General features: G+C 46.9%; 42 protein-coding genes, 2 tRNA genes, 2 rRNA genes and 1 pseudogene (2 of these 47 only partly in view). 24 read left to right on the forward strand and 23 right to left on the reverse strand.

The features are described 5' to 3' along the window. The 4 genes from HYN51_RS00795 to rrf all read left to right on the forward strand — a co-directional run. A tRNA-Ile gene (locus tag HYN51_RS00795) sits at positions 1–29 on the forward strand; it begins 48 nt to the left of the window's first position. Between the two features lie 132 nt (positions 30–161). Further along, positions 162–237 (forward strand) — tRNA-Ala (locus HYN51_RS00800). Positions 238–453: 216 nt separating this feature from the next. Beyond that, positions 454–3359, forward strand: a 23S ribosomal RNA gene (locus HYN51_RS00805). A 122-nt stretch (positions 3360–3481) separates the two neighbouring features. Continuing rightward, positions 3482–3597 (forward strand): 5S ribosomal RNA (gene rrf, locus HYN51_RS00810). A 272-nt stretch (positions 3598–3869) separates the two neighbouring features. Here rrf and fdhF read toward each other — a convergent pair. The 3 genes from fdhF to HYN51_RS00825 all read right to left on the reverse strand — a co-directional run bounded on the left by fdhF (position 3870) and on the right by HYN51_RS00825 (position 8044). Next, positions 3870–6014 (reverse strand): formate dehydrogenase subunit alpha, encoded by a 2145-nt coding sequence (fdhF, locus tag HYN51_RS00815; RefSeq protein WP_108901112.1) that lies wholly within the window; start codon positions 6012–6014, stop codon positions 3870–3872. Between the two features lie 39 nt (positions 6015–6053). Beyond that, on the reverse strand, positions 6054–6593 hold the full coding sequence (locus tag HYN51_RS00820; protein WP_108901113.1) for a 4Fe-4S dicluster domain-containing protein: 540 nt from the start codon (positions 6591–6593) through the stop codon (positions 6054–6056). Between the two features lie 548 nt (positions 6594–7141). Continuing rightward, positions 7142–8044: a LysR family transcriptional regulator gene (locus tag HYN51_RS00825; RefSeq protein ID WP_108901114.1), complete on the reverse strand. Its 903-nt coding sequence runs from the start codon at positions 8042–8044 to the stop codon at positions 7142–7144. 135 nt (positions 8045–8179) lie between these two features. Here HYN51_RS00825 and HYN51_RS00830 point away from each other — a divergent pair, with 135 nt between their 5' ends. Next, positions 8180–8920, forward strand: a complete 741-nt coding sequence (locus HYN51_RS00830) for an SDR family oxidoreductase (protein ID WP_192878427.1) — start codon at positions 8180–8182, stop codon at positions 8918–8920. Between the two features lie 83 nt (positions 8921–9003). Here the strand turns inward: HYN51_RS00830 and HYN51_RS00835 are convergent, their stop codons facing one another. The 7 genes from HYN51_RS00835 to HYN51_RS00865 form a co-directional block, all read right to left on the reverse strand. Continuing rightward, a complete protein-coding gene (locus tag HYN51_RS00835) occupies positions 9004–9243 on the reverse strand; it encodes an acyl carrier protein (protein WP_108901116.1) in 240 nt (79 codons plus the stop codon). Position 9244: 1 nt separating this feature from the next. Then, positions 9245–10957: an AMP-binding protein gene (locus HYN51_RS00840; protein WP_108901117.1), complete on the reverse strand. Its 1713-nt coding sequence runs from the start codon at positions 10955–10957 to the stop codon at positions 9245–9247. A gap of 11 nt (positions 10958–10968) precedes the next feature. Then, the gene (locus tag HYN51_RS00845; protein WP_108901118.1) at positions 10969–11529 is read right to left on the reverse strand and encodes a GNAT family N-acetyltransferase; all 561 of its coding nucleotides are present in this window, start codon (positions 11527–11529) and stop codon (positions 10969–10971) included. A gap of 503 nt (positions 11530–12032) precedes the next feature. Then, positions 12033–15092, reverse strand: coding sequence for an autotransporter outer membrane beta-barrel domain-containing protein (locus HYN51_RS00850; RefSeq protein WP_108901119.1), 3060 nt, complete (start codon positions 15090–15092; stop codon positions 12033–12035). Positions 15093–15491: 399 nt separating this feature from the next. Further along, on the reverse strand, positions 15492–18533 hold the full coding sequence (locus HYN51_RS00855) for an autotransporter outer membrane beta-barrel domain-containing protein (RefSeq protein WP_192878429.1): 3042 nt from the start codon (positions 18531–18533) through the stop codon (positions 15492–15494). A gap of 754 nt (positions 18534–19287) precedes the next feature. After that, positions 19288–20283, reverse strand: a complete 996-nt coding sequence (locus HYN51_RS00860; RefSeq protein ID WP_108901121.1) for an MBL fold metallo-hydrolase — start codon at positions 20281–20283, stop codon at positions 19288–19290. A 79-nt stretch (positions 20284–20362) separates the two neighbouring features. Further along, positions 20363–20941 (reverse strand): hypothetical protein, encoded by a 579-nt coding sequence (locus HYN51_RS00865; RefSeq protein ID WP_108901122.1) that lies wholly within the window; start codon positions 20939–20941, stop codon positions 20363–20365. 169 nt (positions 20942–21110) lie between these two features. Between HYN51_RS00865 and yccX the strand changes: the two genes are divergently transcribed. The 3 genes from yccX (at position 21111) to birA (ending at position 24169) form a co-directional block, all read left to right on the forward strand. Further along, on the forward strand, positions 21111–21383 hold the full coding sequence (gene yccX, locus HYN51_RS00870) for an acylphosphatase (RefSeq protein ID WP_108901123.1): 273 nt from the start codon (positions 21111–21113) through the stop codon (positions 21381–21383). Between the two features lie 768 nt (positions 21384–22151). Continuing rightward, positions 22152–23189 (forward strand): UDP-N-acetylmuramate dehydrogenase, encoded by a 1038-nt coding sequence (murB, locus tag HYN51_RS00875; RefSeq protein ID WP_108901124.1) that lies wholly within the window; start codon positions 22152–22154, stop codon positions 23187–23189. Then, positions 23186–24169 (forward strand): bifunctional biotin--[acetyl-CoA-carboxylase] ligase/biotin operon repressor BirA, encoded by a 984-nt coding sequence (birA, locus tag HYN51_RS00880; RefSeq protein WP_108901125.1) that lies wholly within the window; start codon positions 23186–23188, stop codon positions 24167–24169. The genes murB and birA overlap by 4 nt, the downstream gene beginning before the upstream one ends. 35 nt (positions 24170–24204) lie before the next feature. Here the strand turns inward: birA and coaA are convergent, their stop codons facing one another. Then, on the reverse strand, positions 24205–25158 hold the full coding sequence (gene coaA / locus HYN51_RS00885; protein WP_108901126.1) for a type I pantothenate kinase: 954 nt from the start codon (positions 25156–25158) through the stop codon (positions 24205–24207). A gap of 235 nt (positions 25159–25393) precedes the next feature. Between coaA and hypF the strand changes: the two are divergent. The 4 genes and pseudogenes from hypF to HYN51_RS16220 all read left to right on the forward strand — a co-directional run bounded on the left by hypF (position 25394) and on the right by HYN51_RS16220 (position 33431). Continuing rightward, positions 25394–27675 (forward strand): annotated as a pseudogene (hypF, locus tag HYN51_RS00890) (carbamoyltransferase HypF). A 74-nt stretch (positions 27676–27749) separates the two neighbouring features. Further along, positions 27750–28925 carry a hypothetical protein gene (locus HYN51_RS00895; RefSeq protein ID WP_108901127.1) on the forward strand — a complete coding sequence of 392 codons (1176 nt, stop codon included), beginning with the start codon at positions 27750–27752 and terminating at the stop codon, positions 28923–28925. 696 nt (positions 28926–29621) lie between these two features. Next, on the forward strand, positions 29622–32456 hold the full coding sequence (locus tag HYN51_RS00900; RefSeq protein WP_108901128.1) for an autotransporter serine protease: 2835 nt from the start codon (positions 29622–29624) through the stop codon (positions 32454–32456). 834 nt (positions 32457–33290) lie between these two features. After that, positions 33291–33431, forward strand: a complete 141-nt coding sequence (locus tag HYN51_RS16220) for a hypothetical protein (RefSeq protein ID WP_157952946.1) — start codon at positions 33291–33293, stop codon at positions 33429–33431. Between the two features lie 226 nt (positions 33432–33657). On the opposite strand, the gene frdD is transcribed toward HYN51_RS16220, so the two are convergent. The 4 genes from frdD to frdA are packed head-to-tail and all read right to left on the reverse strand — an operon-like array spanning position 33658 to position 36971. Continuing rightward, positions 33658–34014 (reverse strand): fumarate reductase subunit FrdD, encoded by a 357-nt coding sequence (gene frdD / locus HYN51_RS00905; protein ID WP_108901129.1) that lies wholly within the window; start codon positions 34012–34014, stop codon positions 33658–33660. Between the two features lie 13 nt (positions 34015–34027). Further along, positions 34028–34417 carry a fumarate reductase subunit FrdC gene (frdC, locus tag HYN51_RS00910; protein ID WP_108901130.1) on the reverse strand — a complete coding sequence of 130 codons (390 nt, stop codon included), beginning with the start codon at positions 34415–34417 and terminating at the stop codon, positions 34028–34030. 18 nt (positions 34418–34435) lie between these two features. Next, entirely contained in the window at positions 34436–35170 is a 735-nt protein-coding gene (locus HYN51_RS00915) for a succinate dehydrogenase/fumarate reductase iron-sulfur subunit (RefSeq protein ID WP_108901131.1), read from the reverse strand. After that, on the reverse strand, positions 35163–36971 hold the full coding sequence (gene frdA, locus HYN51_RS00920) for a fumarate reductase (quinol) flavoprotein subunit (protein WP_108901132.1): 1809 nt from the start codon (positions 36969–36971) through the stop codon (positions 35163–35165). Before frdA ends, HYN51_RS00915 begins: the two co-directional genes overlap by 8 nt. Positions 36972–37977: 1006 nt before the next feature. On the opposite strand from frdA, the gene hybO reads away from it, so the two are divergent. The 12 genes from hybO to HYN51_RS16680 all read left to right on the forward strand — a co-directional run bounded on the left by hybO (position 37978) and on the right by HYN51_RS16680 (position 48488). Further along, positions 37978–39096: a hydrogenase 2 small subunit gene (hybO, locus tag HYN51_RS00925; protein WP_108901133.1), complete on the forward strand. Its 1119-nt coding sequence runs from the start codon at positions 37978–37980 to the stop codon at positions 39094–39096. 2 nt (positions 39097–39098) lie between these two features. Next, positions 39099–40088, forward strand: a complete 990-nt coding sequence (gene hybA, locus HYN51_RS00930; RefSeq protein ID WP_108901134.1) for a hydrogenase 2 operon protein HybA — start codon at positions 39099–39101, stop codon at positions 40086–40088. Further along, the gene (gene hybB, locus HYN51_RS00935; RefSeq protein WP_108901135.1) at positions 40072–41253 is read left to right on the forward strand and encodes a Ni/Fe-hydrogenase cytochrome b subunit; all 1182 of its coding nucleotides are present in this window, start codon (positions 40072–40074) and stop codon (positions 41251–41253) included. The genes hybA and hybB overlap by 17 nt, the downstream gene beginning before the upstream one ends. Then, positions 41250–42953, forward strand: coding sequence for a hydrogenase 2 large subunit (hybC, locus tag HYN51_RS00940; RefSeq protein ID WP_108901136.1), 1704 nt, complete (start codon positions 41250–41252; stop codon positions 42951–42953). Before hybB ends, hybC begins: the two co-directional genes overlap by 4 nt. Further along, positions 42953–43438, forward strand: coding sequence for a HyaD/HybD family hydrogenase maturation endopeptidase (locus tag HYN51_RS00945; RefSeq protein WP_108901137.1), 486 nt, complete (start codon positions 42953–42955; stop codon positions 43436–43438). The genes hybC and HYN51_RS00945 overlap by 1 nt, the downstream gene beginning before the upstream one ends. Positions 43439–43440: 2 nt before the next feature. Then, positions 43441–43932 (forward strand): hydrogenase-2 assembly chaperone, encoded by a 492-nt coding sequence (gene hybE, locus HYN51_RS00950; RefSeq protein WP_108901138.1) that lies wholly within the window; start codon positions 43441–43443, stop codon positions 43930–43932. Continuing rightward, entirely contained in the window at positions 43925–44266 is a 342-nt protein-coding gene (gene hypA, locus HYN51_RS00955; protein ID WP_108901139.1) for a hydrogenase maturation nickel metallochaperone HypA, read from the forward strand. Before hybE ends, hypA begins: the two co-directional genes overlap by 8 nt. 107 nt (positions 44267–44373) lie before the next feature. Next, complete coding sequence (hypB, locus tag HYN51_RS00960; protein WP_108901140.1) at positions 44374–45519, forward strand: hydrogenase nickel incorporation protein HypB; 1146 nt, start codon at positions 44374–44376, stop codon at positions 45517–45519. After that, the gene (gene hybG / locus HYN51_RS00965; protein WP_108901141.1) at positions 45510–45803 is read left to right on the forward strand and encodes a hydrogenase maturation factor HybG; all 294 of its coding nucleotides are present in this window, start codon (positions 45510–45512) and stop codon (positions 45801–45803) included. The genes hypB and hybG overlap by 10 nt, the downstream gene beginning before the upstream one ends. Next, complete coding sequence (gene hypD, locus HYN51_RS00970) at positions 45790–46908, forward strand: hydrogenase formation protein HypD (RefSeq protein ID WP_108901142.1); 1119 nt, start codon at positions 45790–45792, stop codon at positions 46906–46908. Before hybG ends, hypD begins: the two co-directional genes overlap by 14 nt. A 3-nt stretch (positions 46909–46911) precedes the next feature. Further along, a complete protein-coding gene (gene hypE / locus HYN51_RS00975) occupies positions 46912–47937 on the forward strand; it encodes a hydrogenase expression/formation protein HypE (protein WP_108901143.1) in 1026 nt (341 codons plus the stop codon). Between the two features lie 347 nt (positions 47938–48284). Further along, positions 48285–48488 (forward strand): DUF1016 N-terminal domain-containing protein, encoded by a 204-nt coding sequence (locus HYN51_RS16680; RefSeq protein ID WP_329958628.1) that lies wholly within the window; start codon positions 48285–48287, stop codon positions 48486–48488. A 143-nt stretch (positions 48489–48631) separates the two neighbouring features. On the opposite strand, the gene HYN51_RS00985 is transcribed toward HYN51_RS16680, so the two are convergent. The 8 genes from HYN51_RS00985 to HYN51_RS01020 all read right to left on the reverse strand — a co-directional run. Then, entirely contained in the window at positions 48632–49816 is a 1185-nt protein-coding gene (locus HYN51_RS00985) for an acetyl-CoA C-acetyltransferase (protein WP_108901144.1), read from the reverse strand. A 39-nt stretch (positions 49817–49855) separates the two neighbouring features. Further along, a complete protein-coding gene (locus tag HYN51_RS00990) occupies positions 49856–51178 on the reverse strand; it encodes a TIGR00366 family protein (RefSeq protein ID WP_108901145.1) in 1323 nt (440 codons plus the stop codon). Beyond that, on the reverse strand, positions 51175–51840 hold the full coding sequence (locus tag HYN51_RS00995) for a CoA transferase subunit B (protein ID WP_108901146.1): 666 nt from the start codon (positions 51838–51840) through the stop codon (positions 51175–51177). The genes HYN51_RS00990 and HYN51_RS00995 overlap by 4 nt, the downstream gene beginning before the upstream one ends. A 2-nt stretch (positions 51841–51842) precedes the next feature. After that, positions 51843–52502 carry an acetate CoA-transferase subunit alpha gene (gene atoD / locus HYN51_RS01000; protein ID WP_108901147.1) on the reverse strand — a complete coding sequence of 220 codons (660 nt, stop codon included), beginning with the start codon at positions 52500–52502 and terminating at the stop codon, positions 51843–51845. A 344-nt stretch (positions 52503–52846) separates the two neighbouring features. Continuing rightward, positions 52847–53854, reverse strand: a complete 1008-nt coding sequence (locus HYN51_RS01005; protein WP_108901148.1) for a purine-nucleoside phosphorylase — start codon at positions 53852–53854, stop codon at positions 52847–52849. 200 nt (positions 53855–54054) lie between these two features. Continuing rightward, positions 54055–55431, reverse strand: a complete 1377-nt coding sequence (atoC, locus tag HYN51_RS01010; RefSeq protein WP_108901149.1) for an acetoacetate metabolism transcriptional regulator AtoC — start codon at positions 55429–55431, stop codon at positions 54055–54057. Then, entirely contained in the window at positions 55428–57278 is a 1851-nt protein-coding gene (gene atoS / locus HYN51_RS01015) for a two-component system sensor histidine kinase AtoS (RefSeq protein ID WP_108901150.1), read from the reverse strand. The genes atoC and atoS overlap by 4 nt, the downstream gene beginning before the upstream one ends. Positions 57279–57500: 222 nt before the next feature. Then, positions 57501–57671, reverse strand: the 3' portion of a protein-coding gene (locus tag HYN51_RS01020) for an ATP-binding cassette domain-containing protein (protein WP_108901151.1). The gene runs 423 nt beyond the window's last position; the window shows 171 of its 594 coding nt (coding positions 424–594); its start codon lies beyond the right edge, outside the window — the gene reads right to left on this strand; it ends in the stop codon at positions 57501–57503.

The raw sequence follows: 57671 nt of genomic DNA on the forward strand, positions 1-57671 counted from the left end.
CGGTGGTTCAAGTCCACTCAGACCCACCAATTCTACTTACCCTTGCATCTTTCGCTGCTGCGTTACTCATGTGCTAACGCACACTGCGTTATTCACAACGAAACCTGCTGTGGTTAAGCGAATTGGTGCCGGTAAATCAATAAGATGTCTCTGTTCTTTATGGGGCTATAGCTCAGCTGGGAGAGCGCCTGCCTTGCACGCAGGAGGTCAGCGGTTCGATCCCGCTTAGCTCCACCATAAAGAAAGAATCTTTAATCGTGCTAAAACTATTTCAGAGTGTACTGACGAAAGTCCGTGTACTGTGGAATATTTGCTCTTTAACAATCCGGAACAAGCTGAAATTTGAATCCTCAGCCAATCGTGAGTAATACACTGACACGAATTTGGCTGAGCGAGTCTCTCAATTTTTCGCGACTTAGAAAGTGACTCGCAAGAGACACCTTCGGGTTGTGAGGTTAAGTGACTAAGCGTACACGGTGGATGCCTAGGCAGTCAGAGGCGATGAAGGGCGTGCTAATCTGCGATAAGCGTCGGTAAGGTGATATGAACCATTATAACCGGCGATACCCGAATGGGGAAACCCAGTGCAATCCGTTGCACTATCATAACATGAATACATAGTGTTATGAGGCGAACCGGGGGAACTGAAACATCTAAGTACCCCGAGGAAAAGAAATCAACCGAGATTCCCCTAGTAGCGGCGAGCGAACGGGGAGGAGCCCAGAACCTGAATCAGTTTGTGTGTTAGTGGAAGCGTCTGGAAAGTCGCACGGAACAGGGTGATAGTCCCGTACACCAAAATGCACAAGTTGTGAGTTCGATGAGTAAGGCGGGACACGTGACATCCTGTCTGAATATGGGGGGACCATCCTCCAAGGCTAAATACTCCTGACTGACCGATAGTGAACCAGTACCGTGAGGGAAAGGCGAAAAGAACCCCGGCGAGGGGAGTGAAATAGAACCTGAAACCGTGTACGTACAAGCAGTGGGAGCCTACTTTGTTGGGTGACTGCGTACCTTTTGTATAATGGGTCAGCGACTTATATTTTGTAGCAAGGTTAACCGAATAGGGGAGCCGTAGGGAAACCGAGTCTTAACTGGGCGTCAAGTTGCAAGGTATAGACCCGAAACCCGGTGATCTAGCCATGGGCAGGTTGAAGGTTGGGTAACACTAACTGGAGGACCGAACCGACTAATGTTGAAAAATTAGCGGATGACTTGTGGCTGGGGGTGAAAGGCCAATCAAACCGGGAGATAGCTGGTTCTCCCCGAAAGCTATTTAGGTAGCGCCTCGTGAACTCATCTTCGGGGGTAGAGCACTGTTTCGACTAGGGGTCCATCCCGGATTACCAACTCGATGCAAACTCCGAATACCGAAGAATGTTATCACGGGAGACACACGGCGGGTGCTAACGTCCGTCGTGAAGAGGGAAACAACCCAGACCGCCAGCTAAGGTCCCAAAGTCATGGTTAAGTGGGAAACGATGTGGGAAGGCATAGACAGCCAGGATGTTGGCTTAGAAGCAGCCATCATTTAAAGAAAGCGTAATAGCTCACTGGTCGAGTCGGCCTGCGCGGAAGATGTAACGGGGCTAAACCATGCACCGAAGCTGCGGCAGCGATACGAAAGTATTGTTGGGTAGGGGAGCGTTCTGTAAGCCTGTGAAGCTGGACTGTGAGGTCTGGTGGAGGTATCAGAAGTGCGAATGCTGACATAAGTAACGATAAAGCGGGTGAAAAGCCCGCTCGCCGGAAGACCAAGGGTTCCTGTCCAACGTTAATCGGGGCAGGGTGAGTCGACCCCTAAGGCGAGGCCGAAAGGCGTAGTCGATGGGAAACAGGTTAATATTCCTGTACTTGGTGTTACTGCGAAGGGGGGACGAAGAAGGCTAGGCTATCCGGGCGACGGTTGTCCCGGTTTAAGCGTGTAGGTGGGTCGATTAGGTAAATCCGGTTGACTATTAACACTGAGGCGTGATGACGAGCCACTACGGTGGTGAAGTAGTTGATGCCCTGCTTCCAGGAAAAGCCTCTAAGCTCCAGGTAACATTAAATCGTACCCCAAACCGACACAGGTGGTCAGGTAGAGAATACTCAGGCGCTTGAGAGAACTCGGGTGAAGGAACTAGGCAAAATGGTGCCGTAACTTCGGGAGAAGGCACGCTGACGTTAGGTGAAGAGACTTGCTCTCGGAGCTGAAGTCAGTCGAAGATACCAGCTGGCTGCAACTGTTTATTAAAAACACAGCACTGTGCAAACACGAAAGTGGACGTATACGGTGTGACGCCTGCCCGGTGCTGGAAGGTTAATTGATGGGGTTAGCGTAAGCGAAGCTCTTGATCGAAGCCCCAGTAAACGGCGGCCGTAACTATAACGGTCCTAAGGTAGCGAAATTCCTTGTCGGGTAAGTTCCGACCTGCACGAATGGCGTAATGATGGCCAGGCTGTCTCCACCCGAGACTCAGTGAAATTGAACTCGCAGTGAAGATGCTGTGTACCCGCGGCAAGACGGAAAGACCCCGTGAACCTTTACTATAGCTTGACACTGAACATTGAGCCTTGATGTGTAGGATAGGTGGGAGGCTTAGAAGCGTGGACGCCAGTCTGCGTGGAGCCAACCTTGAAATACCACCCTTTAATGTTTGATGTTCTAACTTTGACCCGTTATCCGGGTTGAGGACAGTGTCTGGTGGGTAGTTTGACTGGGGCGGTCTCCTCCCAAAGAGTAACGGAGGAGCACGAAGGTTAGCTAATCACGGTCGGACATCGTGAGGTTAGTGCAATGGCATAAGCTAGCTTGACTGCGAGAGTGACGGCTCGAGCAGGTACGAAAGTAGGTCATAGTGATCCGGTGGTTCTGAATGGAAGGGCCATCGCTCAACGGATAAAAGGTACTCCGGGGATAACAGGCTGATACCGCCCAAGAGTTCATATCGACGGCGGTGTTTGGCACCTCGATGTCGGCTCATCACATCCTGGGGCTGAAGTAGGTCCCAAGGGTACGGCTGTTCGCCGTTTAAAGTGGTACGCGAGCTGGGTTTAGAACGTCGTGAGACAGTTCGGTCCCTATCTGCCGTGGGCGTTGGAAGATTGAGAGGGGTTGCTCCTAGTACGAGAGGACCGGAGTGAACGCACCACTGGTGTTCGGGTTGTCATGCCAATGGCATTGCCCGGTAGCTACGTGCGGAAAAGATAACCGCTGAAAGCATCTAAGCGGGAAACTTGCCTCGAGATGAGTCTTCCCTTGGACCTTGAGTCCACTGAAGGAACGTTAAAGACTATGACGTTGATAGGTCGGGTGTGTAAGCGTAGCGATACGTTGAGCTAACCGATACTAATGAACCGTGAGACTTAACCTTACAACACCGAAGGTGTTTTGATGAGAGAGACGAATTTAAATTTCAGCGAATGTTCAGGATTGGAATGGATGGTTGTGCGGGATAGCGATATCGTAGTGCAACGGTTCATGAAACGGAATATGCCTGGCGGCGATAGCGCGGTGGTCCCACCTGACCCCATGCCGAACTCAGAAGTGAAACGCCGTAGCGCCGATGGTAGTGTGGGGCTTCCCCATGCGAGAGTAGGGAACTGCCAGGCTTTAATTAAGAGAAACCCTCAGCGAAAGCTGGGGGTTTTTTGCTTTGGTGCAGATACCGTTCGTTACTCGAGAGCGTAGGACAAACTGGCGAAACAGGTTTGAATAATGCAAAGCGTTGACCCAAAGGGCGAATGACGGCGTCATTCATAAACTACCAAGCTTTATTAAGAAGAACCTCAGTCGACAGGCTGAGGTTTTTTGCTTTATAGAAGGGGCAAAAGATCAAGAAAAAGGGCCGAGAAATCAGCCCTTATCCATACAATATCAGTCGTTAGACTTCTGCTGCCTGACGTAACCGACTTTTTAACGCGGTGTACTCTTTCTGCACATAGCTTTCCGCCCAATTTTGATCGGTAATTGCCTCGAGCTTAACGGCACAATGTTTGAACTCTGGCGTTCTGGATATTGGGTCCAGCTCATCCAGCGTTAGCTTGTTACAGGCACCAATCCACCATTGGTAGGTCATATAAACAGCGCCTTTATTCGTACGATCGCTAACGGCTGCTCGGCTGATGACTTTACCCCGGCGAGAAGAGATCCAAACCAATTGTTGGTCGCGAATGCCCAACTCAGTAGCATTCTGCGTGTTGATCTGAACATAGCCTGGTTCATCCGCCAGTGTTTGTAGCGCGGCGCAGTTACCCGTCATTGAACGGCAGGAGTAGTGACCCACTTCCCGCACGGTTGCCAATGCCAACGGATACTCTTCGTCGGTAAGCTCCATCGGTGGCCGCCAGTCGGTAGCATACAGTTCACCTTTTCCACTCGGTCGGTTAAATTTGCTGCCAGCAAACAGATATTGCGTTCCCGGATGATCCAACGTTGGGCATGGCCACTGCACATAGCCTAAACCTTCCATTTTCTCATAGGTCGCACCATAGTAAATTGGGCACAGCTCGCGCAGTTCGTCCCAAATCTCTTTGGTGTTGCTGTACTTCATTGGATAGCCAAGAGCGGTGGACATCAGGCAGATAATATCCCAGTCGGTTTTTACATCGCCCTTAGGTTCAACGGCTTTGTAGAACCGCTGGAATCCACGGTCGGCACTGGTATAAACCCCTTCATGCTCACCCCAGGAGGTGGCCGGGAAGATAACGTCAGCCATCGCTGCCGTCTGGGTCATAAAGATATCCTGAACGATAATCAGCTCGAGAGCTTCAAAACCCTGACGCACTACCGACAGATCTGGCTCGGTTTGCATTGGATCTTCACCCATCACATAGAACGCTTTTACCTTACCGGAAATCGCGTTATGCGGCAGTTCGCTGAGAGGATATCCTTTTTTCTCTGGAATTGACTCAACGCCCCAGGCTTTAGCGAATTTCTCGCGGGCAACGGGATCGTTGACATATTGATAACCCGGCAGGGTATCAATCAGTGCTCCCATGTCGCAGGCGCCCTGAACGTTGTTTTGCCCCCGTACTGGCGCAACACCCACATTAGGACGACCAATATTCCCGGTTAGTAATGCCAGACTGGTTAAACAGCGGACGGTATCAACCCCTTGCCCCCACTGAGTTACCCCCATGCCCCACAGAATGGTTGCTGATGGTGCAGCAGCATACATGCGGATAGTTTCACGGATCTGCTTCGCGGATAATCCGGTGATAGTTTCAACATATTCTGGGGTATATTTCTCAACGTTCTTGCAGTATTCCTCAAACCCTTCGGTATGATTTTCAACAAACTCTTTGTTGTACAGATTTTCGCTGATTAACACGTTAGCAAAGGCATTCAGTAGCGCAACGTTACTGCCGTTTTTCAACGGTAGATACATATCGGCGATACGTGCCGTTTCGATATAGCGTGGATCGCAAACAATTACTTTGGCACCCTTTGCTTTGGCCTTTAAAATACGGCGCGCAACAATAGGGTGAGAATCTGCGGCGTTATAGCCGAAGATAAGCAGACATTTGGTGTCTTCCATTTCAACAATGGAGTTACTCATTGCGCCATTACCCACTGAGCGGTGCAGACCTGCAACCGAAGGGCCATGTCAAACGCGTGCGCAGCAATCCACGTTGTTGGTGCCAATAGCTGCACGGGCAAACTTTTGCATGATGTAGTTCACTTCGTTGCCGGGGCCACGAGATGAACCAGAGGTCATGACCGCATCCGGGCCGTGCTCTTCAATGATCTTTTTCATGCGGGAGCTGGCAAATTCGATTGCCTCGTCCCAGGATACGGCTTCTAACTCACCACCGCGCTGACGACGAATCATCGGTTTGGTCAGACGGGGGGTCAGAATTTTGGTATCATTCAGGAAATCCCATCCATAGTAGCCTTTTAGACAAAGCTCGCCCTGGTTGGTAACACCGTTGGCCCCTTCGGCGCCAACGACTCTCCCGCCATCAACCAACAGGTTGATTTTGCAGCCCGATGCACAATATGGGCAGACGGTAATAACTTTTTTCATGCTTGTTTAACTCCTCGAGCCAGTCGATATACTTGATGACTAAAAATGAATTTCTATGGCTTCATCCAGCGCAGCCCGTTCCTGTTTTTGCCGCATCATGGCATCTAGGGATTCTTGTGTGACTAAATGCAATGCATTAGTTGGACAGACCCTAACGCAGGTAGGGCTTTCGGCGACGCCTTCACAGAGGTCGCACTTCAGCGCTTCCGTTTTTTGTCGCTGGCTGGTTATAACGCCCGGAACAGTGACGCTTTTGGTCACAATACTCATGGCCCCGTAAGGGCAGGCGATAGCACAGGTTTTACAGCCAATACATTTTTCCTGAATAACCTGAATGCTGTTGTTACGTCTAACAATCGCGCCGTTAGGACATACTTCTGCGCAGGGAGCATCTTCACAATGACGACAAAGAATGGCGGTACTTACGGTTTGTCCTCTGACAACCTTGATGCGAGGGGCAAAGCTTTTAACCGACATATTAGCCACATCGCTATCAGCGCTATGAACCACCGCGCAGGCAACTTCACAGGTGCGGCATCCAATGCAGTTTTTCGGATCGGCAATAACGAACCGGTTCATACATGTATCTCCATTACTCGCTTTTGGCAGTAACCCGCCAGTAGTAAATCGTGTTTAAACGTTGGTATACCCGGCGTTAAGTATGCTCATCATTGACTAAGCAGGGTTCATGCCAGTTTTTCTTATTTTATAATTTGTTGAATTTTAATAACTAATACAACAACGCGAATGTGTGCCGAGTGCCGTAAGGCCATGCTATCGACAGATATTTCGGCAAATATGTCGATCAATCAGGCGGAATAGCTATTTGCAGGGTGAATAACGCCCTGACAAAAAACAATTTGCCTCAAGCAGTGATACACCAGATAAACAATGGCAATCTTGATATGCCGCAATATTCGGTATGATTCAGCACACTTGCCTATTTGATGGCTATCAAGTTGTGAATATGCCTGAGTTCACGTTCAGAGTGATATGAACTGTTGCCCATATTGTCCAGCGATTAAACGGAGGTTTATCACCGTTACTGCCGCCTTAATTTTATCCGTCATCGGAATAGCTTCTTTCAGTTGCTTAATCAGAACGCTGAGTGGCAAATATATGAGTATTCATAATGAACATTTCTGTGATAGAAATTCTGCCAGATAATCGAACAATGTCCGAATTCTCAATGATGTCGGCCCGCGTTGTGGTCGGTAAAGATAAAGTCCCCAGCTTGAGGATGCATTATCTTCTAGAATCTGAACTAAGCGACCGCTATTTAAGTAAGGCTGTGCTAGAAAGCTCGGTATATGTCCAAAACCGACGCCATCAAGTACGGCCTGAAACTCAGCTTCCACATCATCGGTAATAAAACGTGGATTTGACGGCGTAAAACTTCGTGTGTCTTTGAAATTCCATGGCCAGTAACGCCCAGTTTTATGATCAATCAGTGCTGTCAGCGGAAACGAATCCAGCTCATCAATATTTTTTGGTATTCCGATCTTATTAACTAATTCAGGGGCACCGACGGAAAAAAAATGGATTTTGGCCAGTTCGCGCGCTACATAGCGGTTATTGGGTAAAAAACCGAAACGAATACCAATGTCTATCCGTTCATCAATCACATCACTGTGTGTGTCCGTCAGGGTACAGTCCACGACAATATTTGGATAACTCAGGGAAAATTGCGTTAATGCCGGAATAATAAATTTACGCCCAAACACGGAAGATACCGTCAACCGGACGGTTCCCCGCATCTCATCTGATTTTTGTTGTGGTTTTACCATTAACAACCCATCGATAGCGTTAACAGCTTGCCTGGCATATTGAGCTAGGCGTTCTCCATCGGCAGTAATTTTCATCTGCCGGGTGCTCCGGTAAAACAAAATTTCACCGCGCTGTTGTTCGAGTTCTTTTACAGCACGAGTTACCGCTTGAGGTGAAATACCTAGAAGTATCGCAGCATCTTTGAAGTTTCTTGATTCCGCGACAGTATAAAATATACGCAACATTTCCAGTTTATTTTGCATAGTATTCCTAATTTGTCGATTTGGTTAATTCTATAATTTGGAATTATGAAAGTTATTATTTTCCATATATTTTAATAAAAGGGAATGGAATACTTGAATATCTAAATGTCTGTTCACCAAAACGAGGCTAATTCAATGAGTACTATCGGAAAGAAAGTTGTTGTTATCACTGGCGCAAGTAGCGGCTTAGGCGAAGCAACAGCGCTTCATCTTGCGGAAAAAGGTGCGATTCTGGTGTTATCTGCCCGTCGTAAAGAGCGTCTTGATGCACTGGTCGCTCTGATTGTTGCCGGTGGTGGTCATGCCATAGCGGTTAAGGCTGATGTTTCCAGTAAAGCCGAGGTGCAGAACATTATTGATAAGGCTGTTGAAGCCTTTGGCCGCGTTGATGTAGTGATCAATAATGCCGGATTGATGGCAATTGCACCAATAAGCCTAACTAAAACCGATGAATGGGACCGGATGATTGATATCAATATTAAAGGCGTTTTGTACGGTATTGCGGCTGCCTTACCGCTGTTTGAGAAACAAAAGTCAGGTCACTTCATTAATATTGCTTCAGTTGCCGGTATCAAAGTATTCAGTCCTGGAGGTGCAGTTTATAGCGGGACAAAGTTTGCGGTAAAAGCGATTTCGGAAGGATTGCGTCACGAAGTCGGTGCTCACATCCGAACTACCACCATTTGCCCAGGTGCAGTAGATAGCGAACTGAAACTGGGCGGTTCTGATGAGCAAAGTTCAAAAATGCTAGTCGATTTATACCAACAGGCTATTCCTGCTGATTCAGTAGCCCGTGCGATTGCGTATGCGATTGAACAGCCAACAGATGTTGATATCAACGAAATTGTTTTGCGTCCTACTTGCCAAGAGTTTTAATAAACAGTTTTTGATTTTTCGTAACAGCTGACAAAAATAGCGCCTGGATTGGCGCTATTTTTGTTAATAACTACGTAATCGGATTAGTTGTTGTAATTTCTTTCCAAAAGATCTGCCAGATCCGTCACCGACCCTAACTCTAGCCACTCTGCAACGGGCACTTCTTTTTTCAAAAAGCGTTCTACTTGCATCATGATGCTAGCGAAATCTACGCTGTCCAGCGTGGGTTTTAGCTGCTCAATCAGGCTGTCATCCTGAATTTGTTCCACTGGAATCGACAGGCAGCTTGATAGTATTTTCTTACTCTCATGTAGATAATTCATCTCAGATATGTCCCTCTGAATCGTAGATAATCGCCATATTACCAGACAAATACGCCTCTTTAGCCTGTGCTCTGGCCAGTTTGCCTGAAGAGGTTAACGGTAACTTCTGGGGGGTAAACAATACACTGGCCTGAACACCCGCAATTTGACGTGTCAGGTTTTGGATTGCTATCGTCAGTCGCTGAAGCTGAGTATGGTCTGCCACCAGCTCTTCGCTGACACTAACCAGAATTGCCATTCTCTCTTCTTGCTGCTCATTAATGCCGATAGTCGCCATGTTGTTGACGCCAATCTGTGGTATCGCTTGTAATAACGACCACTCTATATCTTGTGCCCAAATATTACGGCCACGAATAATAATGACATCTTTTTCTCGACCGCTAATAAATAACTGCTCTTGCCACAGATAGCCGAGATCGCCAGTATAAATATAGCCTTCGTCGTCTGACTCTATGGGAGCCTGGTCATCAATGTAACGGGTGATGATGCTGGGACCTTTTACCCAAATCTGACCGATTTCTCGTTCCGCAAGCCTGACTTGCGTGTTCCCATCAATGATCTTAACCTCAAAGCCCGGCAGCGCTTTACCGCAGGAGACGATAGGTTTTTGAATCAGCTCGCTGGTTAATGTGTCGATGACCGGCGGTTGATCCACGTCGGATGTTGTCACTGCTAGCGTTGTTTCTGTAAGCCCATAGCTTGGCAGGAATGACTGATACTGGAAACCGCTGCTGGCAAAGCAGCCAGAAAACATCTTCAGCATATCCGGGCTAATCAGGTCACCACCGATGCCAGCTACCCGCAATGAAGAGAGGTTGAGAGAGGGCTTATTATCACTTTCGGCATATTTTTTCATGGCAAACTGATAGCCAAATACCGGTGCAAAAGTAATTGCTGTTTTATACTTCGACATCAGTTCCAGCCAAATAAGCGGGTTCTGAGTAAAGTTCTCTGCACTTAGGCAATCGACGGTACGCTGCCCATAAACCGAGGCCAGAAGGAAGCCAATCATCCCCATATTGTGATGGAAGGGGAGCCAGTTAAATGAACGATCTTCCGGGCGCAGTTTCATGCCGTAGCGTAAAACAGCATAGATATTGGTCTGTAAATCACGTTGGCTTATCTGCACGCCTTTCGGGTACGTTGTTGAACCGGAAGAGAACTGAATATAGGCGGGTTCATCTGCGGTAAATGGAGCTAGCTCTGACGGATCCGGTTGATGAAATTGCTGTGCCTGATGAACAATATCGCTATACGCCAGCATTGGGATTGACACTGATTTACCAATAGCATCAGCAATAGATAGTGAACTGATAATAGCTTTAGCTTGAGAAGAGACAATAATTCTGTTTAATTTCTCAAGATAGGCTGGCATGCCGCCGAGATTAACAGTAAAGGCTATCGGGCAAGGTATTAACCCTAAATACTGACAGGCAAAAAACAGTAATAGAAAGTCAGGTGTCGTTTCTGCTATAAAAATCAGACGATCGTGACGGGAGAAACCTTGCTGCTTAAGTTGCAAGGCTACCCGCATGGATTGAGCCTGCATCTGTTTGTAATCCAATACGCCAGTTAACTGACCGGAAACATTGAAAAAATTAAACCCAGCTTCACCACCAGCGGCATAGGCTAACGCTTCTGTCGTGGTAGTAAAATCGCCATGTCGGATAGGGATACTGTTAAGTGTTGGTGTAACAACGAGTTCTGATGGCATAAGCGTAACTACTATTTATGTCGTAATGAAGCGAAGATTAGGATATCAACCCGTTCACCGTCGGGAGCAAGGCACTCCTCTTTAAGTACGGCTTCCAGATTAAAGCGTGGGTTCTTAACGAAGCAAAACAGCATACGTTTATTTTTAGCCAGAATACGTGCCACCATTTTATGCAGATCGCGATAAAGGTAGAAATGATCCAGTAAGGCGTCAATGGTAGCCCACAGGACGGTTTTTCCAGGGTATTCAGGTGCGCCAACGCCGGCGGTAATATGACCTACTTTATGGTTAAGATTGACATCAATGGTATAAAACCCCACCAATAAATTATTTTTCTTATCAAAGATGCCGATAAAGTAATTACGGTGGTTATCAAACTGTTTGGTGTACTCAGCTAGCTGCTGGTGGGTGAAGTTTAATGGTGGGAGGTTAAGACCTTCCATCATATCCTGACTGTTCATCCATCTCAGGAAGTCGGGTGTGACATCATTCGGCGTTAAACTACGCAACAAATATCCGTTGGTTTCAATATAAATCGGGATCCCTGCCAGATTGGGGGTGTTGGAAGTCATTTTTTCTCCCGTTTTGATTGCAGTTAATTATGTGGATTTTGCCCGGATACATCACGATGCTTCCGGAAAAGTTTTCGGTGTAACACTATCAGAAACGTCAGTTTATATATACCTTTGTCCCATGATCTTTAGTGTTATTAAAAACTTGACCGCTACACATGGTCTAGATATTGGTATCCGGAGTAACATTGATTTCAGCCCCCAGTTTTAAATATAGCTGTACCAGACTGATTGATGGGCCTACTACAATGAACCTGTTGGAATCGCGAACGTCTAATTTTGTTGTTGACGTTACACCATTATAAGCATGCGGCCTGCCAACATAGCTTCAGATTTTGGTGGGTTAGTTGCCACCCAGCGTGAACTGTGTGTTTGTCCAGTGACCAAGAGTGGTAAATAATCTGTGGCTAATATCGCTGACACTGAATAGAGGAAGATAGATCGATATAAAACCTTCATAAAGCTGCCGCAGCAAACTTCATGAAGGTTTTAATATTAGAGAATTAGAAATGCCAGTTTATATAGACCTTCGCACCATGATCTTCAGTATTATTTCCAATCTGGCCGTTATACATTACGCCGATATTGGTATCCGGGGTAACGCTGATCTCGGTTCCTGCTTCAAGTATGGCCACATCACGACTGATTGAGGTACCAATCACATTAAAGCTGTTACTATCACCGAAGTTTAAACTTGCCGTTGAGGTAACATCGCCATAAGCATGACGCCAACCAAGGTTGCCCCATAACTTAGTTACCTGACCGTTATCCAGTATAAAGCGTTGAGTGAAGCGATTACCCAGCGTGGTATAGACGATATCCAGATTATCATCTGGGCTATGTAGTTTGGCTTTACCACCACTTTCAGTGAAGTCATCGGTTTCAACATGTACATAGGCTGCGTCAACGTAAGGTTCGATAGTCATCGTGTCATTGATATCAAACTGGTAGCGCCCCTCAGTAAATACCTGAGCGGTCGAAGCGTTATAGTTGGCTTCCAGATGGTCTCTCAATTTCTGCAACTGAACGTAGCGATCGGTAGTGTAGTCATGCCAAGTATAGCCTACACCAGTATGTAAATTGAAGTTGCCCCACTGCCCTTTGGTGTAAGCACTCACATGGTAATCGTAACGATCGGCGCTTGAGGAGCGATCGGATACGGTAATATCGGCTTTACCATATCCACCAGCCAGGCCTACTTTCCAAGTATCGTCAAGGGACTTGTCTGCTCCCAAAATGACCCCTGCAATATTACGCTTCATTTTGGCGGCGTTATCAGTGTTGTCAAACGTACCCCAAGAAGTATAGATATGGCCCCAAGAACCGGTACCGACCGCCATATCGTGCAAGCGATTATTAACGGCTTCACGCAGGAAACGGCTGTCTTCCAATAAGGCGCTCTTAGTTGAGGCGTGAATTTCACCCGAGAGCTGATTTAGTACATCTTTCGCTGATTCTACATCAGGTTGAGAGATGATCTCATCTTTGATGTCACTATTTCCTTGTTCATCAACATTTCCTCCAATATTACATTCATTTGAGGTCATGTCTTTGGTGCAGATATCCTGATCGTTACGGGTGACAACTAAATAGGCATTATCAGCATCATATTCGTAGCCCATATTGACATAAGGTCGTGACTCCAACGGTCCAAATGCACCCGAAACGCCGCTGGTGGCACTGAGAATACGCCAACGGCTGTCCGGTACATACAGAACGGGTTCACCGCCTGCGATAGCAATGACACTGGCTCCGTTTAAAGTGGCACTACCATTGACCTGAATGACATCTGCATTGTAGGTATTAACTACATCACCGTTTGTATTGGTAGCAGAAGAGACAACGTCAGTAGAAAGGTGAGTCAAATAAGTTGAACCAGACTCCATCACTAAATTGCCGTTAATAGTTAGCGTTTCTGGTGCTGTGGAACCAAACTGACCAGGAGAGATAATACCGCCGCTGCCAATAGTGGCGTGGCCGACATTACCAATACCCGCTAAAGTACCACTGTTGGAGGCAAATATTGTGCCGCCCAATGTGTTATTAACCACCAGTGTGCCGCCAGTGATATAAGTTTTACCGGTGAATGCACTGCGATCGGTATTAAAGGTTGTCACACCATTAACTTGTTTAATGGAGCCTTGGCCTTCCGCACTGCTGACCATTTCGGTGTCAAACAGGTACTGGCCTGCATTATCTGTGTGGTTAAATACCACTGAACCGTTGCCGGCACCGAAGATAATTTGGTTAGCTTCCAGCGTACCCACGGCTTGAGCGGCCTGATTTTCTGCTGCACCAAAGTTTAAGCTACCCATCCCGTTAGCTTGATTGCCGAGATAGAGGTTGCCTAATACGCTATTATCCAGCTCTGGGTTAGTATAATTGTCGCTTGTTGAATTATTGTGTTCGACATAAGAAATCGCACCAATAGAGACTCGACCACCATTAGCGATAGTGACGTCACCGGAACCACTTTCACCAATTGACAGGCTACCAACTTTACTGAGTTGGTGTGTATAGGTTATGGTGTTTCCTGCAATATCCCAGTTGCTCTCTGTGCCAGAAATCAGTACAGAACCTTTACCGCCATCAATACCGATATAAGCGCCAGTTTGGTTTGGGTCCTGAGCAGTTGAAAGTGTCATTAAATGACCGCCATCCAAAACTAAAACAGAACCGTTACTACCTGTGCCGTTACCGACCTCTAATCCTTGGTTAAAGATGACTCGGCTTGGCGATGTCTCACCATTGTTTATTACAGAACCTGAAATATTCAGCGTACCTTGGCCCTGATTTAGACCGATAATTGCGGATGGTGAGGTGTATTGGTTAGGGCCCGGAGCAATTGTTGCTTTTCCTCCGGCAAGGACATTCATCGTTCCCTGACTACCAAGACCATCACCAAGTGTAAATACTGTTGTGGCCGTACTCCTACCTTCGGAGTCAACTTCAATCTCACTACTAATCGTGTTGAGTTCACCCTTGCCGCCATTAGATCCAATGTGAAGCTCTTGGGTTTTCATAATGGAATTGGATAATGTCTGGTCACTGATGTTTTTACCAGTTCCAAGCAGCGTTACTTTGCCATTACTGTTTAAGCCAGATCCAATATCTAGAGTTGCAAGATTACCAATCCGATCGGCAGACCTGATATCACCATGTTGATATTCAAATAATCCTGTTCCTGCATTACTGCCAACCACCAGTCTAGTACCATAACCCAACTGGTATATAGATTGTGAGTTATCGGTCATTTTGAGGCTTGCACTATTACCATCACCGTAACCCACAAATAGATAACCTGGACCGTATAATTGGTCTTGATCATCAAGAGTTAATTGAATCGTTTGACCATTAGTATTTTGTATATACCGATCATTATTCAGGTCATAAATGTTAGGGCTTGACCAATTAGCAGCATTTTTGAATTGGTTGTCGCCGCTACCATTAGTCCAGTAAATATCGTCTGCGTATGCAGGAATGCTGGATATTGTGGATAATATTCCTAACAGAACAATATTCTTTTTAAAAGCAAATTGTCGCGAGGGGTGTGCTTTTTTCATAAATAAGCATTTCCTTATGTAAATGTGTCCAAAGAGTGTTTTTCCCTGATTGTAGTTTATCAGTTATTATTTAAACTTACATTGTTAGGTACAGTGATATGTTGTAATTAAACATTTACTGAGCATATTTTATTTTTTTCACCAAGCGTTTAATCTATTTATATAAAATATGTAGTAAGTTTTTTTAGTTAATTGAAATTAAAGTGATTTATTTTATATGAGAGGATGGAGATCGATTTTAAGAAACTGATTTTTTCTTATAATTGATTTCTATTCTTGGAATAATATGCTGAAAAGGAGGCAGGTAAATATAAATTAGTGATTTATTTCTAAAAAAACGAAAAAAACCTTCATAACGTTTTGACAAGCAAACATTATGAAGGTTTTGAATAATAATAATTAGAAGCGCCAGTTTATATAGACTTTCGCCCCATGATCTTCTGTGTTATTACCGACTTGACCGTTATACATGGCACCAATTTCGGTATTTGGCGTTACTTTGATTTCAGCACCGGCTTCTAACACGGCCACATCTTTACTGATTGATGCACCCTCAACACTGAAACTATTGGCACCGACAAAATTAACTTTTTCTGTTGGCGTAACATCATTGTAAGCATGACGCCAGCCGGCATTCCCCCAGATTTTGGTGGTCTGGCCATTTTCCAGAGTAAAGTGTTTCGTCACCCGACTACCCAAGGTTGTAAAGAAGGTATTGGTACTATCAGACGCACTATGCAGTTTGGCATTGCCACCACTTTCAGTGAAGTCATCGGTTTCAATATGAACATAGGCGGCATCAATATAAGGCTCAACAGATAGAGTCTGTGTCACATTGAACAGATAACGCGCTTCTGTAAATACTTGTGAGGTTGAGGCGTTATAATCAGCATTCAAGTCATCTCGTATTGTCTGGAGCCTGACTTTTCGTTTAGTTGAGTAGTCATTCAGGGCATACGAAACACCAGCGTGCAGGTTAAAGTTATCCCATTGTCCTTTGGTATAGGCACCAATTTGGTAATCATAACGATCGGCGGAGGAAGAGCGATCGGATACGGTAATATCCGCTTTACCATAACCGCCGACCAGACCCATTTTCCATGTTTCATTCAGGGATTTATCAACACCTAAGAAAACACCCGCAATGTTACGTTTCATCTCAGCTGTATCGTTAGAACTGTCAAATTTACCCCACGATGCATAAATATGTCCCCATGCACCATCACCTACGGCAGGATCTTGTAGACGGTTATTCACTGCTTCACGGATAAAGCGACTATCTTCTAACTGAGCACTTTTTGCAGAGGCGTGGATTTCACCTGAAAGTTGATCCAATGCATGTTTAGCCGACTTCTCATCCGGTTGAGATATGATTTCGTCATGAATCTCACTGGGTTGCTCAACAATATTTTCCGCAACACTACATTCATTTGAGCTCATATTAGCAGTACAAATATCTTGTTGATTACGGGTGATGGTGAGGTAGGCGTTATTCTCGTCATACTCATAGTTTGCATTCACATACAGTAGCGGAGATATGGCAGCAAACTCGCCGGTAACACCACCAGTGGAGGAAAGAATATGCCAACGGCTGCCTGGGACATAAAGCACACTATCACCATTATCCCGAACTGTGACTGCTGAGCCGTTCAATACCGTACTGCCATTAACTTGGATCAGATCGGAAACATAAGGATTAGGCAATGCGCTATTGGTCGTGATATCAACAATATAATTAGATCCAGACTCCATGATGAGATTACCATTAATGGTAATACTCTCGGGTTCTGTTGAGTTTAGTTGTCCTGGGGAGATAATACCGCCATTGCCTACGGTGGTATGACCGATGCTGCCAATACCTGTCAACGTACCGCCATTGGAGACGGACATCGCGCCACCCAGCATATTATTAACAACCAGCGTACCTCCGGTAACTTCGGTTTTGCCGGTAAATGTGCTTTGGTTAGCATTAAAGACGGTCACACCATTGACTTGTTTAATGGTACCCTGACCTTCTGCACTGCTGACCATTTCGGTTTCAAAAATATAAAGGCCACTGTTGTCCGTGTGGTTAAAGACAACCGTACCGTCTCCGGCACCAAATACGATTTTGTTAACTTCCAGAATACCTGCCGCTTCAGCCGACTGATCTTCGGCGGCACCAAAATTAAGTGAGCCAACACCATCGGTTTGATTTCCCAGATAGAGGTCACCCAGTTGGCTGTTATTGTATTCTGACTTCATATAGTAAGTAGACGAGTCAAAAGAGAGATGGAAATCGGTCTTTCCAAGTGAAAGCTTACCACCATTAGCGAGAGTGACTGTACCTGTGCCGCTTTCCCCAATTGATAGATTACCGATTTCTCCAGTCTCACTACCATAGAAAGTATGCCCAGAAACATTCCAGACACTGCCTTCACCGGAAACCAGCACTGAGCCTTTACCGCCATTAACCCCTACATAGGCTCCAATGTTGGTGGTATCTTCTGCGGCTGACATGGTTGCCATATAACCACTATCGGTGATTTGAACGGTACCAATACTGCCAGCACCTTGACCGATGGTTAAACCCTGAGCAAAGTAGCTTCGGCTTTGTATGACTTCATCATTAAGAACCGTTGAACCCGAAATATTCAGTGTACCTTCACCCTGATTTAAACCAATAATTGAGGTTGGTAGGGCATACGAGGATATACCGTGTCCCGCGGAGAAACTTGCTTTTCCGCCAGCGAGGATATTCATGGTGCCTTTGCTGCTAATTCCGCTATTGCTACCATCACCGAGAGTAAATGAAACCGGATTAATACTGTCGTAATGGGAATTGATATCAAGTTCGCTACCGCTAATGTTCAAGATGCCGGTACCACCATCGATACCAATATACGTATCTTGAGCACTGATTATTGAATTACCCATGAATTGGTCGGTAGTATTTTTACCAATGCCAAATAACGACATAGTTCCATGGCTATTTAAGCCAGAACCAATATTTATGGTATCAATCTCATCAAGGCTACTGGTATTTCCGATCTTACCATGTTGGTATTCTACTAAACCTATTGCCCCAGCACTTCCGACAGTGATAGTGCCATTGTAATAATGGTCTGATGAATCATCAGGGCTACTGATTATTTTTAGATAGCTATTATTATTTTCGCCTTGTCCAATAAAAATGGGAGCTGAACCGATATCCGCATTATAATTGTCGAGAATTAATTTTACTTCTTGCCCGTCACTGTTTTTTATATACAAGATGTCATTATTACCTGGTACCAGATTTGTCGACCAGTTCATGCCATCAAAAAATAGATTATTTCCTGTATTATTATTCCAAATGGCTTCCTGAGCCTGTGTTTGAATGGTTACAATGCTTGATAATAGACTGATTAACAGTGCTTTTCTCTTGAATGAATATGACTTTTTTATTGGGTTCTGTTTCATAACCGCATCTTCCATTGTTACGGGAAATATTAAAAAATAAATATTGTTATTTTTTAACTATATCATCTGAAATATTAACTTTCATTAATATTGTAATTATTTGTTGGTTTTTATTCTGTTTTTTAAAATATTTGACGATCGATTTATTTAATATTTCTAATAATTCTGAGCGATTTCATTTACGACGATTTTGCCTTGGTTAAGGCTGTGGCAGGGAAAAAATGAGTAATTAGAGATGGTGTTTGTATTTATTTGGAAATTAATTGGTGGGGATAATATATATAAATTTTTTTTTATAAAAACAAAAATAACCCTAGAATATTAACAACAATCAAGTTGTTTTAAATTTATTGTTAAAGCAACTTTGCCTTTTGATAAAAAATATTAATTAGATCTGAGTTTCAGCCGTCCTATTCGAGTGAGCATTAATAACGGTTAATGTAACCAGAGCAGAAGAGAAAAGCAGAGCGAAAAGGCTTCAATGGCTGGATAAGCAGGGTAAACAGACCGAGCTCAGGGGCGTATTGGGCGCGCATGTTCTATTTTTTGGCTCAAGTCGCAGGGCGGTTTGCGTTGTACCATTGGCTTCCGGTAAGTGAGTTCTCAACTGATGTTTGTGGTTAAGTAAAAGCCGGGCTGATTTATCTAAATCTTTACTTTAAATATTGAAGGTCGGGATCATAAACCAAATTCTTTATGGTTAATGAATACCATAAAAAAGGCAGCGAAAGCTGCCTTGTGATCATCAGCGGGATTATTTGTCTGACGTTACAATAATGGGGCTGTACTCAATAGGAACCCATTTATAACCTTTACCTTCAACGCCAACATGTCCAAGCCCTGGAAAAGGCAAGTGTGCTCCTGCAATCCACAGGTCATTTTTAGCGATGTTAGCAAACATCTTTTTGCGGGTTTCTATGGCTTGTTTACTGTTAACATCGAATTCGAGTGCCACTTCAGGATGAGCAAATTGAATGGAATGGCTGTGAACAATATCACCCCAAACCAGCAGATTCTGATCTTTTGAGCTGAATAAATAGGAAGAGTGACCCGGCGTATGGCCCGGTGTCGCTACCACTTCTACTCCAGGAATCAAAGTATCCCCAGGGTTATAGACTTTAAACTTATCCGCTGTTTGATAAGGAGCCACCGCATCCTGAGCCATTTTGAATAAGGGCTTTGCTGTATCCGGTGCTTTAGCCATCACCGCAGAACTTAGCCAGTAGTCAGCATCACCTTTGGAAGCGTAAACCGTAGCATTAGGGAAAGCCATCTTACCGTCATCAGCGATACCACAAGTATGATCAGCATGCAGGTGGGTTAATAATATGGTGTCAATTTGCTCAGGAGAGTAACCCGCAGCTTTAATATTGCTGTTGATTGCCCCCAGAGTTGGGCCAAAACATTTAGCGGTACCGGAATCCACTAATATTAGATTTTTTCCGGTATTAATCAGATAGGCATTAACGGCGGTTTGTACGCCATTGCTGCTATCGATAAACATTTTGTCCATCAGGGTCTTGGCGTCTTTAGCGCTGATTCCTTTGAGAAGTTTATTATCGATTTTGACATAACCGTCATACAGTGCGGTAATTTCAAAATCGCCTAATTGCATTCGGTAATAGCCGGGAACTTGTACTTTTTGTTGGGCTGGCGTTGATATATTAGCCGCAGCGGGTTGCATCGCTGTAATTAAACCGGTACCCGCTATTGTCAGAGCAAGCAGAATCCGGCGAACGTTTGTTTTCATACTTGATAGTTCCTCTGTGTCTGATGGTGGTGATCATGTCCCTATTAACTATAGAGGTATTATCACTAAATAAAAGCTCTCAGGCTATCTTTACAATACGGCACTGTTGGCACAATGGATAGCTGTCGATATATGGCTTAATTAACTGATACATAACGTCAAATTGGTTGCCGTATAGATATAGTGCGGTTTCGGCGCTGTCTTGGTAGTAGCTGTAAATGCTACCTTCTTCTCCCAGCCGTTTTTCGATTTCTGCCCAGACTTCGTTAATATCGCAATTTTGGTAGACTTCATTCGGCAGGTCGGTACCGTTAAGATAAAGTCCTAGCCCTTCATGTTTGCCAAAAGGAATGACTTTATCCCCAATACTCAGTCTGGAACCTTTTGGAGAAAGCGTATTGTTCAAAAAATCCAGGATATGATCGATAGCCTGTTCGCTGCTATCGGTGGCTTCAATTTCAATATCACACTCCTGGATTTCACCATTATCTTCCAACAGCGAACCGCCACCGCAAATATCACCGATATTTTGCTTGTCGAGTACGATACTTAAGGCATCGGCTAAATCAGCACGGTGCATTGGCTGCAATTTAGCGTTTAGTGTGATGGTAATGAATTCTTTTTGGGGAGTCTTCTTGCCGAAGAGATTTTTAAACATGTCAGATTCCTTCTGAGCGTTGTCATTTTTTATCATCCGTTGCCACAACAAACGATCGTTGAGGCCACGTATATGATAATGAATATATCCAGTAAATGATGTAATCGATTTCTTATTTTGCGAAGAAATTATAGAAAGAGGTTTTCTTTCAATAAATAAAGGAGGCAGGATGAAAGTCTGTTATATGGCTTATGTTTCGGGGATTGTGCAAGGCGTTGGATTTCGTTACTACACTCAGCAACAGGCAACCGCGCTGGGAGTGACGGGCTATGCCTACAATATGGATGATGGTCGCGTTGAGGTGTGCGCCTGCGGCGAGCAGCAACAGGTAGAGAAGTTACTGGCGTGGCTCAAGGTTGGGCCGAAGTCGGCGAGGGTAGAAAGGGTGTTGGTGGAGCCGCGGGCGGTGATGACGATTGAGGGATTCAAAATTAAATATTGAGGCTGGTTTGTTGTGGTGTACATTTCGCCGCCTCAAATGTTGAGCTTGGCGCAGTAATGGTGTTTGCGTCGAGCAAAGGGGCGTAAGGCCGAACGCCCCTTTGTATTTCCCGCGCTTGCACAAAGCCGCTCCAGATGTTGTTGTTTGAATGTTTAGTCCAGTGTAAGTTTCGCCGTTTTAAGTGTTGTGTTTATCTCGGCAACGGTGTTTGCTCTCCTTGCGCCTGTGCAGCCGACTGTTGACCGCCGCGTAGCGGCGGCAACCTCAGCCAATAAAAAAGTCGACGTACCGGCGCAGAGCCGCTCCCTACGTCGCTGCGCCTTTCGCCGTATCCCTGCGGCTCATACTACTTTTTTATTGGCTGAGGTAACATTCGGATGCTTTAACCTGAAGGGCGAAGTGAAAGGTCTTACTCAATATTTCTCAGAAAAGCAAACCAAAGCACAGGTCGCAACCTCAAAACACCTTAGCCCATATAGGCAGTGACTGGTGTACAGACACAGAACCAGTCTGCAAATACAGCGGCGATTCAAAAGGGCGCGGGGTTGTCAGGGGTGTTCGCCCTGACCCTCCTGACTCGACGTGGGCTGCGGGGCCGAGTCAGCCTTAGCATTTGAGGCGGCGAAATGTACATCGGATCAAAACAATCTAAAACAACAAATGCCCCAAAATCCCCCAAAATATACGTAGTATTAAATTTCAGGTAGACTTACCCACATCATTTTCCCTGTATTTTAATCACCCGTAATAACTACGTCAGGACCTTCTATGACTCATCCATCCGTATCGATTCAGAATCTTCATACTTTTGGTTTACCCGTTCATGCTCAGCGTGTGATTGTTGCTGAATCTGCAGATCAGTTGATCGATGCATGGCAAGAGTCTGAACAACAGCAGTGCCCGGCACTGTTGCTGGGGGAAGGCAGTAACATGCTGTTTTTAGAGGATTTTTACGGTTGGATTATTCAGAACCGTATTAAAGGCAGAGAAATCGGCCAGTCGGCTAATAACTGGTATCTACATGTTGGTGCTGGTGAAAACTGGCATGAACTGGTGCGTTATGCGCTGGAACATAACATTGCCGGCTTAGAAAATCTGGCGCTTATCCCCGGTTGTGTTGGTTCTGCACCCATCCAAAATATCGGTGCTTATGGCGTTGAGCTGAAAGATGTTTGTGAATATGTCGATCTCCTCAATTTGCGATCCGGGGAGTTAACCCGATTGAAGTCTGAACAGTGCCATTTTGGCTATCGGGAAAGTATTTTTAAGCACCAGTTCCGCGATGGCTATGCCATTGTAGCCGTTGGTTTAAAACTGGCGAAACGCTGGAAACCGGTCTTAACCTATGGGGATCTGCGTCAGTTTGATCTGGAAACAGTGACGCCAAGGCAGGTATTTGAGGCCGTTTGTACGATGCGTACCAGTAAATTACCTGACCCCAGCGTGACTGGAAATGCGGGCAGTTTCTTTAAAAACCCAGTGGTAAGCGCTCAGCAGGCAACAGAGATTCTGAAACACTATCCCGGGGCTCCTCATTATCCACAGGCAGACGGCTATGAAAAACTGGCCGCAGGTTGGCTGATTGATATGTGCCAACTAAAAGGCCATCGTATTGGTGGTGCTGCCGTTCATCAACAGCAGGCGCTGGTACTCATTAATCAGGATAATGCCACCTCGCAGGATGTTCTCGCTTTGGCTGCTTACGTGCAAAAGCAAGTGGCTGACCGTTTTCAGGTTATATTGGAGCCGGAAGTTCGTTTTATTGGCAAAACGGGTGAGCGCAATGCGCTTGAGGTGTTGGCATGAAAAATATCGCCGTGCCATTGCAACTGGTAAAGATATTATCTGACGGTGAATTCCACTCCGGTGAGCAAATTGGCACTGAACTGGGGATGAGTCGTGCCGCCATCAATAAATATATGCAGACTTTAAAAGATTGGGGACTGGATGTATTTACTGTTCCCGGCAAGGGGTATAGCTTGCCCGCGCCCATCCAACTGCTTGATGAACAATTGATAAAGCAACGTTTATCTGAAGGGCGGGTGACGGTATTACCGGTGATAGACTCTACCAACCAGTATCTGATGGAGCGACTGGAACAACTTCAGTCCGGCGATGCCTGCGTGGCCGAATATCAGCAGGCGGGTCGTGGTCGCCGTGGACGCCAGTGGTTTTCTCCGTTTGGTGCCAACCTCTACCTGTCTATGTTCTGGCGTCTGGAGCAGGGGCCGGCAGCGGCTATTGGCCTAAGCTTGGTGATTGGTATCGTCATGGCTGAAGTTCTGCGTAAATTGGGTGCAGAAGGCGTAAAAGTTAAGTGGCCTAACGACCTCTACCTGAACGATCGTAAGCTGGCAGGCATTCTGGTTGAGTTGACAGGGAAAACCGGAGATGCCGCCAATGTGGTTATTGGCGCGGGTATCAATTTGAGCATGCGCGAGCCGGACAGCAAGGTGGTTAATCAACAGTGGGCCAATCTAGCTGATAGCGGTATCGCTATCGATCGTAATCAGTTAGTACCTTGTTTGCTTTCAACCCTGCGGGAATCCCTGATTCAGTTTGAACAGCAAGGCCTGGCACCATTTATTTCTCGTTGGCGTAAGCTGGATAACTTTATCGATCGACCGGTGAAACTGTTGATTGGTGAACAGCAAATTCATGGTATTGCCAGAGGGATTGATAAGCAGGGTGCATTATTGTTGGATCAAGACGGCGTACTTAAACCTTTTATAGGCGGAGAGATTTCGCTGCGCCCCGATAACGACTCGTTAATTCCCCGCGTTTAACACAGGGAATATTATGTAGTTATGGGGTTGTTCGGTTACTTACGTAATCGAACTTTCTCTACCGCATGGTTTTCCCCTTTGGTCAGAATCAAACTGGCCCTTTCTCTGGTAGGTAGAATGTTCTGAATCAGGTTTTTTCCATTAATCTCCAGCCAGATATTATTGGCAATCTTAACAGCCTCCTCTTCAGACAGCTGTGCATAGCTGTGGAAGTAAGAGTCAGGATCGGAAAATGCGCCTTGACGGAACTTAAGGAAGCGATTGATGTACCATTGATGCAGCAGATCTTCTTTAGCATCAACATAAATAGAAAAATCGACAAAATCGGAAACGAACACTCTGTGCGGTGATTGAGGATAATCCATCCCGCTTTGTAACACATTAAGCCCTTCAAGAATCAGAATGTCTGGTTGTTCAATAATCTGAGTTTCGCCCGGTAAAATATCGTAAGTCAGGTGAGAATAAACTGGAGCTTCGACGCGTGGTACACCTGATTTGATATCTGAGACAAAACGTACCAAATTCTGAATGTCATAAGACTGGGGAAACCCCTTTTTCTGCATCATGTCCCGTTCACGCAGAATATGGTTGGGATGCAGAAAACCATCGGTGGTGACTAATTCAACTCTCCGGTGTTTAGACCAACGGCTCAGCAGCGCTTGTAATACGCGAGCACTGGTACTTTTGCCTACGGCAACACTGCCTGCTACGCTAATAATGTAAGGAACCCGTTGGTTTTTGATTCCCAGAAACCTCTCCAGTACTGCTTGATTTTGCAGGTTACTGTCGATGTAAAAATTTAGCAGGCGAGAAAGCGGCAGATAGACTTGAGAAACTTCATCCAGTGAAAGGTCTTCGTTGATCCCTTTCAGGCTAATAATTTCTTGTTCGGTTAACGTCAATGGCTCTGAATCCCTCAGAGCAGCCCACTGCTTACGACTAAATTCCATGTAGGGGCTTAAAGTAAATAGTTGTTGTTTGTTATTCATAAACCGTACTCTGTTGGTCAGCATCCTGTGTATTGTTATTGCGTCATAGCTGCGGGCCGAACAAGGGAATAGTCGACGTGAGGTGACATTATAGACATCTTCGGTCAAAGCCGAGTAGTTTTTGTGGCCTAATTGATAATTTCTTTGATCTTTTTGGGTGACCCGTAGTGCTGGGTAGCGCAAAATAACGGTTGTACGGGCGATAATCGTGAACGATGTGGTTAAGGGGCATGATGTGATATCGGATGGGATACAGCTTCGGGTTAAAGGAAAGGTTCAGGGAGTCGGCTTCCGTCCTTATGTATGGCAATTGGCTCATGATTTAGCGTTAACAGGCGATGTCTGTAATGATGCTGAAGGCGTATTGATTCGTCTGGTGATGCCACCAGAAGACATTTATCAGACTTTCTTGACGCAACTTTATGAACGCTGCCCGCCGCTGGCTCATATAGAAAGCATTATGCCTTACTCTTTCAACTGGCAGGCCTTGCCGATGGATTTTACCATTCGTAGTAGCGGTGAGGGTCACATGGATACTCAGGTCATTCCCGATGCGGCAACTTGCCCCAGTTGCCTGAGCGAACTTTATTACCCCGAAGACCGACGTTACCGCTATCCTTTCATTAACTGCACACATTGTGGTCCGCGCTTTACCATTATTCGAAAAATGCCTTATGATCGGCCTTATACGGCAATGGCTGAATTTTCTTTGTGCTCAACGTGTTCAGCGGAATATGCGTCACCGGCAGATCGCCGTTTTCATGCCCAGCCCAATGCCTGCCCAATTTGTGGTCCATATATCTGGCTTAGCCGTAGTGGTGATTCGCCAACGGTCGAGATAATCGGCGATAATGCACTGCATCAAGCGGCTGATTTATTGTTAAGCGGTGGTATTTTGGCAATAAAAGGTTTAGGTGGCTTTCATTTGGCATGTGATGCCACTAATGGCGATGCCGTTAATACATTGCGCCAACGTAAACATCGTCCGTCTAAACCTTTAGCCGTTATGCTGCCCTCGCCACAATGGCTGAATTACTGTAGCCAAGAGCGGAGTGAAGCATTAAAGCAGCTATTAACGAGTAGCCCAGCGCCGATTGTTCTGCTGACTCAATCTTTGGGTTCTCCTTTAAGTGATGCCATATGTCCGGGGTTGGATGAAGTTGGGTTGATGCTGCCATCAAATCCTTTGCAGCACCTGTTAGTCAACATGGTAAACCGGCCGCTAGTAATGACTTCCGGCAACGCGTCAGGCAAACCGCCTGCGTTGTCTAACCAGCAGGCGCTGGATGATTTAACCGATATTGCGGACCTGTGGCTGATGCATAATCGCGATATTGTGCAGCGGGCAGACGACTCGGTTATACGTTATCATCATGGCAACGCGGAAATGTTACGTCGTGCCAGAGGCTATGTCCCTGATGCCATTGAACTACCGGGTGGTTTTGAACATATTCCATCGGTTCTTGCCATGGGTGCCGATCTGAAAAATACTTTCTGCTTGTTAAGAGGCAACGCTGCCGTACTCAGCCAGCATTTGGGCGATCTGGACGATCTGGATATCCAGCAGCAGTATCAGCAATCATTGATGCTGTTTGAAGATATTTATCATTTTACACCAGAGACCATCGTGGTTGATGCCCATCCTGGTTATGTCAGCCACCGCTATGGCAGAGAACTGGCGGTGCAACGTGGACTACCGCTTATAGAGGTTCTGCATCATCATGCTCATATTGCAGCCTGTCTGGCGGAGCACGGCTGGCGAAAAGAGCAAGGGCCGGTAATTGGTCTGGCTCTGGATGGCTTAGGTTATGGTGAGAATGGTCAGTTATGGGGAGGAGAGTGTTTGTTAGTTGATTACCAGCATTGTCATCACCTAGGAGGATTGCCCGCAGTAGCAATGCCGGGGGGGACAAGGCTTCTTCTCAGCCGTGGCGAAATCTGTTAGCGCAGTGGTTACGTTTTGTTCCCGACTGGCAGAAGCATTCTGCTGCGGCAGTGATTACCCGAGAAAACTGGTCTCCGTTGGCGGTTGCGATTGAACGAGGGCTAAATTCACCACAAGCTTCGTCTTGTGGTCGCTTGTTTGATGCGGTTGCAGCGGCGCTGGCAATATCTTCTTCTGCTATCAGTTGGGAAGGCGAAGCGGCCTGTAAGCTTGAGGCACTGGCGCGAAAATGTTGCCTAACCGCTCATCCCGTAACGATGCCAGTCGTTGATAATCAGTTGGATTTGGCAACATTCTGGCATCAATGGTTGGCATATCAGGCACCACCCGCAGAGCGGGCCTATGCGTTTCATGATGCATTAGCACAAGGTTTTGCCACAATGGCGAAGATGTTTGCTCAACGATACCAGATCGATACTGTCGTGCTGTCTGGCGGCGTTATGCACAATCGCTTATTACGTGGATTAGTCGTTCAGTATCTGGGGGATATGCACGTCATTTGGCCTGAACGTTTGCCGATGGGTGACGGTGGATTATCGCTTGGGCAGGCAATTATTGCGGCAGCTCGTTAATAAGTGGCTATCATTGATCTGTTGTTGGGAACTGGCGACGCAATAATTCACGTCGATATGCGTTAAGGGTTTTTATGAAATTATTTACGTTACTTTCTGCCACGGGAATTCTCTGGCTGAGCATACTCTATCCTGCGCATGCTCAGCATGATGAACAGCAAATGACCTATACTGGCCAAATCGGTAAATCTCCAGTGGTGATTGAACTGGTTACTTCTGAGTCTAATGAGATAACGGGGCGCTATTTTTATTCACGCTATCGTAAAGATATCGCCTTGACGGGAACCCAGTCAGAAGGTGGTAGCCTTAAACTATATGAAAATGAGCGTGTGGTAGGTCAGCAGAAAGCGGCCTGGATGGCATTGACACCGACACCGGAAGGTGGACTTAGTGGCCAGTGGCATGGCGATAAAGCAAAGACTACCAATGTGTTACTGCTGCCGGCCATTATCCCTGTAGGTAAAAAGCAGGGGCAAACACCTTATCAAAACTCATTAAGTAAGGATAATCTCTACGATTATTTGCGTTTGTTGGATATGCCTTTGAAAGCAGAGAATGAACAGGAGTTCATGGGGTATCGTATTCGCTGGTGGAAAGAGCCGATTTCCGGTATTCGGATGTTTGAATTACTGTCTGGATATCCTCAGGAGCAGATGGCTCAGGTAAATATAAGACTGAGAGATCGTCTGTGGCGTGAAGTCGTTGATTATCATGGTTGCATGTTGGGGGGATTATCCGGTAGTTCCGGACAGGCAGATTTTAATCAATCGGTAAAACCGACCTATTTCTCACCTTCGGTGATCAGTGCATCGGTATTTACGGATTATTATTGCGGTGGTGCCCATCCTGATTTTGCTGATTCACCTATCAATTTGGATATGAAGAGCGGCAAGGAGCTGGCGCTTGAAGATGTCATCTGGTTGGGTAAAGGCAAGCCAGTTTATTACAATGAGCAGGGGGGAGATGATGCAGGTTTTGAGGCTTTCTCTGCTTATCGAAGTACTGTTTTTGCTCCTTGGATTGTAGAGCAAATGCGTAAACTTCATCCCTCGCAAATGAAAAAGAGCGATGAATGTGATTACAGTACGGTTGAATATTGGACCTTTGTTAACTGGCATTTTACGCCGAAAGGCCTCTATTTTAGTCCATCATTTCCCCGAGTCGCTCGGGCATGCGAATATCCTGATTGGTCAGTATTGCCTTATGCTGCCATCAAAACCCATGCCGGGAGTTTTGACATCACTGATTGATAGCGATGCTGCAAAGGTACAATCCGATATAACAGCATTGCATTGGTTTTTTAATTATGACAACGGGTTAATTAAATTGGATTTTATATTATTTTTCCAATGTATTAATGTTGAAATTATAAATTATATTAAATAAATCAAATTAATATAAAACACTTTTAACCTTAATTGTTAATCAGATTTGTTATCAAATTATTAATACTTGTAAAAAAATATTATTTTTATTTCTTCCTATTTAAATCCACAAAAAAATTGTTCCTTTATGAGTGGTTAAGTTAACTTTTATCCATTTTATTTGTGTGGTTTTTATATCTTTGTAAAAAAATAAATGATCATTTTTCAAGCTAAAATAATAATTTTATTGATTAACATATTGATTTAAAATTATTTAATTTATTGTTAATTAATTGTAAATAAAATGCTTTGTGTATTTGACGGGTATGGATAGTACGTCTAGGATTACATTTAGAATAACCATCAAAAGTGTCGTTGCAATTCATTTGATAGGGTTAGTCAGTAAGCAACATAACATTGTTATTCATAAGTATTATCTCCGAAACCTTTGGGAAAGCTTTCAGGGGGAGGGATGGCTTATATCTGAAATCCGAAATGCGAGATACTAAATCTTATTTGCGGAATTCAAGGAATGTTTAAATTGCTTATAAAAACGGCTAATAAAAGCCGGAGGTACTCCTCATGTCCTCAGAAAAATCATTATTACAAAAATCTTTATATCTCACTGGAAATTCTCTTTTGATGCTATCTCTTTCTGCCTGTGGTGGTGGCGGAGGAGGAGGCGGTGGCGGCGGTAGTAATGAGGGCGTCGGCGGTACTTTGGCTCCCGCTACACCACCGGCAGAAACCATTCTTTCAGTTATCTCCGCGACAGAACCATTTACTCGCAATACCTACAACCAGAATCTGTTTCTTACCCATGCCGCAGAAGCTCGGATGGCGGGATACTCGGGTGCAGGCGTGATTGTCGGTTTGGTCGATAGCGGGGTATTAACTTCTAATCTGGCGCTTCAGGGAAAAATTGCTCAATCGCTAACTTATGTTGACCCCGCGACTAACGATACCAGTGTGGGCGATGTTCGTGGTCATGGTACTTCCGTGGCCCAAACTTTAGCAGGGCAGCGGATTGGGCCATTCTCCGGCGGTACTGCCCCCGGAGCAACAATAGTCAGTGCTCGAATCATTTCTGATACTTCTAGTTCTGCTGGCTCTAAGGGGTACTCTTTAACCCAAGTTAATTATGATATGGCGAATGCCGGTGCCAAAATTCTGAATAACTCATGGAGCCTGCCTGACTGGCCGATTACTGAAACCTCAACCACTAATAGCTATGTTAATGCTTATCAATACTTTGTCGTCACCCGTGGCGGGCTAGTGGTATTCGCTAGTGGAAATGACAGCGATGTTACGCCAAACAAAATCGCTTCTTTGCCAACGATTGCTAATTCACCTGCTTTAGAGAAGGGGTGGCTGGTGGCAAGTGCTGTGAATGTTAACCGACCGGATGAACTCTCCGCTTATGCCAATGCTTGTGGGATTAGCATGCATTATTGCCTGGTAGCACCGGGTACGGTGTCAGTTCTCAGCCAGAATGCACAAACTGGAGAATTAAGTAATTCATTAGTCTCTGGTACATCATTTGCTACTCCGCAGATAACGGGGGCGGCAGCGATGGTATGGCAAGCATTTCCTTATTTTACCAATGATTTAGTTCGTCAGACCTTACTGGGTACGGCAACCGATCTTGGCGATCCCGGGGTTGATGCCACGTTTGGTTATGGCATGTTGAATGTTGATGCTGCGGTGCGTGGCCCGGCGAAATTTGATTGGGGAGATGTCAGCGTTTCATTCAGTGGATACAGCTCAACGTGGGGTAACTCAATTAGTGGGGCTGGTGGTCTAATTAAGAATGGCACCGGTACACTGATACTTGGGAAGGATGCGGCTTATACCGGATTAACACAGGTATTAGGTGGCACACTGGCTTCAGATAACGGATTAGTCTCTGCCGTAAACGTTGGCCCTTCTGGTACGCTGGATGTACGTCGGGTTGGCGGTAACGTCAACAACCAGGGCAGTGTGGTATTACGTAATGGACAAACTAACTTTAACAGCAACTATGTCCAAACCGCTGATGGTCATTTAGCGCTGGTATTAGGCTCTACGCTGAATGTTCAAGGTACCGCTTCTCTGGCGGGGGATCTTCACGTATTAGCGGTTCCGCAAGGATATGTGACCTCAACTCAACGTCAGGATGTGTTAACGGCTCAGGGGGGGGTGACAGGGCGATTTAGCACGTTCACCAAAGCATCCGGTGTCTTTCTGGATGCAACACCTGATTACAGCAGCAATCAGGTTTGGCTGAATATCCAACGGGTACAGGCCACGAATGTGGCGGGTGTTGAATACAATGCAGCGGCAACCTCAGGGGCGACTCGGGTTGAACAGGCATTTACTCAGTTAGACCAACAACTGGTCAGTTCACCGGCTCCAGCCGATGTCAAAATGTCTGAATTCCTGAGCGGCGCAGCCAGCCTGCAACAGTCACCGAATGCTCAGGCAGCCCAAGCCTCTCTGGAAAGTCTGTCCGGGCAATTGCCAGCCGCTACGATGGCAATGACTATGCAAGCGGTTAACGTGAACAATCGTCAGGTTTCTGACCATATCGCTCAACTAATGGATTCCCCAAGAAGTAACGGTTGGACCGGTAATATTAATTATCAGAGCAACCTGAGCAGTTCTGGCTTCTCTGGTGTTAATTACAACATGAACGGTTGGGTCATGGGGCAGGACGTTTTTCTGGATAAAAATACCTTTATCGGTAGTTCTCTTACCCGCAGTGATACTAATGGCAGCCTGAGCCGTGGCTCAGAAAGCAGCAGTGGCACCGTGGGTGAAGCCTCTTTGTATGGCGGCAAGATCTTTGATTCTTACTATGTGACCGGGCGTATTGCATCGGGTTACTACGATGGTCAACAAAAACGGACCCTGTTACTGGGTAATCAAACCGCTCAGGTTAACAGCGACCAAAGCGGTAACTACTTTACCGTTGGTAGTGAAATGGGTTATCGCATGAAAAAAGAGGGTTGGCAGTTCACCCCTTATGTTGATACGCAATACATCAGTTTGAAACAGGATGCCTTTAAAGAGAGCGGTGCTTCTGGTTTTGGTTTACAGGCTAACGCTCAAACCACTACCCGCTGGCAGGCTGGTGTAGGTGCTCGTACCGGTTACGGCTGGGATATGGGAAATAAAGGTAAAATTAACCTGACGGCTCAGACTCACTATCAACGAGCGATCGCTCAGGACAATGGCAGCTACAACGCGAGCTTTACCGGCGTGAATCAATACATGCCGCTGGATGGTGTTCCATTGTCTCGCGATGTGATGATGGTTGGCAGCGGTCTGGAGTGGGAATTCACGGATAACATGGCGTTGAATATGATGTATGAGCAGTATTTTGCCGATAACCAGCAGTCGAATATGGTGAATATGAATGTAAGCGTGAGGTTTTGATTAGTCTTAAATTAGAACCGAAGGTTTGGGGGTGGTTTCGTCCGCTGATGCTGCTGAGTGACGCAAGTCTGACTCGACTATTGTGCAGCGGCCGAGCAGGCGGCGTTAAGGCGAACGCCTCCTGAACCTCCGCGCCTTCGCACACGAATTCAGGCCGCCTGCGGTGTAGTATTCAGGGGCGTAGCCCCTGAATATGGGTTTTTTGCTCTGGTTTGAATGTCACAGTGGTTTTTTTATTGGTTGGCATCTGAAGTAAGTCGATTGAAGGTATTGTGATGAATTGTTTTCTGTATCATTTACTGCCGTTAGCCGTTAGCCGTTAGCCGTTAGCCGTTAGCCGTTAGCCGTTAGCCGTTAGCCGTTAGCCGTTAGCCGTTAGCCGTTAGCCGTTAGCCGTTAGCCGTTAGCCGTTAGCCGTTAGCCGTTAGCCGTTAGCCGTTAGCCTTGATTTTTCAACAACGCCAATCGTTGGGAGAGACGGGCGTGGGGGCGACTTGGCGTCAGCCAACGACAAACAGGCAAAGCCTGTTTGAACAGCGCTAGCGCTGGCCCGCAGGGTGAAACACCGCAAGGTGTTTCATAACAGCCCGTAGCCCGGCTAGGCCTGACGCACTCCGAAGCTGATTACCACTCAAAACTCACGGCCCTCCCGGCCGTACACAAAGATAATATGTGCAACATTGCTTTTACGGCCGGAATACCCACTGTTGCTGATTTAAAGAAACCATTCCCCCTGTACGCAAAAAGCGCCCCGTCGGGGCGCTTCTTTACTTCTTAACATCAGATGTCACCATCTGATGCAATCACCTCGTCAGGGCATGTTAGCCGTTAGCCTTGGTTTTTCAACAAAGCCAATCGTTGGGAGAGACGGGCGTGGGGGTCGACTTGGCGTCAGCCAACGACAAACAGGCAAAAGCCTGTTTGAACAGCGCTAGCGCTGGCCCGCAGGGTGAAACACCGCAAGGTGTTTCATAACTGCCCGTAGCCGGCTAGGCCTGACGCAATCCGAAGCTGATTACCACTCAAAACTCACGGCCCTCCCGGCCGTGCACAAAGGTAATATGTGCAACATTGCTTTTACGGCCGGAATACCCACAACCGCAGATATGAAAACTAAAAAACCATTCCCCCTGTATGCAAAAAGCGCCCCAAAGGGGCGCTTCTTAACAACCGGTATCATGACAGTCAAAGGGCATACTGCTTACAGCATCACCACCCCAATCACCGCAATCACACTCAGCGCCGTCGCCAGACCGTAAAATACGAGCTTGCCCGCCGGCACGTGCCACTTCAGGTCATGGGTCATATGGTGCATACGGTGTAATCCACACCATATCGGCAGGATTATCATCAGCAGCAGGAATACCCGGCCAATAAATCCCTGACAGAACCCCAGAATACGCTCATAACTCAGCGCCTCCGGTGCCCAGCCCATCGGCAGAATGATGGCCACCAGTAAAATAATGACCGGCGCAATAATCGCTCCCCACATTCCGCCCGCACCAAACAGGCCCCAGAATACCGGCTCGTCAGAGCGCTTCGGATTTTGTTCAATCATGTCAGTCGACTCCTTAAATCAGTGCCACGGCCAGAATTATCAGGCTCGCCACAATCGTTACGCCCCAGAAGAACATCACAATCGGCTTCGCGCTCAGCTTCTCCTGTCCCACCACAATGTTCGCCGCCTTAGGGGCCAGGTCAAACCACGTCTTGGTATGCACCAGTGCCATAATCAGCGTAATGAGGTTAATCACCATCACCACCGGGTTACTTAAAAAGCCCACAAAGCCAGACCAGCTCTCCGAACTTCTTAGTGCAAACACACCGAAAATCAGCACCAGACTGAACCACACCGCAGGGATTGCCGTGCTCTCACGGAACATGTAAAACTTATAAAACCCGAGTCTCTTCCACCAGTCAGCGTTCACCTCGCGGACATAGGGCTTACGTTTGGTCATCATAATAGTATCCCTCTCCCTTTATTGAGGTTTCAGCATGGCAATCATAAAGTCTTTCGAACTCTCCACCTTGCCCTGCTGAATAGCAGAGGCCGGGTCAACGTGTTTAGGACAGACTTCAGAACAGTAACCGACGAAGGTACAGCTCCATACGCCATTCTTGCCGTTAAGCTGTGGCATACGGGCCGCTTTACCCTTATCACGCGTATCCAGATTGTAACGGTGTCCCAAGGTAATGGCCGCCGGACCAATAAACTCCGGGTTCAGACCAAACTGAGGACAGGCGGCATAACACAGGCCGCAGTTGATACAACCGGAAAACTGATGGTATTTCTCCATCTGGGCTGGCGTCTGAAGGGTCGGGCCGTTCTCCGGCTTCAGGCTGTCATTAATGATGTAAGGCTTAATGGCTTCCAGGCTCTCAATAAAGTGAGTCATGTCCACCACCAGGTCACGCTCAATCGGGAAGTTACCCAGCGCTTCTACCTTCAGGCCACCGGTGTACTCCCGCAGGAAGGTCTTACAGGCCAGCTTCGGCACCTTATTGACCATCATGCCGCACGAACCACAAATCGCCATCCGGCAGGACCAGCGGTAAGACAAGTCCGGTGCCAGATTGTCCTTAATATAGCCCAGCGCATCCAGCAGTGAGGTGGATGCATCATAAGGCACATCATACGCCTCGAAGTGGGGTTCACTGTCGCGCTCGGGGTTGTAGCGCATGACTTCAACTTTGAGGGTTTTCATCTCAGACATTCGCCTGCTCCTTCTTTAATGCCTCTTCTTTAGCCTGGGCTTCCGCTTCGGCACCGTATACACGTTTAGCCGGTGCGAGGGTGGTAATTTTCACGTCACTGTACTCAATGCGCGGGGTGGTGCTGTTCGGGCTGTAGAAGGCCAGTGAGTGTTTCAGGAAGTTCACGTCATCACGCTCGGTACAGCCGTCATCCAGACGCTGGTGTGCGCCACGGGATTCACGACGTAACAGCGCCGAGTGGGCCATACAGTCAGCCACATCCAGACCGTGACCCAACTCAATGGTATACAGCAGGTCCGTGTTGAACACGCTGGAGCGGTCAGTAATGCTAACGCGCTTGAAGCGGTCTTTCAGTTCAGCAATCTTGTCGACGGTCTTTTGCATCAGCTCTTCGGTACGGTAGATACCGCACCCTTCTTCCATGCTCAGGCCCATCTCATCACGGATTTTCGACCAGTTCTCGGTGCCTTCTTGCTTAAGCAGGGCATGCAGACGGCCTTCGATATCCGCCACCTGTGCATCCAGTGCGCTGCTGTTAGCCGGTGCGGCCGATTTGGCACGTGCAATAGCATGTTCACCGGCCACGCGACCAAACACCACCAGCTCCGCCAAGGAGTTAGAACCCAGACGGTTAGCGCCGTGCATCCCCACAGACGAACATTCGCCCACGGCAAACAGACCGGTCAGACGGGTTTCACACTGTTGGTTGGTTTCAATCCCGCCCATGGTGTAGTGCGCGGTAGGACGAACCGGAATAGGCTCTTTCACCGGGTCAACGCCGACATAGGCTTTGGAGAGTTCGCAGATAAACGGCAGACGTTCAAGCAGCTTCTTCTCACCCAGATGACGCAAGTCCAGATAGACCACATCGCCGCGCGGAGAAGGAATGGTGCGACCGGCGCGCCATTCGTGCCAGAAGGCTTGGGAGACTTTGTCGCGGGGACCCAGCTCCATGTATTTGTTTTCCGGTTTGCCCAGCGGGGTCTCAGGACCCATGCCGTAATCTTGCAGGTAACGGTAGCCGTCTTTGTTGACCAGAATACCGCCCTCACCACGACAACCTTCGGTCATCAGGATACCGGAGCCGGGCAGGCCGGTTGGGTGATACTGAACGAACTCCATATCACGCAATGGCACGCCGTGACGGAACGCCATCCCCATACCGTCACCGGTGACGATACCGCCGTTGGTGTTGTAACGGTAAACGCGGCCTGCACCACCGGTGGCCATCACCACGGCATTGGCCCGGATTTGAATCAGGGTCCCTTCCATCATGTTCATGGCGACTAAACCACGGACATGACCTTCGTCAGAGAGCAGGTCGAGAACGAAATGCTCATCAAAGCGCTTGATGTTAGGGTACTTAAGGGAGGTCTGGAAAAGGGTGTGAAGCATGTGGAAGCCGGTTTTATCGGCGGCAAACCAAGTCCGTTCAACTTTCATGCCGCCGAATCGACGGACGTTGATGGAGCCATCGTCTTTACGGCTCCAAGGGCAGCCCCACTGTTCCATCTGGACCATTTCGCGCGGACTGTTTTCCACGAAGTACTGGACGACGTCTTGCTCACAAAGCCAGTCACCACCGGCGACGGTGTCATGGAAGTGAGATTCGAAGCTGTCTTCGGGCTTGATAACGGCAGCGGAGCCGCCTTCAGCGGCGACGGTGTGGCTGCGCATGGGGTAGACTTTAGAAATCAGCGCAATGGTGCTGTTGGGGTTGGCTTCGGCAGCGGCAATGGCAGCACGAAGACCGCCGCCCCCTGCTCCGATGATAGCAATGTCTGCGTTAAAGGTTTGCACTGCATTCCTCCAAATCTTATTGTGTGTAGCAACGGGTTAATTATATGAACTGGCATATTATAGCCGAGCTAGCGAGCTTAATATGGCATTTGCATCACTCTTTTGTTGTATGAGTGATAAAATATTTGTGTATTTTTCATATTATGTATGTTCTTTATTATTTTAATTGATTTAATTTTCAAAAGAGATATTTGGCTGTTTATCATATACCAAATACTTTCCACCACATTGATCATGGCTTCTAGCTAAATTCGGCAATGTTATCCCATGCTGAATGTCAGTCGATATCTCGTGCATGAACTTTAGCATTTTCATCATTACTTCTTGTGTTTTTTAGCCTAAAGAGATCGAAGTGCATCACCGCGGCGGAAAATTGACTAATAAACAGAAGAGCACTTAAAAATATTTCGCCCGTTGGTTTTTCCTATATTAATTTATTAGGAAATTTGAATGTTTTTTATCTACTGTAGCCATTCCTCGACGTGAAATCGGTCAATATGCAGCGCATAAATTATTATCAAAAATAGGTCTGCCACATCACAATAAACAGAATATAGGTGATAATGAAATAATAATGTTTCCACCTTTTTCATTGATTATCGGAGATGCTTAACGTATCAGCGAATATTGTTTTTTATGGAATGATTCTTATTTGAATTCTTATTATTCATTTGATTTTAAAGTGTATTTATATTTTGTTACTTATTGCTTTTTCCTATTCTTTTTCCCCCTGATCAATATCAAAAGTTTTGAATATCGCTCTACGTATAATCAAGTGTAGTTATATAAAATAAGTCAATGTTACCAATTATTAATTCATTGTTAATTTTAAGTTAATAGCATGCATTTGCTGAATCGTTTTTAGTCACATATCAATGAAATAATGGACCTATGTTTCACGGTGTTTGATAAAGATCAAACGAGGTTTGTTTCATAGGCCTAACATTCGGCCACTAAATTCGTATAAATGAATAATGTCGTTAGTCACCGTAAAGGAATAATTATAATGATAGAAGACAACCCTCTTCTTCCTTCCCACGGTATTAATCGCCGTGATTTTATGAAGCTGTGTACCGCACTGGCCGCTACTATGGGTCTAAGTGCAAATGCAGCCGCTGAAATTGCGGAATCGGTTAGTAACCCTCAGCGCCCGCCTGTTATCTGGATTGGGGCGCAAGAGTGTACGGGATGTACGGAATCGTTGCTGCGTGCGACTCATCCAACCGTTGAGAACCTACTGCTGGAAACGATTTCACTTGAGTATCATGAAGTGCTTTCTGCCGCTTTCGGTCATCAGGTTGAAGAAAACAAGCATAATGCCATTGAGAAATATAAAGGGCAGTACGTACTGGTCGTTGATGGTTCTATTCCATTAAAAGATAACGGCATTTACTGTATGGTGGCGGGTGAACCTATTATCGACCATATTCGCAAAGCGGCTGAGCATGCTGCGGCGATTATTGCGATCGGTTCTTGTGCGGCATGGGGTGGTGTAGCTGCCGCGGGCGTCAACCCGACGGGAGCCGTTGGTCTGCAGGAAGTTCTTCCGGGTAAAACGGTGATTAATATTCCTGGTTGCCCACCAAACCCACATAACTTTTTGGCAACGGTTGCCCACATTATTACTTTCGGTAAAGCACCGAAGCTGGATGCTAAAAACCGACCTACCTTTGCCTATGGTCGTCTGATTCACGAACACTGCGAACGCCGCCCACATTTCGATGCGGGTCGCTTTGCGAAAGAGTTTGGTGATGAGGGGCACCGTGAAGGTTGGTGTCTGTACCATTTAGGCTGTAAAGGTCCTGAAACTTACGGTAACTGTTCAACCCTGCAATTCTGCGACGTTGGTGGTGTATGGCCTGTGGCTATTGGTCACCCTTGCTATGGTTGTAACGAAGAAGGGGTTGGCTTCCATAAAGGTATTCACCAACTGGCGAGCGTTCAAAATCCAACGCCGCGCTATGCGAAGCCAGACGTCGACAACCGTGAGGGTGGAAGTATTTCACCAACGGCGGTTGGCTTGATTGGCGGTGTGGCTGGTCTGGTTGCTGGGGTAAGCGTGATGTCGGTTCGTGAACTTGGGCGTCAGCAAAAGAAAGACGATACCGAATCACGGGGAGAATAACCGTGAATAGACGCAATTTCCTTAAAATAGCTTCAGGTGGTGCGCTGCTGGCGGGTGGTACGTCTACCTGTCTTGCGGCTGCTGAGAATAAACCACCTATTCCGGGTGCGCTGGGGATGTTATATGACTCGACGCTTTGTGTGGGCTGTCAGGCCTGTGTGGCAAAGTGTCAGGACATTAACCATCCACAGCGTAACCCTATTGGCAATCAAACGTGGTCAAACAACGACAAGCTGTCCCCTTATACCAATAATATTATTCAGGTGTGGAGCAGCGGTACGGGTGAAAACAAAGATCAGGAAGTCGACGGTTACGCTTACATCAAAAAGCAGTGTATGCACTGTGTTGATCCAAACTGCGTTTCAGTTTGTCCGGTGTCTGCCCTGAAGAAAGATCCAAAGACCGGCATCGTTCACTACGACGCTGACATTTGTACCGGTTGTCGTTACTGCATGGTGGGTTGCCCCTATAACATTCCTAAATATGACTATAACAATCCATTTGGTGAATTACACAAGTGCGAACTGTGTAACCAGAAAGGTGTTGAGCGCCTGAATAAAGGTGGCTTACCGGGCTGTGTGGAAGTTTGTCCTGCTGGCGCGGTGATTTTTGGGACGCGTGAAGAGTTGATGGCGGAAGCCAAGAAGCGCTTGGCGCTGAAAGCCGGTGATGAATATCGCTATCCTCGTCAGACGCTAAACGGTAGCGATCCTTATCTGCATACGGTTCCGCATTACTATCCGCATCTCTATGGTGAAAAAGAGGGCGGTGGTACACAAGTGTTAGTGTTGACCGGTGTTCCTTTTAAAAACCTTGATTTGCCGGAGCTTGCCGATCTTTCTACCGGTGCGCGTTCTGAAAATATTCAGCATACGGTTTATAAAGGCATGATGTTGCCGCTGGCCGTTTTAGCGGGCTTAACCGTGTTGGTTCGTCGTAATACGAAAAACGACCATCACGAAGAAGGAGATGATAATGAGCACACATCATAAGCCAACGCCGCTGGGCGGCAAACTCGTCAGCTGGCCGATTATCGTATTCGGGCCGTTGGTTGTGCTGTGCTTAATTTTTGTGGTTAAGCGTTTAGTCTTTGGACTGGGTTCGGTATCCGATCTTAACGGTGGTTATCCGTGGGGTATTTGGATTGCCTTTGACCTGTTGATTGGTACCGGTTTTGCCTGTGGTGGTTGGGCGTTAGCTTGGGCGGTATATGTCTTTAACAAAGGTGAATACCATCCTCTGGTTCGTCCTGCGCTGTTAGCCAGCCTGTTTGGTTACTCTCTGGGTGGGCTGTCGATTACCATCGACGTAGGTCGTTACTGGAACTTACCGTACTTCTACATTCCGGGTTATTTCAACGTGAACTCGGTACTGTTTGAAACTGCGGTATGTATGACCATCTATATTGGCATCATGGCGTTAGAATTTGCACCAGTGTTGTTTGAACGTATGGGATGGAAATTATCCCTGAAGCGTCTTAATAAAGTGATGTTCTTTGTTCTTGCGCTGGGCGCGTTACTGCCAACCATGCACCAATCATCAATGGGTTCTCTGATGATTGCCGCGGGTCATAAAGTCCATCCAATTTGGCAAAGCTATGAAATGCTCCCGCTTTACTCACTGCTGACCGCTTTTATTATGGGATTCTCGATAGTGATATTCGAAGGATCGCTGGTGCAGGCAGGGCTAAGAGGTAAAGGGCAGGATGAAAAAGCGATGTTCAGGAAGCTGATGGGTATCATTAGTATATTCCTGTTGCTCTTCCTGGTATTTCGTTTCGGCGAACTGGTTTACAGAGATAAGTTGTCTTATATCTTTGCCGGTGACTTCTATGCGGTGATGTTCTGGATTGAAATCGCACTGCTGCTGTTCCCGCTGGTGGTCTTCCGTTTCCGTAAATGGGCTAACGATTCTCGTATGCTGTTTATCGGTGCTGTCAGTATGTTATTGGGTTGTGCTATGTGGCGTATGTCTTACTCCCTGGTTGCATTTAATCCAGGTGGTGGTTACCACTATTTCCCAACTTGGGAAGAACTGTTAATTTCAATTGGCTTTGTGAGTATCGAGATATGTGCCTATATCTTACTGATTCGTCTACTGCCGGTTATTCCTTCTTTAAAAAATCTTCACAAGAATCAAGAGGCTAGTAAAGCATGAGCCAACGTATCACTATTGACCCGGTAACACGTATCGAAGGTCACTTGCGCATTGATTGCGAAATTGAAAATGGAAAGGTCTCCAAAGCGTGGGCGTCAGGTACGATGTGGCGTGGCATGGAGGAGATCGTAAAGGGTAACGATCCGCGTGATGCATGGATGATTGTCCAACGTATCTGCGGAGTTTGTACCACCACTCATGCTATTGCATCCGTTCGCTCTGTTGAGAGCGCATTGAATCTGAATATCCCGGTAAACGCACAGTACATTCGTAACCTGATACTGGCTGCGCACATGACGCACGATCATATCGTGCACTTCTATCAGCTTTCAGCGTTAGACTGGGTGGATATTACGTCTGCACTAAAAGCCGATCCTGCTAAAGCAGCGGCCTTATTGAAAGGTGTTTCCAACTGGCATCTGAATAGTGAAGAAGAGTTTACTAAAGTTCAGAACAAAATTAAGGATCTGGTTGCCAGCGGCCAATTGGGCATTTTTGCCAATGGTTACTGGGGACACCCGGCGATGAAATTACCGCCAGAGGTGAACCTGATTGCTGTTGCTCACTATCTGCAGGCGCTTGAATGTCAGCGTGATGCTAACCGCGTGGTGGCGTTGCTGGGTGGTAAAACCCCCCATATTCAAAATCTGGCCGTAGGCGGGGTAGCTAACCCAATCAATCTGGATGGCTTAGGGGTACTGAACCTTGAGCGTCTGATGTACATCAAATCGTTCATTGACCGTTTAAATGACTTCGTACAGCAGGTGTACAAAGTGGATACGGCGGTGATTGCGGCGTTTTATCCGGAGTGGTTAGAATTAGGCAAGGGAGCGGTTAACTATCTCAGTACGCCTGAATTCCCGACCGACAGTAAAAACGGTAGCTTCGTGTTCCCTGGCGGTTACATCACCAACAGTGATTTATCAACCTACCGTCCGATCACCTCTCAATCAGACGAGTTCCTGATTAAAGGTATTCAGGAAAGCGCTAAACACGCTTGGTATAAAGATGAAGAGCCACAGGCACCGTGGGAAGGTACCACCATTCCTAACTACAGCACTTGGGATGAGAACGGCAAATATTCATGGGTTAAATCCCCTACTTTCTACGGTAAAACTACCGAAGTGGGTCCATTAGCCAATATGCTGTGTAAGCTGGCGGCTAACCATGAACCAACCAAGAAGCATCTGAATGATATCGTGGGTATTTATACCGCATTAACCGGTAAAACCATTGAAGTTGCTCAGTTGCATTCAACATTGGGGCGTATTGTTGGCCGTACTGTACACGCCTGTACCCTGCAAGATTTGTTACAAAATCAGTATAAATCACTGATTGAAAACATCGGCAAAGGGGACCATGTTGCCTATGTGAAACCAAATATTCCAGCAACCGGCACCTTCAAAGGCGTAGGTTTTGCGGAAGTTTCACGGGGTATGTTATCCCACTGGATCGTTATCAAAGATGGCAAAATCGAGAACTATCAGGCAGTGGTTCCATCAACTTGGAACTCTGGCCCTCGCAACTTCAATGATGACGTTGGGCCATATGAGCAGTCTCTGGTAGGTACTCCAATTGCCGATCCGGCGAAACCGTTAGAAGTTGTACGTACTATTCACTCCTTCGATCCATGTATGGCTTGTGCGGTACACGTGGTTGATGCGGATGGTAATGAAGTCACAAAAGTTAAGGTTCTTTAATGCGGATATTAGTATTAGGCGTTGGTAATGTTCTTTTAACCGACGAAGCGATAGGCGTACGTGTTGTCGAGGCTTTGGAGCAAAACTATGTCCTACCTGACTACGTGGAGGTTCTGGACGGCGGAACCGCCGGAATGGAACTGTTGGAGGCTATGGCAAATCGCGATCATCTGATTATTGCTGATGCTATCGTTTCCAAAAAGCGTACGCCGGGCACCATTATGATTTTGCGTGATGAAGAAGTGCCAACGCTGTTTACTAATAAGATTTCTCCGCATCAGTTAGGTTTGGCCGACGTACTGTCGGCCCTCCGCTTTACCGGGGAGTTCCCCGGTAAACTGACGCTGGTTGGCGTAATTCCTGAATCTTTGGAACCGCATATTGGTATGACCGCAACGGTTGAAGCCATGATTGAACCCGCGTTACAAGAGGTGATAGCGGCCTTGCGCTCATCTGGTGTAGAAGTTTTACCCAAGGAGAAATAAGCATGTCCGATGAGATTTATGGTTACGCTGAAGAGCCAACAGCGCTAGTTCAGCGCGCTTTTCAGCATGTCGCTGCTAAAGCCATGCACGATCTCTCTTTCCTTCATCCTAATATGCCGGTGCATGTCTCCGGCTTTAAGCTGTTTGAAGGGCAGTGGGTTGGTTGTGTGATTACCCCGTGGATGCTGAGTGCATTGATTTTGCCGGGGCCTGACCAAATTTGGCCATTGCGCACCATTAGCGACAAGCTGGGTTTAGCGCTGCCTTATGACAATATGACCTTTACCGTTGGTGAGTTGGAAGGTGTTGCCCAATACCTGACGTGCTCACTGATGTCCCCGCTGGATCATTCTTTAACGCCTGAACAGGGTGTACAATTAACTAATGATTGTACACGTATGCTGCTGTCGATTCCGGTCAGCGATCCGGATGCTCCAAGCCAACTAGGGCGGCGTGCACTGTTATTAGGCCGCAGGAATTGTAGTAATGCATGAAATATCATTGTGTGAAAGCACAATAGAAATTATTCAGAAACAAGCTCAACAACATGGTGTGAAGCGGGTTACCGGCGTATGGTTAGAAGTCGGGGCGCTCTCCTGTGTGGAAGAGCATTCTTTGCGATTTTGTTTTGATGTTGTCTGCCGTGGTACTGTAGCCGAAGGTAGCCAGCTTCATATTATTCAGAAACCAGCGCAGGCCTGGTGTTGGGACTGTAGCAGTGAAGTAGAAATTACTCAGCATGAAGCCCAGTGCCCGAAATGTCAGGGGTTTAGTTTGCGTGTCGACAGTGGTGATACCCTGCAAATTAAAGAGCTGGAAGTTGAGTAACATCTTGAATATCTAATTCGAATATTTATCTCATATTGCCAATGCAAATGAGCTGGCTGAATTTACTGATTGAACTGTGACAAGATAATGTCTTGAGGGGGAGTTATATGTGTACTACTTGCGGATGTGCTGCGGGCGAGCGGCGAATTGAAGGAGAGGAACACGCGCATTCTCACCATCACGGACAGGATCATCACCATCACAGCCATGAGCATAGCCATGCTCACGATCGTGACCACCATCATCACGACCATGACCATGACCATCATCACGATCATGGAGACCGTCATCATAGTCACGACCATGCTCATCACGGGCATAGTCACGATCATGGTCACCATCACCATGACGAACATCATCATAGTCATCATGAAACTCCGCGCACCATTGTTATCCATCATCACTACCATCACCAAGGGGATGTACATCACCACGTGCATACTGCCATCGCCCAAAAGATGGGGGATGTAGAGTTCGAGCTGGAGATGGAGCCAAATGAGAGCGCAGAGAAGAATGAAGAGAAATTTCGGCCGCGTGAAATCGAGCAAGATTTAGATTACGGCCACGGTGAAGCGGGTACTCACGCACCGGGAATCAGCCAGAAAAGAATGCTGCAAATTGAGATGGATGTGCTGAGTAAGAACAATCATCTGGCGAAACATAACCGAGAGTATTTCGCTGAAAAACAGATTCTGGCACTGAATCTGGTATCCAGTCCGGGTTCCGGCAAAACCACATTACTCACTGAAACCCTGATGCGTTTACGGGAGCGCTTATCCTGTGCGGTGATTGAAGGGGATCAGCAGACCACCAATGATGCCGAACGCATTCGCGCTACTGGCGTACCGGCAATTCAGGTGAATACCGGGAAAGGCTGCCATTTGGATGCACAAATGGTGCACGATGCAGCCACTCGCCTTGAGCTGAAAGAGAAGAGTCTGCTGTTTATTGAGAACGTTGGTAATCTGGTTTGTCCTGCCAGTTTCGACTTGGGGGAACGGGCGAAGGTAGCCGTTCTGTCAGTGACCGAAGGGGAAGATAAGCCATTAAAATATCCTCATATGTTTGCTGCATCGGAACTGATGATTTTAAACAAAATCGATTTGTTACCGTATCTGCATTTTGATGTAGCAGCCTGTGTTGCCAATGCCCGCCGGATTAACCCGAATATTCAGGTTATCCAACTGTCAGCAACCAGCGGTGAGGGAATGGAAGCCTGGGTTGCATGGCTGGAGACGCAGTTATGTGCTTAGGGGTTCCGGGTCAGATCGTTGCCGTAGGTAAAGATATTCATCAACTGGCTCAGGTTGACGTTTGTGGTGTAAAGCGCGACGTGAATATTGCGCTTATTTGTGAAGGTGAGCCGGCCGAATTAATCGGCCAGTGGGTTCTGGTTCACGTTGGTTTTGCGATGAGCATCATTAATGAAGAAGAGGCTCAGGCCACGCTGGAAGCCCTGATGGCAATGAGCGTGCTGGAGCACGAAGTGGGTGATTTTATCGGGATCAATGCCGGAGCGGATGATGCAGTACGTTGATGAATTTCGCGATCCCGAACTGGCAAAAACACTGCTGGCCCATATTCGACATAAAGTATCCGCTATTGCTAAGGCCAGTGAACGTCCACTGCAACTGATGGAAGTGTGCGGTGGACATACTCACGCTATCTACAAGTTTGGTATTGACCAACTGTTACCACCAGAAATTGAATTTGTGCATGGGCCGGGTTGCCCGGTGTGTGTCTTGCCGATGGGACGCATTGACGGCTGTATTGAGATTGCCGAACGACCTGAGGTGATTTTTTGTACCTATGGTGATGCAATGCGGGTGCCCGGACGCAATGGCTCTCTGTTAGATGCCAAACGCCGTGGTGCTGATGTGCGTATTGTCTACTCCCCATTGGATACCCTGACTTTTGCCGAGCAAAATCCGGATAAGCAGGTGGTGTTCTTTGGCCTTGGTTTTGAAACCACCATGCCAAGTACCGCGTTGACGCTACAACAGGCTAAGCGTCGTGGTTTAACGAATTTCAGTATTTTCTGTCAGCACATTACCATTATCCCAACGTTGCGCAGCCTGTTAGAGCAACCGGATGTCAGAATCGACGGCTTTCTTGCACCTGGTCATGTGAGTATGGTGATTGGTACTACGCCTTACGGCTTTATTGCGGAAGACTTCCATAAACCACTAGTGGTTACCGGATTTGAACCGTTAGATATTTTGCAGGCGCTGGCTATGCTGGTGGATCAGATACATGACGGTCGCTGTGAAGTGGAAAACCAATATAAGCGTATCGTTTCTCAGCAGGGAAATGCGCTGGCACGTAAAGCACTGGATGACGTTTTTGAACTGAAAGAGAGCAGCGAATGGCGTGGTTTGGGCTCGATTGCAGGTTCTGGCGTACAGTTAACCCCTGCTTATCGCGAGTTTGATGCAGAATTGCGTTTTAACACTCAGGAGCATCAGGAGGTGGCTGACGATCCCTTGGCTCGCTGCGGGGATGTTCTGACCGGGCGCTGTAAGCCAAATGATTGTCCGCTGTTTGGTACCCGCTGTACGCCACAAAACGCATTCGGGGCACTGATGGTTTCCTCTGAAGGTGCGTGTGCCGCCTATTATCAATATCGCCGGGGGCTCGCTTAATTTATGGCTTTTACTGAAAAAGATGTGGTTACCATGGCGCATGGTAGCGGCGGTCAGGCTATGCAGCAGCTGATTGAACAGTTGTTTTTACAGGCTTTTTCTAATCCGGCTCTGAATGAACGGGAAGATCAGGCGCGTATTCCATTGTCATTACTGACGTCAGTGGGCGATCGCTTAGCGTTTAGCACCGATAGCTATGTTATTGATCCTATTTTCTTTCCCGGCGGTAATATCGGTAAGCTGGCGGTTTGTGGAACGGTCAATGATGTGGCGGTGAGCGGTGCGGTTCCGCAATACCTCTCTTGTGGGTTTATCCTTGAAGAAGGGTTACCGCTGCAACAGCTGGAGCAAATTGTTAAATCCATGGCTGACACTGCGACTGCTGCTGGAGTTGCGATTGTTACCGGTGACACCAAAGTGGTGCAGCGTGGCGCAGCAGATAAAGTATTTATTAATACGGCAGGTATTGGCACAATTCCGGCGTCCATTCAGTGGGGTGCCCAACACATTCGCCCTGGCGATAGTATTCTCGTGAGTGGAACATTAGGGGATCATGGCGCAACCATTCTGAATTTGCGTGAAAATCTGGGGCTGGAAGCCGCGTTAACTAGCGATTGTGCGGTCTTAACGCCACTGATTGCGCCATTACGCGATATCGATGGCGTCAGAGCATTACGCGATGCAACCCGAGGCGGCGTAACCGCCATCCTGCATGAGTTTGCCGCTGCCAGCGGCTGCGGTATGTCGATTAACGAAGGCGATTTGCCGGTAAACTCTGCGGTTCGTGGGGTATGTGAACTGTTGGGGCTAGAGCCGCTAAACTTTGCCAATGAAGGTAAGTTGGTGATTGTGGTCGCACCAGAAGCAGAGCAGGCAACGTTAGCTGCATTACGTGCCCATCCTTTGGGTAAAGATGCTGAGGTGATTGGTACAGTAACCGATACCGCCAGAGTTCAACTCAAAGGAATCTTTGGTGCTTCTCGCCTGCTGGATTTACCGCATAGCGAACCATTGCCAAGAATTTGTTAATAGCAGCATTGATAAAAATAGCCCCGACAGGTGAAAACCGTCGGGGCTATTTTTATGAGGGAACACAAATATTGAGTAATGGATTCCAGATAATGAAAGCTGAGCGAGGGAGCCGTTAATAAGTATTTTATGATTTGCTCTGGCTTGTATCAGAAGAATCAAAAAATGACCTCAGAATTAATCCCCTCAGATTACAGTGAATGGCTGGTGGCCCTAAAAACTCAAATTCAGACTGCGTGGCAAAAAAGCTATCTTAGTGGTCAATCAGGAGTTTATTGCGCTTTATTGGTATATTGGGAGAGACATTTTAACCCGACAGGCTGAACAGAGTTGGGGGAACCAAAGTTATTAAACAGTTAGCCAAAGGTTTAAGAACAGCATTTCCGGAACTTAAAGGTTTTTCCCGCGCTAACCTTATGTCAATGCGTGCTTTTGCTGAAGCCTGGCCTGATATGGCAATTGTGCTATTTACGCGTTTAAAAGATACCGAGCTGCGTATGGCCTATGCCCGGCAGGCGCTTGAATATGGCTGGTCTCGCAATAGAGACTGACGCAGAGCTTATTGGTCAAAATATCGATTTGAGTGACCCGGAGAGGAATGAGTGATAGTGAGGCTATTAGCATGAACGCAAGAACGATTTGGATATAAATACCGGTACCAAAAGATACCGGTATTTGCAGTAGAAGCGAATAATTAACTCATACGCTCAACAATCATTGCCGTACCCTGACCACCGCCAATACACAGCGTGGCTAGACCCAGCGTTTTATCTCTAGCTTGTAATGAATGCAGCAGAGTTACCAGAATACGCGCACCGGATGCACCGATTGGGTGACCCAGAGCGATAGCACCGCCGTTAACGTTAACTTTGGCAGGGTCAAATCCCAGCGTTTTACCTACCGCCAAGAACTGAGCGGCGAAAGCTTCGTTCGCTTCAATCAGGTCGATATCAGACAGTGACAGACCAGTTTTCTTTAACGCATTCAGCGTTGCAGGTACCGGGCCCATCCCCATCAGGGATGGAGCAACACCGCCGTTGGCGTAGCCTCTGATACGGGCCAGAGGTGTTAACCCCAGCGCTTTAGCACGGCTTTCGGACATCACCACTAACGCAGCGGCTCCATCGTTAATACCCGAAGCATTACCCGCTGTTACCGTTCCTTCTTTGGTGAAGGCAGGACGCAGTTTTGCCAAACCTTCCGCTGTGGTATCCGCTTTTGGGAATTCATCAGTATCGACGATAGTGTCGCCTTTACGGTTTTTTACCGTTACTGGAACGATTTCTTTGGCGAATGCGCCACTGTTAATGGCCGCAACCGCTTTTTGCTGTGATGTCAGTGCCAACTCGTCTTGAGCTTCTCGACTGATGTCATACTCTTTAGCCACGTTTTCTGCGGTGATTCCCATGTGGTAATCGTGAGTGGCGCACATTAAGCCGTCCTGAAGGATAACGTCCATCAGTTTGCCATCACCTAAACGGTAGCCCCAACGTGCTTTGCTATCCAGCAGGTAAGGAGCCTGACTCATGTTTTCCATACCACCAGCAACAATTGTCTGCGCATCACCGGCAAGAATTGCCTGTGCTGCCAGTGCGACGCTTTTCAGGCCAGAACCACAAACCTTGTTAACGGTATAGGCACAAACCGTTTCAGGAATGCCGCTTTTTAACAGTGCCTGACGAGCCGGGTTTTGACCTAAACCAGCTTGAAGTACGTTACCAAAAATAACTTCATCAACCGCTTCACCGCTGATACCAGCACGGGCCATTGCTTCACGAATAACCACTGAACCTAAATCAACGGCAGAAACCGAAGCCAGTGAGCCGTTAAAGCTGCCGATGGCGGTACGCGCTGCGCTGACGATAACAATGTTGTTCATAACTCAATTCCTTAATTTTTCTCTGTTTTACTATTGGCGTCAGAATACGGTGAGGCCGATAACAAATATGATGCCGGAGAACAGCAGGGCGGTGACGCAATAACCCATAATGTCCCGAACCCCTAAACCAGCAATAGCCAGAGCAGGCAGAGCCCAAAATGGTTGTGCCATGTTCATCCATTGTTCGCCGTAGGCGATTGCCATAGCTGATTTACCTAAATCGGCTCCTAATGCTTGTGCCGCAGGCATAACAAATGGACCCTGAATAACCCAGTGGCCGCCACCTGATGGCACCGCAAAGTTAATCAATGCGGAGCTAAAGAAGGTCATGATTGGGAAGGTGTCTTTGTTGGCGACGTTAATAAACCACTCGGTGATCAGACCGCCCAAACCGGAGTGTTCCATCATTAGCTGGATACCAGCATAGAACGGGAACTGCACCAGAATACCTGCGGTGCTTTTGGCTGCGGCAGAAATAGCGCGCATATAAGCCATTGGTGTTTTGTGCAGCAGTAAACCGGCAATCATAAACATCATGTTGACGGTGTTGATGGTGATGTTGAAGCCTTTGTCGTAGAAGTACATGCCTAAGTAAGCGATACCCAGCGCACCAATAATCCACGCGATGATGCGGCTTTCTTCCATTTTCTCTGCCACTGGAGCATCAGCAGGAAGTTTTTTCTGGAAGTCAGGCTCTTCAGCCAGCAGAGATGGGTCAACTGTTACCACATCTCCCGGTTTTGGCATCATCATACGGGTCACAAACGGCATCACCACAATGAGAGATAAAGTGATAAAGATGTTGTAGCCCGTGAAGATGGTTTGAGAAACCGGAATTAGACCTGCAATATGCTCAACCGGGTTACCTGGTGTCGCTGCCAACAGCGGCATTGAACCAGAGAAACCACCACCCCATGTCAGGAAGCCGATGTAGGCACAGGCAATCAACAGCGGATAGTCAGAGCCTTTCACCCGACGAGCCACTTCGCGGGCAAACATTGCGCCTACTACCAGCCCAAAACCCCAGTTAATCACACAGGCAACGGAACCGAAGAACGTTACCAGCATCACGCCCTGTGCCGGTGTTTTAGCGGCAGATGCAGTTAGCTTCAGAATGCGCTTAACCGGCGCAGAACTGGCCAAAGCATGTCCTGTGACGATAATCAGCGCCATTTGCATACCGAAACCCAGCAGGTTCCAGAAGCCGTTACCCCACATTTGCACCATCTCAACAGGCGTATGTGGTGTCAGAGCCAGTGCGATAACAAAAGTGAGCATGGTTAACAGCATGGCGAAAATTAGCGGGTCAGGTAGATAACGACTGACAAAGCCAGTTAAGAAACGAGATATACGGCCGATCATGCTACACCTTCCTCAATAACGATTGGCATAACTTTAAAGTCTGCCGCAACGCTGAATTCAGCATCGGTAGCAGTCTGGATAGCTTCAAGCGTGACGCCCGGAGCATGTTCTTTCAGGATCAGATGTCCCTTCTCAAACTCAAAAACGCCCATCTCAGTCACAATCATGCTGACTTTGTTTTTGGCGGTTAACGGTAAAGTGCACTGTTTGAGGATTTTTGATGAGCCATCTTTGGCGCAATGTTCCATGGCAATAATTACGCGGCGAGCACCAGTAACGAGGTCCATTGCTCCGCCCATACCCGGTACCATTTTCCCTGGAACCATCCAGTTTGCTAGGTTAGCGTTTTGGTCGACCTGAAGGCCGCCTAAGACGCTTGCATCAACATGACCTCCACGGATCAGGGCAAAGGAGAAGGCACTATCAAACATGGCGGCACCCGGCAGAACACCACAAGGTTGCCCGCCCGCGTTGACCAGATTAGGATGTGCTTCAGTTACCGGGCCTAAACCCAGAAAACCATTTTCTGACTGTAGGGTGATATGAATATCTTGTGGTAAGTAATTCACTACTTGAGTTGGCAAGCCGATACCTAGGTTAACAATGTCACCATCATGCAGTTCAAGGGCTACGCGGCGAGCGATGAGTTCTTTTGCATTCATGATTAGCTCTCCTTTGGATAAACAATATGATCGATTAATGCACCCGGCGTCATAACGTGGTCGGGGGCGATGTCACCCACAGCCACCAAACTATCCGGCTCAGCAATAACCACATCGGCAGCCAGTGCGATGATGGGGTTAAAGTTACGAGCAGTTAATTGATAAACTAGGTTGCCCTGATGGTCAGCAATATGGGATTGAATGAGTGCTAAATCAGCGCGCAGAGGGAGTTCCAGAAGATAGTCAGCGCCGTCGATAGTGAGTTTTTGTTTGCCTTCTTCGACCACGGTACCAACCCCTGTCGGGGTTAAAAAACCACCCAAGCCAGCACCGCCACAACGGATCCGTTCAATCAGCGTTCCCTGAGGTACCAGCTCAACTTCCATTTCACCGGCAATCATGCGGCGGCCTGTTTCTGGATTGGTGCCGATGTGCGAAGCAATGACCTTTTTCACTCTACCGTTGACCACTAAAGGGCCAATGCCGGTATCAATAAATGCGGTATCGTTAGCAATAATCGTTAAATCTTTTACACCTGAATTAAGTAGGGCCTCGACCAGACGCGGCGGTGTTCCCACACCCATGAAACCGCCAACCATGATAGTCATGCCATCACGAAAATATTCAGCAGCTTGCTGTATATCAATATGTTTATTTTTCATAATTATTCCTTATGTTTTGATGTCCGAAGAAGGACTCACGCAAGGAATTGCAAGGGATGTGCCAGTTATGGTGTTGATGCGGTTTTTTGCACTTTATTAAAGTTAATTATTAATAATCAATTAATTAATTTAATTTTAGCGAGAGTTGAAATGAAGCGGTGGCTAAAAATAGCAAGATAAAGTGTGCAATTATTTGCACAGGTGTGCACCTTTTGTTTCACCGGTAGATGGGGGTAGTTAATAAAAGCAGTTAAATATTGTGGTGGGTATCGCAATTATTCAGGCGATGATGGATCTACCCAGTAAAAGACTGTGATTATTACAGCCTTTTACTGTTTTTAAGATTACTTCAGTGCCGGCACACCGTTCTGCCATGTATCCCAATGACTAACAATGTAGTCCGTCATTTCGCCACCGACAGTAGCAATATTCTCTACGGTTTCTTTAAACCCGCCAGCGGTTTGGCCTGGGGCCGGGTCTAAATGCTCCAACGTGGTTTCGTTAGGATTACCCTGATCGAAATTGACCGAACCACGTAAACTGAATACACGCTGAGTGGTGCCTTGAGTGCGGGCAATAACCTGAGTTATTGCAGCAATTTCCATTTCTGTTACCAGATAGTCGTCCGCACCGTACAGTTTAGCAATGTACTGAGCCTCTTTTGACATTCCCGGACCGTGGAAGAAGGTATCCCCTGTCATGTGAGTCCCTGTCAGAACCTTTGGTGCGCGTCGGGCATTGTCATCTGGATAACGCTGACGGTACTTTTGTGCGCCTTCAGAATCCAGCAGTTTGGTTTGTCCTGTGACTTTCATCGCCCAAGAGACCAGCGTTGGATTGAGCTGGTAGCTGCGAATATTTTCGTAACCTTTGCGTGGCATAAAGGTTTGACCATCGTGCAGACCTTCTGCGGGTGCCCAGCGGTGACCCAGATCGTAATCAATGACCCATGAACCCCAGCTAACGTCTCCGATGGTTCCGCGAGATGGCGGCGTACCGGCAACGCCATTAATCATGAAGTAGGTTTGTGACATATCAAACTGCGGGTTTAGCAGAATAGCCTGCACAGAGGAGGAAGAGGCCACTTTACCCATGCCTAATACGGAACCACATACGCCATTGTCGTTACAGAAAACCGGTGATGCCGCACCTTTAACAGTGATTGGTTGGCTGTTTTTAAAATATTTCTCATACCAATACTGGAACTCTCCGGCTTTATCTCCAGTGTTTTGGCCGATTTCAAACATAGAACCAACGAATACTTTCACTTTAATTGGTGCTTCGTTGGCTAATGCCTGACCTGAGATAAAAAGTGGAATAAAAAACAACGGATACACACTCTTCTTTAACATCACTTATTTCCTGTCATGGTTTACGTAATCGTTTGCGTTATTTTCGCTATTCATGAATCAAAAAACCAGACGTTATTGTTTATTTGTGGAAATAATTTTTTGAACTGTAGGTCGAACGGTTTTTTCAGTATTTAAAAATGCGCTGTGAAGGCTTGGAGTAACCGGCCAGAGGGCCGGTGATAACAGAAAAAGAAGCGATATTAGTCAATACGATACTCTTGCAGTTTATACATTAATGCCCGACGGCTGATCCCCAGAAAACGGGCTGCCTGAACCCGATTCCCCTGATTGTTCGCCAGTGCGGTGCAAATTAATTCACGTTCGTAAGCTTTTAGGTTCTCTTTTAGCGTATGCCCTATTAGGGGATGCCCCGTTTCGCCGATATGGGGAATATTGAGCTGCTGCTGTAAGTGTTCCGGTAGTTCATCCGGGAAGATAATAAATCCGGTGCTCATGATGACCGCTCGCTCAATGGCGTTGGAGAGTTCTCTGACATTCCCCGGCCACGGGTAACTTTCAAGAATGGCTAATGTGCTGGGATCTAGTTCTACAATTTCTTTGCTATTTTCTGCACTGAATTTTTGTAAAAAGTGCTGAGCCAACAGCGCGATATCTTCTGGGCGTTCGCGTAGGGGAATGGGTGAAAGATGTATGACGTTCAGGCGATAGAATAAGTCCTGACGAAACTCTCCTTGTTCCACCATAGCGGCCAGATTACGGTTAGTGGCGGCAATCAGGCGAATGTCGGTTTTAATGGTGTGGCCTCCACCCAATCGTTCAAACTCTCTTTCCTGCAAAACACGTAACAGTTTTACCTGTAAGTTATGGGGCATTTCGCCAACTTCATCTAACAGTAGAGTCCCTTGATTGGCGCGTTCAAATAGCCCCTGGCGTTGAGTTTGCGCACCGGTAAATGCCCCTTTTTCATGGCCGAATAGTTCACTTTCCAGTAAAGACTCCGGCAGTGCGCCACAGTTAATTTTAATGAAAGGGCCTTTAGCTCGCGGGCTGTTATAGTGAATAGCCTTGGCAATTAACTCCTTACCGGTGCCGCTTTCTCCGGTGATCAGCACGCTGGCATTACTCTGGGCTATTTTTGCCGTGTCTTTGCACAACTCCATCATTTTGGGGCTGTTGGTGAGAATACGATCCCACTGGTAGCTGTCAGACAACGCGCGGTGGAGCAGATTAATCTCCTGCTTCATTTCCCGTAGCTGCATAGCACGACCGATCATTATTTTTAGCTCATCGAGATCGAAAGGTTTAATGACATAGTCAAATGCGCCTAGACGCAGAGCTTCCACGGCGGTTTCCACTGCCGCATAGGCGGTCATTAAAATGACCGGTATGTTCTGGTGAGTTTGCCGCATCACCTGTAGTGCTTCCATGCCATTTAGCTTGGGCATACGAATATCCATCAGAACGATATCTGGCGTTTGTTGTTTAAAGAGTTCTAACGCCTGTTGACCGTCCTCTGCACAGATGGGCTGGTGTCCGTCACGGGTAAATACGGTGGTGAGCATACGACGAACGCTCTCTTCATCATCAACGATTAGAATACGGTAGGATTTTTTCATGCTGGACTTCCTTCGCTATGTTTAACCGGTAATACGATGGTAAAAGTGGTTCCCTGATTAAGTTTACTCGTCAGCGTAATATCTCCATCGTGGGCGGTAATAATGCGGTGGCTGATTGATAGACCGAGCCCGGTACCTGATGGTTTAGTGGTATAAAACGGATCAAATATTTTGGTTTTTATTTCGTCGTTGATACCACAACCGTTATCAGAAATCGTGATTTCCTGCCAGTCCGGTGATAGCGCTCGGGTAGTGATAATAATTTCCCCTCGAGCAGCAATCGACTGCACGGCATTAATCAATAGATTGAGCAATACTTGTTTTAATAGTTCTCCATCGGCTTCAATATCAGATAGCGGCTCTTCGAGTTTAACCACAAAATCAATTCTGGCCTCAATCCCTTTGGTTTTTACCAGAATCAAACTTTGATTAATGACCTGATTTAAATTGATTTTCTGATACAGGCTCGGCCGTGGGCGAGCGAAGTCTAGCAACTGTTGGATAACTTTGTTGATGGAATGGACTTCCTTCAGAATGATTTGAGTATACTCCAGCCGTTGTGGGTCGGTTTCGCTGTCTTTCAGTATCTGAACAAAGCCGCTGATAGCGGTTAATGGGTTACGAACTTCATGTGCCACACCCGCCATTAACTCCCCAAGTGTCGCTAAACGTTCTGTTTGCTCTATGCGGCGCTGAACCTCTTTCTTGGCGGTTAAATCGGTGAAAATAACTAGAGCACCCACGGTATCTCCCTGCGCATTGCGTAGTTGGCTGGTGCTGACACTGATTTGTATGGTGCGGTTTTTGCCAGGATAATCAACTTCTTGAGCGACATGTTCGATGCCGTGGATTAAGGTATCAAGTACCGGGCTAAAGAAATTGGTGTTTTCAAAGATTTCTGCGTAGGGCTTGCCGATCAGCTCTTTTTGCTGATAACCCGTAATCTCTTCTGCTGCTGGGTTCATCATGGTGACACAGCCTTCAATGTCCACGGAGATCACTCCGTCGGCGGCGCTTTCAATGATTAACTCGTTCAGTGTTTTCGCCTCCCTTAGCGCTCGGGATAGTGAATTTACGCTGTCGGATATTTCACCCATTTCGCCTTTCATAGGGGGGATCTGAGTTTTTAAATTGAGGGGTAACTCGTTAAGACCCGACTTGATGGTATCGATATCTGACGCAAATCGGCGGGAAAAAGCGGCTATCATCCAGATACTGAACAGCATACCAATACAGATGACGGTAATGATTTTCAGGTCCATGGCTAATGCTTGGCGGGCAATATCGTTGGAGAGCTCGTTCGCCCAGATATAGCCGATAACGTGGTTATCGCGTTTAATCGGGATCATCGAGTTCATGATATTACCTCGTACCTGTGACCCCCAACGAACAAGTGGTTCTCCGCTTGCCATCACATCACGCCCAGGATGGTCCTGCTTTATCGTGACGCCGACCGCATTGCCATGTAGCGCTTGTGGACCATAGGTAATGATGGCATCCAGCTCCAGATTGTAATAACCGGCACCTACGCCAGAAAACGCTTTGGTGATAGTGTCAGTAGTCGGTGCCAACAGCTTATTCAATGCGGCTATACGCTGGTCGCGAGGCAGGTCTGGATAGAGTTTAAACGAATCTTTTAGCGCATCATCTAGCAGTTGTGTGACAGCGGATAATTTAATCTTTTTTTCCTGCAATAGGGCATCGCGACCTTCAGTTTCAACGAGATAACCAATGATCAGTGTTGGTAGCGAGACCATTACAATTGCCAACACCATCATTTTGCTACGTAGGGTGTGTGGCCGAAATCGTTGAATGAACCGTTTGTAGTCCAAAAAGGGGAAAGACATTGCCGTCGGTTCCTCAGATATTAATCGTGTGTTTTCTACCGGCCGAGCTGTAGCCAGAGTGTTGGCCTGACTATAGTTCTTCAGACCGCCGGTACAAGAAGCACTGTCTCAAAATGTGAGGCGCATCCTACAGTATGTAATAGTAGCGAGGGGAAATTTTAAATTTTATCGATAAGGTTCTAGCTGTTTCATGGTGGGATAGCTTACTGGTAACCATAACGGTTATGGCTTAGGTTGCCAGACTTGTGTGCACACTTGATCTAATAGCGCGTTGTTGTGACTAATAATGACCATGCCTAAATTTCGCTGTTGGCTCTGCTGTAAAATGAAACGCCATGCTTGCGCTTGCATTAGTGGGTCCAGTTGGGCCGTTATTTCATCAGCAATCAGAAA

This window comes from Limnobaculum parvum, assembly GCF_003096015.2.
GTDB lineage: Bacteria > Pseudomonadota > Gammaproteobacteria > Enterobacterales > Enterobacteriaceae > Limnobaculum > Limnobaculum parvum.

What these genes read in the sequence shown, in the direction of transcription:
- HYN51_RS00820 (WP_108901113.1), bottom strand. Translation starts at nt 6,593, where the DNA reads ATGAACCGGTTCGTTATTGCCGATCCGAAAAACTGCATTGGATGCCGC.
- HYN51_RS00825 (WP_108901114.1), bottom strand. Translation starts at nt 8,044, where the DNA reads ATGCAAAATAAACTGGAAATGTTGCGTATATTTTATACTGTCGCGGAA.
- HYN51_RS00830 (WP_192878427.1), top strand. Translation starts at nt 8,180, where the DNA reads ATGAGTACTATCGGAAAGAAAGTTGTTGTTATCACTGGCGCAAGTAGC.
- HYN51_RS00835 (WP_108901116.1), bottom strand. Translation starts at nt 9,243, where the DNA reads ATGAATTATCTACATGAGAGTAAGAAAATACTATCAAGCTGCCTGTCG.
- HYN51_RS00840 (WP_108901117.1), bottom strand. Translation starts at nt 10,957, where the DNA reads ATGCCATCAGAACTCGTTGTTACACCAACACTTAACAGTATCCCTATC.
- HYN51_RS00845 (WP_108901118.1), bottom strand. Translation starts at nt 11,529, where the DNA reads ATGACTTCCAACACCCCCAATCTGGCAGGGATCCCGATTTATATTGAA.
- HYN51_RS00850 (WP_108901119.1), bottom strand. Translation starts at nt 15,092, where the DNA reads ATGAAAAAAGCACACCCCTCGCGACAATTTGCTTTTAAAAAGAATATT.
- HYN51_RS00855 (WP_192878429.1), bottom strand. Translation starts at nt 18,533, where the DNA reads ATGAAACAGAACCCAATAAAAAAGTCATATTCATTCAAGAGAAAAGCA.
- HYN51_RS00860 (WP_108901121.1), bottom strand. Translation starts at nt 20,283, where the DNA reads ATGAAAACAAACGTTCGCCGGATTCTGCTTGCTCTGACAATAGCGGGT.
- HYN51_RS00865 (WP_108901122.1), bottom strand. Translation starts at nt 20,941, where the DNA reads ATGTTTAAAAATCTCTTCGGCAAGAAGACTCCCCAAAAAGAATTCATT.
- yccX (WP_108901123.1), top strand. Translation starts at nt 21,111, where the DNA reads ATGAAAGTCTGTTATATGGCTTATGTTTCGGGGATTGTGCAAGGCGTT.
- murB (WP_108901124.1), top strand. Translation starts at nt 22,152, where the DNA reads ATGACTCATCCATCCGTATCGATTCAGAATCTTCATACTTTTGGTTTA.
- birA (WP_108901125.1), top strand. Translation starts at nt 23,186, where the DNA reads ATGAAAAATATCGCCGTGCCATTGCAACTGGTAAAGATATTATCTGAC.
- coaA (WP_108901126.1), bottom strand. Translation starts at nt 25,158, where the DNA reads ATGAATAACAAACAACAACTATTTACTTTAAGCCCCTACATGGAATTT.
- HYN51_RS00895 (WP_108901127.1), top strand. Translation starts at nt 27,750, where the DNA reads ATGAAATTATTTACGTTACTTTCTGCCACGGGAATTCTCTGGCTGAGC.
- HYN51_RS00900 (WP_108901128.1), top strand. Translation starts at nt 29,622, where the DNA reads ATGTCCTCAGAAAAATCATTATTACAAAAATCTTTATATCTCACTGGA.
- frdD (WP_108901129.1), bottom strand. Translation starts at nt 34,014, where the DNA reads ATGATTGAACAAAATCCGAAGCGCTCTGACGAGCCGGTATTCTGGGGC.
- frdC (WP_108901130.1), bottom strand. Translation starts at nt 34,417, where the DNA reads ATGATGACCAAACGTAAGCCCTATGTCCGCGAGGTGAACGCTGACTGG.
- HYN51_RS00915 (WP_108901131.1), bottom strand. Translation starts at nt 35,170, where the DNA reads ATGTCTGAGATGAAAACCCTCAAAGTTGAAGTCATGCGCTACAACCCC.
- hybO (WP_108901133.1), top strand. Translation starts at nt 37,978, where the DNA reads ATGATAGAAGACAACCCTCTTCTTCCTTCCCACGGTATTAATCGCCGT.
- hybB (WP_108901135.1), top strand. Translation starts at nt 40,072, where the DNA reads ATGAGCACACATCATAAGCCAACGCCGCTGGGCGGCAAACTCGTCAGC.
- hybC (WP_108901136.1), top strand. Translation starts at nt 41,250, where the DNA reads ATGAGCCAACGTATCACTATTGACCCGGTAACACGTATCGAAGGTCAC.
- HYN51_RS00945 (WP_108901137.1), top strand. Translation starts at nt 42,953, where the DNA reads ATGCGGATATTAGTATTAGGCGTTGGTAATGTTCTTTTAACCGACGAA.
- hybE (WP_108901138.1), top strand. Translation starts at nt 43,441, where the DNA reads ATGTCCGATGAGATTTATGGTTACGCTGAAGAGCCAACAGCGCTAGTT.
- hypA (WP_108901139.1), top strand. Translation starts at nt 43,925, where the DNA reads ATGCATGAAATATCATTGTGTGAAAGCACAATAGAAATTATTCAGAAA.
- hypB (WP_108901140.1), top strand. Translation starts at nt 44,374, where the DNA reads ATGTGTACTACTTGCGGATGTGCTGCGGGCGAGCGGCGAATTGAAGGA.
- hybG (WP_108901141.1), top strand. Translation starts at nt 45,510, where the DNA reads ATGTGCTTAGGGGTTCCGGGTCAGATCGTTGCCGTAGGTAAAGATATT.
- hypD (WP_108901142.1), top strand. Translation starts at nt 45,790, where the DNA reads ATGCAGTACGTTGATGAATTTCGCGATCCCGAACTGGCAAAAACACTG.
- hypE (WP_108901143.1), top strand. Translation starts at nt 46,912, where the DNA reads ATGGCTTTTACTGAAAAAGATGTGGTTACCATGGCGCATGGTAGCGGC.
- HYN51_RS00985 (WP_108901144.1), bottom strand. Translation starts at nt 49,816, where the DNA reads ATGAACAACATTGTTATCGTCAGCGCAGCGCGTACCGCCATCGGCAGC.
- HYN51_RS00990 (WP_108901145.1), bottom strand. Translation starts at nt 51,178, where the DNA reads ATGATCGGCCGTATATCTCGTTTCTTAACTGGCTTTGTCAGTCGTTAT.
- HYN51_RS00995 (WP_108901146.1), bottom strand. Translation starts at nt 51,840, where the DNA reads ATGAATGCAAAAGAACTCATCGCTCGCCGCGTAGCCCTTGAACTGCAT.
- atoD (WP_108901147.1), bottom strand. Translation starts at nt 52,502, where the DNA reads ATGAAAAATAAACATATTGATATACAGCAAGCTGCTGAATATTTTCGT.
- HYN51_RS01005 (WP_108901148.1), bottom strand. Translation starts at nt 53,854, where the DNA reads ATGTTAAAGAAGAGTGTGTATCCGTTGTTTTTTATTCCACTTTTTATC.
- atoC (WP_108901149.1), bottom strand. Translation starts at nt 55,431, where the DNA reads ATGAAAAAATCCTACCGTATTCTAATCGTTGATGATGAAGAGAGCGTT.
- atoS (WP_108901150.1), bottom strand. Translation starts at nt 57,278, where the DNA reads ATGTCTTTCCCCTTTTTGGACTACAAACGGTTCATTCAACGATTTCGG.